Annotated in this window: 31 protein-coding genes and 1 pseudogene; 15 read left to right on the forward strand and 17 right to left on the reverse strand. The window is 62.8% G+C overall.

Annotation, left to right across the window (positions count from 1 at the left end; genetic code table 11):
• Positions 1–320: 320 nt before the first annotated feature.
• The 3 genes from PAA8504_RS20690 to PAA8504_RS20700 are packed head-to-tail and all read left to right on the forward strand — an operon-like array spanning position 321 to position 4,049.
• A complete protein-coding gene (locus tag PAA8504_RS20690; protein WP_219928966.1) occupies positions 321–1,376 on the forward strand; it encodes an HD domain-containing phosphohydrolase in 1,056 nt (351 codons plus the stop codon).
• Between the two features lie 51 nt (positions 1,377–1,427).
• Positions 1,428–1,901 carry a putative pterin-binding protein gene (locus PAA8504_RS20695; RefSeq protein WP_245897722.1) on the forward strand — a complete coding sequence of 158 codons (474 nt, stop codon included), beginning with the start codon at positions 1,428–1,430 and terminating at the stop codon, positions 1,899–1,901.
• Positions 1,902–1,913: 12 nt separating this feature from the next.
• Positions 1,914–4,049 (forward strand): ATP-binding protein, encoded by a 2,136-nt coding sequence (locus PAA8504_RS20700; protein ID WP_108896035.1) that lies wholly within the window; start codon positions 1,914–1,916, stop codon positions 4,047–4,049.
• A 542-nt stretch (positions 4,050–4,591) separates the two neighbouring features.
• Here the strand turns inward: PAA8504_RS20700 and PAA8504_RS20705 are convergent.
• Complete coding sequence (locus PAA8504_RS20705; RefSeq protein WP_108896036.1) at positions 4,592–4,783, reverse strand: hypothetical protein; 192 nt, start codon at positions 4,781–4,783, stop codon at positions 4,592–4,594.
• A 670-nt stretch (positions 4,784–5,453) separates the two neighbouring features.
• Between PAA8504_RS20705 and PAA8504_RS20710 the strand changes: the two genes are divergently transcribed.
• The 3 genes from PAA8504_RS20710 (at position 5,454) to PAA8504_RS20720 (ending at position 12,724) form a co-directional block, all read left to right on the forward strand.
• The gene (locus PAA8504_RS20710) at positions 5,454–7,454 is read left to right on the forward strand and encodes a methyl-accepting chemotaxis protein (protein WP_108896037.1); all 2,001 of its coding nucleotides are present in this window, start codon (positions 5,454–5,456) and stop codon (positions 7,452–7,454) included.
• 639 nt (positions 7,455–8,093) lie between these two features.
• A complete protein-coding gene (locus PAA8504_RS20715) occupies positions 8,094–9,572 on the forward strand; it encodes an efflux RND transporter periplasmic adaptor subunit (protein ID WP_108896038.1) in 1,479 nt (492 codons plus the stop codon).
• Positions 9,569–12,724 carry an efflux RND transporter permease subunit gene (locus PAA8504_RS20720; RefSeq protein ID WP_108896039.1) on the forward strand — a complete coding sequence of 1,052 codons (3,156 nt, stop codon included), beginning with the start codon at positions 9,569–9,571 and terminating at the stop codon, positions 12,722–12,724. Before PAA8504_RS20715 ends, PAA8504_RS20720 begins: the two co-directional genes overlap by 4 nt.
• A gap of 32 nt (positions 12,725–12,756) precedes the next feature.
• On the opposite strand, the gene PAA8504_RS20725 is transcribed toward PAA8504_RS20720, so the two are convergent.
• The 9 genes from PAA8504_RS20725 to PAA8504_RS20765 are packed head-to-tail and all read right to left on the reverse strand — an operon-like array spanning position 12,757 to position 22,461.
• Positions 12,757–13,464: a FadR/GntR family transcriptional regulator gene (locus PAA8504_RS20725; protein WP_108896040.1), complete on the reverse strand. Its 708-nt coding sequence runs from the start codon at positions 13,462–13,464 to the stop codon at positions 12,757–12,759.
• 2 nt (positions 13,465–13,466) lie between these two features.
• The gene (locus PAA8504_RS20730) at positions 13,467–14,300 is read right to left on the reverse strand and encodes a sulfite exporter TauE/SafE family protein (RefSeq protein ID WP_245897723.1); all 834 of its coding nucleotides are present in this window, start codon (positions 14,298–14,300) and stop codon (positions 13,467–13,469) included.
• A gap of 1 nt (position 14,301) precedes the next feature.
• Complete coding sequence (locus tag PAA8504_RS20735; protein ID WP_108896042.1) at positions 14,302–15,057, reverse strand: DUF1028 domain-containing protein; 756 nt, start codon at positions 15,055–15,057, stop codon at positions 14,302–14,304.
• A gap of 2 nt (positions 15,058–15,059) precedes the next feature.
• Positions 15,060–16,850 carry a gamma-glutamyltransferase family protein gene (locus PAA8504_RS20740; RefSeq protein ID WP_108896043.1) on the reverse strand — a complete coding sequence of 597 codons (1,791 nt, stop codon included), beginning with the start codon at positions 16,848–16,850 and terminating at the stop codon, positions 15,060–15,062.
• Between the two features lie 10 nt (positions 16,851–16,860).
• Entirely contained in the window at positions 16,861–17,760 is a 900-nt protein-coding gene (locus tag PAA8504_RS20745) for an ABC transporter permease (RefSeq protein ID WP_108896044.1), read from the reverse strand.
• 4 nt (positions 17,761–17,764) lie between these two features.
• A complete protein-coding gene (locus tag PAA8504_RS20750; RefSeq protein WP_108896045.1) occupies positions 17,765–18,706 on the reverse strand; it encodes an ABC transporter permease in 942 nt (313 codons plus the stop codon).
• A gap of 59 nt (positions 18,707–18,765) precedes the next feature.
• Positions 18,766–20,280 (reverse strand): ABC transporter substrate-binding protein, encoded by a 1,515-nt coding sequence (locus PAA8504_RS20755; RefSeq protein ID WP_108896046.1) that lies wholly within the window; start codon positions 20,278–20,280, stop codon positions 18,766–18,768.
• Between the two features lie 58 nt (positions 20,281–20,338).
• Positions 20,339–21,442 carry an ABC transporter ATP-binding protein gene (locus PAA8504_RS20760; RefSeq protein ID WP_108896047.1) on the reverse strand — a complete coding sequence of 368 codons (1,104 nt, stop codon included), beginning with the start codon at positions 21,440–21,442 and terminating at the stop codon, positions 20,339–20,341.
• Positions 21,442–22,461 (reverse strand): ABC transporter ATP-binding protein, encoded by a 1,020-nt coding sequence (locus tag PAA8504_RS20765; RefSeq protein WP_108896048.1) that lies wholly within the window; start codon positions 22,459–22,461, stop codon positions 21,442–21,444. The genes PAA8504_RS20760 and PAA8504_RS20765 overlap by 1 nt, the downstream gene beginning before the upstream one ends.
• A gap of 1,006 nt (positions 22,462–23,467) precedes the next feature.
• Here PAA8504_RS20765 and PAA8504_RS22230 point away from each other — a divergent pair.
• Positions 23,468–23,623: a hypothetical protein gene (locus PAA8504_RS22230; protein WP_181375906.1), complete on the forward strand. Its 156-nt coding sequence runs from the start codon at positions 23,468–23,470 to the stop codon at positions 23,621–23,623.
• Between the two features lie 213 nt (positions 23,624–23,836).
• Here PAA8504_RS22230 and PAA8504_RS20770 read toward each other — a convergent pair whose 3' ends face one another.
• Entirely contained in the window at positions 23,837–25,657 is a 1,821-nt protein-coding gene (locus PAA8504_RS20770) for a sigma-54 interaction domain-containing protein (RefSeq protein WP_245897724.1), read from the reverse strand.
• Positions 25,658–25,868: 211 nt separating this feature from the next.
• On the opposite strand from PAA8504_RS20770, the gene PAA8504_RS20775 reads away from it, so the two are divergent.
• The 5 genes and pseudogenes from PAA8504_RS20775 (at position 25,869) to cynS (ending at position 29,704) form a co-directional block, all read left to right on the forward strand.
• The gene (locus PAA8504_RS20775; RefSeq protein ID WP_108896061.1) at positions 25,869–27,245 is read left to right on the forward strand and encodes a CmpA/NrtA family ABC transporter substrate-binding protein; all 1,377 of its coding nucleotides are present in this window, start codon (positions 25,869–25,871) and stop codon (positions 27,243–27,245) included.
• Positions 27,245–28,078 (forward strand): nitrate ABC transporter permease, encoded by an 834-nt coding sequence (gene ntrB, locus PAA8504_RS20780; protein ID WP_108896050.1) that lies wholly within the window; start codon positions 27,245–27,247, stop codon positions 28,076–28,078. The genes PAA8504_RS20775 and ntrB overlap by 1 nt, the downstream gene beginning before the upstream one ends.
• A gap of 8 nt (positions 28,079–28,086) precedes the next feature.
• Complete coding sequence (locus PAA8504_RS20785; RefSeq protein ID WP_108896051.1) at positions 28,087–28,995, forward strand: ABC transporter ATP-binding protein; 909 nt, start codon at positions 28,087–28,089, stop codon at positions 28,993–28,995.
• A gap of 13 nt (positions 28,996–29,008) precedes the next feature.
• A pseudogene (locus PAA8504_RS20790) lies at positions 29,009–29,206 on the forward strand (DUF1348 family protein); the annotation flags it as partial.
• Positions 29,207–29,233: 27 nt separating this feature from the next.
• Positions 29,234–29,704 (forward strand): cyanase, encoded by a 471-nt coding sequence (cynS, locus tag PAA8504_RS20795; protein WP_219928967.1) that lies wholly within the window; start codon positions 29,234–29,236, stop codon positions 29,702–29,704.
• A 704-nt stretch (positions 29,705–30,408) separates the two neighbouring features.
• Here cynS and PAA8504_RS20800 read toward each other — a convergent pair.
• Positions 30,409–31,428: a fatty acid desaturase gene (locus PAA8504_RS20800; protein WP_108896052.1), complete on the reverse strand. Its 1,020-nt coding sequence runs from the start codon at positions 31,426–31,428 to the stop codon at positions 30,409–30,411.
• Between the two features lie 773 nt (positions 31,429–32,201).
• Here PAA8504_RS20800 and PAA8504_RS20805 point away from each other — a divergent pair.
• The 3 genes from PAA8504_RS20805 (at position 32,202) to PAA8504_RS20815 (ending at position 36,859) form a co-directional block, all read left to right on the forward strand.
• Positions 32,202–33,677 carry a PQQ-dependent sugar dehydrogenase gene (locus PAA8504_RS20805; protein WP_181375907.1) on the forward strand — a complete coding sequence of 492 codons (1,476 nt, stop codon included), beginning with the start codon at positions 32,202–32,204 and terminating at the stop codon, positions 33,675–33,677.
• A 180-nt stretch (positions 33,678–33,857) separates the two neighbouring features.
• On the forward strand, positions 33,858–34,793 hold the full coding sequence (locus tag PAA8504_RS20810; protein ID WP_108896054.1) for an MYG1 family protein: 936 nt from the start codon (positions 33,858–33,860) through the stop codon (positions 34,791–34,793).
• Between the two features lie 107 nt (positions 34,794–34,900).
• A complete protein-coding gene (locus PAA8504_RS20815; RefSeq protein WP_108896055.1) occupies positions 34,901–36,859 on the forward strand; it encodes a bifunctional 2',3'-cyclic-nucleotide 2'-phosphodiesterase/3'-nucleotidase in 1,959 nt (652 codons plus the stop codon).
• A gap of 43 nt (positions 36,860–36,902) precedes the next feature.
• Here the strand turns inward: PAA8504_RS20815 and aroQ are convergent, their stop codons facing one another.
• Genes aroQ through PAA8504_RS20840 form a run of 5 tightly spaced genes read right to left on the reverse strand, consistent with a single transcriptional unit; the run spans position 36,903 to position 41,436 of the window.
• Positions 36,903–37,343 (reverse strand): type II 3-dehydroquinate dehydratase, encoded by a 441-nt coding sequence (gene aroQ / locus PAA8504_RS20820; protein WP_108896056.1) that lies wholly within the window; start codon positions 37,341–37,343, stop codon positions 36,903–36,905.
• A 33-nt stretch (positions 37,344–37,376) separates the two neighbouring features.
• The gene (gene cyoD / locus PAA8504_RS20825; protein WP_108896057.1) at positions 37,377–37,688 is read right to left on the reverse strand and encodes a cytochrome o ubiquinol oxidase subunit IV; all 312 of its coding nucleotides are present in this window, start codon (positions 37,686–37,688) and stop codon (positions 37,377–37,379) included.
• Entirely contained in the window at positions 37,685–38,305 is a 621-nt protein-coding gene (locus tag PAA8504_RS20830) for a cytochrome c oxidase subunit 3 (RefSeq protein ID WP_108896058.1), read from the reverse strand. Before PAA8504_RS20830 ends, cyoD begins: the two co-directional genes overlap by 4 nt.
• Entirely contained in the window at positions 38,302–40,383 is a 2,082-nt protein-coding gene (locus PAA8504_RS20835; protein ID WP_108896059.1) for a cbb3-type cytochrome c oxidase subunit I, read from the reverse strand. Before PAA8504_RS20835 ends, PAA8504_RS20830 begins: the two co-directional genes overlap by 4 nt.
• A 3-nt stretch (positions 40,384–40,386) precedes the next feature.
• A complete protein-coding gene (locus tag PAA8504_RS20840; protein WP_181375908.1) occupies positions 40,387–41,436 on the reverse strand; it encodes a cytochrome ubiquinol oxidase subunit II family protein in 1,050 nt (349 codons plus the stop codon).
• Positions 41,437–41,673 lie beyond the last annotated feature (237 nt).

The following is a 41,673-nucleotide window of genomic DNA, read 5'->3' on the forward strand; positions in this document are numbered from 1 at the left end:
AAAATGGGTTCCCGAACCTACTTGCTGCCCATGCGCCTGCCGGGCAGTGGATGATCTGTTCGTCCGTAAATCTCGTTCGCTTCATTGTCCGTCCTCAGGTTGAGCCAGACTCTAACCGACGGTGGAGGAAAAATCCCGTGGCAGGTTAGCTGACGAATGCCTTGAGGCTGCGCATCTTCGCCCCGACCCGGCTTCGGGTTGGAATCCAGCCCAGTGCTTCCTTTGGTTCTGCCCAAAAGGCAAATTTAGTTCAGTTATTCGCAGGTAAGCGTTTCTTAAAGAATCGTCGGCATTCCCGGGTAAAGCAGCCCGGAGAGAACATGCAGACCAGAATGCGTATCCTGGTGGTCGAGGACGATCCTATTGCCGCGGCGGTCCTTGGCAGGGTCGCCTCTCAGGCGTTCGACTGCACTGTTGTCGGACACAGCGATGCGGATGCTGCACTAGCCGATTGCGAGGAATGCGTCCCCGACCTGGTCCTTGTGGATTACCAGATGCCGGGCATGGACGGGGTCGAGTTTATTGGACACCTGCGCGCCAAAAAGCGCTATGAGCATGTCCCGCTTGTCATGATAACGGCCGACGATGCCCGTGACATACGCATCAAGGCCATTAACGCCGGTGCAACAGATTTTCTGAACAAGCCAGTCGATCCTGAAGAGCTTAAGGTTCGCTCTCGGAACCTGCTGCGCTTGCGCCAAGCGCAGTTAAAGCTCGCCGATCGTGCGCGATTCCTGGCCGCAGAAGTTCAAGCGGCGACGCGGCAAATCCTCGAACGCGAAGAAGAGATTATTTGGCGACTGGCCCGGGCGATCGAATACCGGGATGGCGGAACGGGTGAACACGTCGCACGTGTGGCAGTGATTTCACGCATCATAGCCGAAGAACTTGGCCTCGAACCCGAGCATTGCCGAAACATCTATTTGAGCGCGCCACTTCATGACGTGGGCAAGGTCGCAATCTCTGATGCAATCCTCAACAAGCCGGGAAAGCTGACTGACGAAGAATTTGCGGCCATGCGCGAACACGTGAACATCGGTGCGACGATATTGTCGAACGGCGATAGCGAGCTCGTCCAGATCGCTGCAGCGATCGCCGCCACACACCACGAAAAATGGGATGGGACTGGGTATCCCAAAAGGCTTTCGGGACACGAAATACCTGTTGAGGGACGCATCGTCGCCGTCGCTGACGTCTTCGACGCTCTTTGCGCGCGTCGAAGCTACAAGGATGCATGGCATCCTGAAGAGGCCCTTGCCGAGATTGTCAGATGTTCTGGGCGCCATTTCGATCCGGAATGCGTAGCCGCTTTTGAACGGGGTTGGGGCCGTATCGTCAAGATACTGCTATCTGAGCAATCCCCATCCGCAGCATAATTTTTTTGAGTAGAAGATAATAGCATGAGAACCATAATTTTTTCCATTACCGTGCTGCTGGGATTCGCGACCCTTGTTTCGGCCACAGAACTGCCGCTTCCAAAGGGGCCGGTCATCCTGAAGATCAGCGGCGATATCAAGCATACGAATATCGATGGCGCTGCACATTTTGACCTGCCGATGATGGAGGCGCTGGCCGGACGTCAAACGGTGATTGAGACGCCTTGGTATAGCGGCACGATCTTTTTCGATGGCCCGCTGATCTCGGCTATTCTGGAGGCTGTCGGCGCTGGTGGTGACACGCTGCGCGTGGTTGCCCTGAACGATTACGCTGCCGAAATTCCACGTAGCGACGTCGAAAACTATCCGGTCATATTGGCTACCCGGATCGATGGAGAGGTGATATCAGTCAGGGACAAGGGGCCCGCTTTCGTGATCTATCCCTTCGACATCGCGCCCGAGCTTTACAACGAAATGATCTTCAGCCGATCGGTCTGGCAGGTCGGTGCCATCGAGGTGTTCTAGGCTAGCGTAGTCATGCTCTGCTTCAGCCGAGAGCATCGCCTCGCAGCCGGCATCGGCGCTCTGACAATCGTCAGTGCCGGGATTTTCGGGGCCATTGTAATGCTGTTTCTCGGCATCAACGAACGCCGCCAGGACATCCAGTCAGGAATTCGCGAAGACGCGGTCTGGGCGGCTTATCAGGCCGACCGGGAAGCCGGCCGCCTGATAGAGGCGCTCGTCTTGGCGCGGGAGTCTCCGTCGGCAAACCGGCTGGAAGCTGTCCTGCTCCGCTACGATATCCTATACAGCCGCGCGTCCATTCTGTCGGAGGCCAAGTTCAAGAAAGCAGTGGGGGGCGATGACCGGGTGTCTGCTGCCGCTCGAGATGCGCACAAGTCGATCCTGGGCCTCGCTCCCACGATCGACGATCTTGCCAGTGATTTTGCGGCCATGCGCGGACGACTCGATTTGCTGATCAACAGGGCGTCCGATATTCGGGTTCTGACCGGTGAACTTGCCCAGGTTGCCAACGCTGCCAACAATGAGGGCCGTGTCTTGGTGCGCCAAAGGATCAGGGCGACCTACCGGAAGATACTTATGAGCGTTGGTCTTCTAACCTTGGCATTGATCCTGATCGTCGCTTTGCTTGGATTGCAGTTAAGACAGCTCTCCCGAAATCGTCGGACGCTCGAGATCCTGAGCGAGAAAAACGCTCGTGCGGCTGAAGAGGCACAAGCTGGAAACCGCGCTAAATCCACGTTCCTTGCAGCGATGAGCCACGAGATCCGCACGCCGCTAAACGGACTTATCGGCATGGCGGATGTTCTGTCCCAGACGGGGTTGACGGGCGACCAGAGCCGCCAAGTTGCGGCGATTCGCCATTCGGGGAACCTGCTTCTCGACGTCATCAGCGATGTTCTGGATTTTTCCAAACTCGAATCTGTCGAAACCGATATTATGCGCGAACGGTTCGATATTTCCGAGGTGCTTGACCCCCTGCGCGGACTGCTCGCGCCTCGGGCCGAGGCAGCGGGTCTTGGCTTTCATATAGATGCGCCCGAGGTATCCATCTACTCGGACCCGTTGCGGGTACGGCAGGTACTGATTAATCTTGTAAACAACGCGATCAAGTTCACACCCGAAGGGTCCGTACGAGTAAAAGTCTTGCCGATCGGGCAGAATGCGATGCGGTTTGAAGTTCACGACACGGGGGTCGGTATCAGGGAGGAGGACGTACCGAAACTCTTCCAGGAATTCAGTCAAGTCGACAGCGGCCGCACCCGCCAATTCGGCGGAACGGGACTTGGCCTCGCCATATGCAAAAGGCTAGTCGAAGCGATGTGTGGCCAGATTGGCGTGAACACGAAGGCGGATGTCGGAAGCGTTTTCTGGTTTCAGGTCCCGAACATCGACGCCATCCCTTCCACCAACCTAGCTGATTCAGCACATGCCGAGGTGACGAAGGCCGCTGTCATCCCGGGTCGAATTCTTGTGATCGAGGATAATCCAATTAATCGCGACGTCGCCTGCGAGCTTCTTCAACAGTTGGGGGCGACGGCGCTTTGCGCAGCGGATGGGGTGGAAGGCGTTGATGCTGTTCTGAAGGATTGCCCCGATTTGGTCCTCATGGACATGCAGATGCCAAGGCTCGACGGGCTCGACGCCACACGACGTTTGAGGGCCTCGGGCATCAAGGTGCCGATTATCGGTTTGACCGCAAACGCATTCACGTCCGACCGGGAAGACTGCCTAGCAGCCGGAATGGATGATTTTGTGGCAAAACCCATCACGGGCGATAAACTCGCTAGGTTGCTCGTCCGCTGGCTCCCCGCCGCTACCGCGGGACTCGCACCAATCATTCCAAGTAGGCAACGCGCAGCGCTCGAGGCGGAACTCGGTGCGGACTACGTCCTGACACTGCTTGATCGCTTCGTTCACCAGGCCGCTGATCTGTTGAGCGACCTTCGATCCGCGATAGGTGAAGGGGACGTGGCGCGGGGCGACAGAGCACTCCACAAGCTCAAGGGAAGTGCGCTGACTTTGGGCTTGGAGGAGATCGCTGCCTTGGCGACCAAATGTCGCCAATCTCAGGATCCAGTTGATGTTGACAGTCTCGCCGCGCAGATTTCGAGAATCCGGCACACCCCAACTGCCCCAGATTTCACATAGGAAAGATTGATATCGCGGAAGGTGGTAGTGGCCCGGTTGGTACCGCCGTTTCGAGACGGAGGAACAAGCCAAGAAACGTGCATTTCGACGTCGGGAACGAGGTATCTAGTGCGCGACGGGGGCCATGCGAAGCAAGGTTATTGGGGGCGAGCGCAGTAGGCGTCGGAGTGATGAGGACAAGCTGACGGTGGTGAGCTCGGTTGGCTTGAACGACGCGACGAGGGGCGAGTTGCATATCGGCACGAGGTGACCCGTCAGCAGATCCGCGCTTGGCGCCATGAACCTAGGTTATTGGTCTTTGGCGCCAGCTGTGGGCATACTATTCCTCCCAATCGATGTTACGTCCTCAGCCTCGGGCGCGATGCGACTGACATCGGCTCAGACGGCGATGCCGTGGGAAGGGATCGACTGGCGCACCCGGATTGGGGGTGCTAAGCTGGCCCGAGTTGTATGATTTGTCCGCCCCTCGGCCTTGTTTTTGGAGCGCTTTGGCCTGATCCTTGGTAGCCAAAAAGGTGGCGAAATCCTTCCCGAAGACCTGCCTACTTAAAGGCTATGATCGCCGCCTTGCAGGCCGAGAACGTGAAACGTCGGCGACGATACGCGCCCATGACCTGCTGATCCAGACGCTTTAGCGCATTGCCGAGCTGAAAAAGTAGGCTTTTGTGAAGTCCCTTGAGAAGGTCGTCCGCGAGATAGAACAATGGGATCTGGCGCTCGAGGACCTGCTGCATGCCGATGACACACCGATACGGGTGCTGGATGGGCCCCTGCGCGTCTGTAGCGTCGGCAATGGCGTGAAGAGGGAAGGGTCTGGAGTTATTTAAGGGACCAGCGAGTTTAGGCGGGGACGACACCGCGCGCCGTCTACCGCTTCGCTCCGGACTGGAAGGAAGAGCATGTCCGAAAGCATCAGAGCCAGACCCCGCCGCATCCTGAAACCGAAGGCTGCACGGGCAATGTCAGTTCTACGACCCGAGGCCGGACGGCGCCGTTCGGTTCCGCGAGGCGGCCCGCTGGCCACATCTTCACCGCGGCTCCCATGACGTCGGGACCTCAACCGGGTCGGGGACCGCTCGACTGTATCGGCATGCTTTAAAATATTGAACGGGAGGTCGCAGGCCAGCCCCCGATGCGCGGCTTGTCGACCGACAGACCCATAGCTTGGAAAAGATTGAGAGCCTCCGGGACGGAGCCGAGCAACAGCTCACGCGTCTTCCTGGAAAGGGCGATCTCTCAAAGCCCCGCCTTCACACTTGTTGACCAATGCGCATTCGGGAATCAGAGATGCGGCATTTTGCCCACCCCTTGTATTTCCGCAGGATACGGAAATTTAACGGAATTGCGAAATTAGCTACTCCAGACGTTGATACTGAATCCTATTGTACATTGTAAGGATTAAAAATGAATTTATCGAAGTTGGTGTCGATCGCTTTCTTGGCGGTCGGTGTGTTTGCAGCCGGGAAATTTACGATGTCGGTGGCAAGCGCTTGGGGCGACTATAGAACGATTGCGCGTATGACAGAGGCCAGCAAGGCGAACTCTGCATGGGCCGCGGGGACGATTGCCTTGTCGCTTGAGCGAAGTGTGACCCAAGTTGCCATGTCTTTGGACGCTTCGGTGCCTTTAAATCTTCGGCAACTGATTGACCTGCAACGCGAGGACGCTGGGCGATTTTTCAGGGAAGCGGTGGACCTTGTCGACGCTGGTCCAGCATCTTCCGGAAATTCCGCGTTTCTCAGTGAGTCGAGAAACTCCATTGCCGCAATCGACGCGCTGCGCGCCGAAGTCGACAGGGCCTTGTCGCTGCCAAAGGTGGAACGAGATTCCACGCGATCCAAGGAGTTGCCCTTCGAGATGAAGCGCCTGATTGCGGACATGAAGACGGACGGACTCCTTTTGACACCTGCGAACGAGGTCAGTGCCGATATTTCGATTGCGCTGGCGGGTGTGCAGGACAGGGCATGGGAAGTTCGCGAGTTCGGCGGCCGGGCGCGCACCTACTATGCGATCGCGACGTTGAACGGGACAAAAATACCCGATGCCTATCTCAACATGATCTACGCTGATGAAAAGCGGGCGGCTTCAGCTTGGGGGGCGCTCAAAAACCTCGCGATTGCAAGCGATTTGCCGCAACCGATTCTCGACCGCATCGATATCGGTGAGACGCTTTATTTCGAGGACTACATCAAGTTGACTGGTGGCTTGACGGAAACTTCGCTCACCGCCGCAGGTGCGCCTGATTATTCAATCGGTTTCGATGCATTTTTCGAGCTATCTAACGAGGCGCTGGATCATATGACCGCCCTGTCGAACCTGGCTGGCGATGAACTTGTGGCGTATTGGGAGGCGCGTCGAACCGGGGCACTGATCGGTTTGGCCACCAATCTGGCACTCTTGCTTGCACTTGGCGGTGTAGTCCTGTTCGTCCTTTCCTTGTTGCGCAAGCGCTTGGTTTCACGGCTCGAAGAGACGACGGAGGCGCTGGAAAAGCTCTCTTCCGGCAAACTGGATGTCGAGATAGACACTCGCAGTGACGACCTCGAAGAAGTCGCTCGTCTGGTTTCGGCGCTCGAAATCTTCAGGGAGAACATGCGCAAGACGGACAGCCTGCGGCAGTCGTTGCAGAACGTCCTGTCCAATGCTCTTGAGAACGCGGAGGCTGTTGCGCGGGCCGCAGGTGAACTGCGCCAGTCGTCCGAACAGTCCAGCCAAGGGGCGGATGCCCAGGCGGCCTCTGCCCAAGAGGCAAGTGCTGCAATCGAGCAGATGTCGGCAAGTATCGGGCATTCGGCAACCAACGCCGCTGAAACCGACAAGATCGCGACCCGTGCTTCGGCCAAAGCCCAATCGTCGGGAGAGGCCGTCGCAGAAGCCGTCGCGGCGGTTCAGCAAATTGTCCAGAAAATTGGGGTCGTTCAGGAAATCGCGCAGCAAACCGATCTTTTGGCGCTGAACGCCGCTGTCGAAGCCGCCCGCGCCGGAGAGAATGGCAAGGGTTTCGCAGTGGTGGCCGCCGAAGTCCGCAAACTTGCAGAGCGGAGTCGCGTTGCCGCTGCCGAGATCTCTCGGCTGTCGAACAGCACGGTGCAGACGGCCGGGGAAGCACGCTCCCAAATTGATGAACTGCTTCCAGAGATTTGTCGGACGGCTGATCTGGTCCAGGAAATTTCTGCTGCGATCCGAGAGCAAAGCGTCGGTGCCGAGCAAGTCAACAGGTCGATCAGAGAGCTGGACCAGGTGATCCAGCAGAACGCCGCCGCCTCCGATCAGTCCAAGGAACTGGCGCAGGACCTCTCAATCCAGGCCGAGGAACTAAGACAGACGATCAGCCAGTTCGACGAAGATGATACTGCTGAAAGAAACCAGCAGCAGTCGACCAATGCGCTGAAGCTGGTCGCATAGCGCGGCTTACATTCAATTCTGGGCCGGGCAGAAAGACCGGCCCAGGATGTCTAAAACGACCTTCATTCCGGTCGCGCATCGCAAGAAGTCGCCGATGGCGTTCAGAAAGTTTGGCCGCAACCAGCCGCATTGATACGGTAGTGAAGAGCCGCAGCCTGAGGGTGACAAATTGAACGAGGGGACCGAACTGATCAATCGAATTTCCTGCTTGGAAAGTTGCCTTGCAGAATATGCGGCAAAGTACGGTTTCACCGACGAAGCTCGCCGGCTTCTGATCGGTGCCCATGTGGACCCCCATCGGTCGGCAAACCCTACCAAGATCACAGCCCGGTAGACGGCGAGACGTGGAAGAACTGGGTGCCTTGCCGAGGTCCCTGGGGCTGCAAAGCTGGCACGGTTGAGCAGCGTGAAACGACAGCCGGACGGGAAGGCCGTAGCATTCTTCTTCCGGGTTCTACGCTGGCCGCGACTAAGATTTCGATCTCGGTGGCGAACCAATCGTCCAAGTCGCCAGTGGGGGGTTGTTTGCACAGGTTCAGCAGGGAAATCCGGTTTCGCGATTCTCGCGCAGCCACTGTGCATACTTAGCCATGCCGGCTTTTCGTCCTAACTCCGTCGAAATCCAACCGGAGGCATGCTGTGCGATTTCGACGCCTAATTTTCCTGACCATCGCGTCGGCTTTCGTAACCGTCGACATCGCGGGCGCCCAAGACGGCGGCTCCGGCGGTGAGGGCGCGTCGGACGGCCAGACACAAGGCGGAAGCGGTGCCAGCGTAGATTTGCCCCTCGTGGGCGAAGTGCCGGTGCCTGGTTTTCTGTCCTCTCTTCTGGGGATCGAGAGTGATGCGCCGGAAAATCCGGGGCAAGGCGGCGGTCAGGGACAGTCCCGCCCTCCGGCGGTCGTTTATTCCGAAGCCCAGGAAGAGCCGGTGGGTGAGAGTTTTCGCTTTCTGGGGCGCGTGACGCCCATCGAACAGGTCGAAGTTCAGGCCCGGATCACGGGCTTCATCGAGGAGGTCGCGTTCGACGGGGGCGAGTTCGTCGAGGAAGGCAACCTCCTATTTCAGATCCAACGCGAGCAGTACGAGACCGCGCTTGCTTCGGCCGAGGCGCGGTTGGACAGTGCGGAAGCCGCAAACGCTGAAACTGAGCGTCAGCTGGCGCGCCGCCGGGAACTGCGTGAGAGCAACACCGTAAGTCAGGCGAATCTGGACGACGCCATCGCGAGTGCGGCGGCGTCGCGCGCCCAGGTGCGGCAGGCCGAGGCCGATGTCCGCCAGGCGGAACTTGATCTGAGCTATACCTCGATCGAGGCCCCGATCTCGGGGAAGATGTCGGCGCCGTTCATCACGCGGGGCAACTATGTCTCCGCGTCGTCCGGACCGCTTGCGGAGTTGGTCCAGCTTGATCCCATATGGGGCGTGTTCTCGCTGGGGGAAAACCGGCTTTCGCGGTGGCGTCAACTGGGGATCGGAAGCGGGGAAATCGCGCCGATCGAGGACCGTGAAGAAGAGGCGGAAAACAATTCCAGTGCGGGGCCGGTGGGCGACGACGCCCCGCAGGCGCAGTCTATCGAAGAGGCGAATTACCGGCTGAGCCTCGTTCTGCCGGATGGAAGCGTCTATGCCGAGGAAGGGGAGTTCGCGTTCGTCGGCAACTCGGTGGATGCGACGACGGGAACGGTTGAGGTCCGCGTTCGGTTCGCCAATCCCGAAGGCCTGCTTCTGCCGAACCAGAACGTGACATTGCGGGTCGAGGAAGCCAATCCGCCCGTTCTTCCCGTAATCCAGCAAGCTGCGGTTCAGCTTGGTCGTGACGGTCGGACTGTCTGGGTCGTCAATGACGACGACACCGTCTCGCGGCTTCCCATCGAGGTGGAGCCCGGCCCCGAACCCGGAACCGTCGCAGTCACCCGCGGCCTGGAAGGTGGTGAGCGCGTGATCGTGCGCGGCGCGTTGCAGTTGCGGGATGGTCAGACGGTCGATCCGCGGACGACCGGTCAGCAGGGCGGCGTTCCGGGCGGTGCCGCGCAGGGGGGCGCGGCCGGGGAAGGATCGGGCGACGGCACGTCGTCCGAAGGCTCTGGCCAGTCCGGCGGATCGGGCGGTTCGGAATGATCTCGAAGATTTTCATCCAGCGTCCGCGCCTCGCGGCGGTCGTCTCGATCGTCATCACGCTTGCCGGAATCCTTGCGATCTTCGTCTTGCCGGTGACGCAGTATCCCAACATCTCGCCGCCGACCGTGCAGGTGTCGGCCTCGTATCCGGGGGCGGATTCGACCGTGCTGGCCGAGACCGTGGGCGCCCCGCTGGAGCGGGCGATCAACGGGGTCGAGGGGATGCTGTACATGTCGTCCTCCTCGTCGAACCAGGGGACTTATTCGCTGTCCATCACCTTCGCGATCGGAACCGACCCGGATATCGCGCAGGTGAACATGTCGAACCGGGTGCAGCTTGCCACGCCGCAGCTGCCCACGTCGGTGGTCGATCAGGGCGTCACGATCCGTACGCAATCGCCGAACTTCCTGTTGGCCGTCGCTTTCCCGGTCGATCCTGACAGCGACCTGTCGCTGATCGACGCGGCCAGCTACGTGTCCACCAATCTGACGACCGCGGTGTCCCGAATTTCAGGGGTTGGCAATGCGCAGGTCCTTGGCCCGTCGAACTACGCCATGCGCATCTGGACGGACCCCGATAAGCTCTCGCAATTCAACCTGTCCCCCTCAGACGTGGCCAATGCGATCCGCGAGGAAAACCTCGCTGCGGCTCTCGGTCAGGTGGGCGGCGCGCCCGCCGTCGACGGGCAATCGGTGGTCTATACCGTCACCGCGCAGGGGCGTCTGTCCGACCCGGAGGCGTTCGGCGACATCGTCGTCAGGGCCGGAGAGAATGGCGGCCTTGTCCGGGTTCGGGATGTCGCGCGGGTCGAACTGGGCGCGCAGGATTATTCGACAAACTCGTTCCTCGGGGATCGGCCAAGCCTGACCATGCAGGTCAATCAGTCCCCGGGAGCCAACGCGATCTCGACCGTGGACGAAGTGCGGCGAGAGTTGGAGGCCCGCCAGGAGAGCTTTCCCGAAGGCATGAGCTATGAGGTCGTCTACGACACGACGGAATATGTCCGCGTCACGATCGAAGAGATCGTCAAGACCCTGCTTCTGACGGCTGCGATCATCGTGGTGGTCGTGTTCACGTTCCTGCAGGGCGTTCGCGCGACGATCATTCCGCTGATCGCCATCCCGGTGTCCCTGGTGGGAACCTTCGCCGCGCTGCTGGCGATCGGGTTTTCCATCAACGTGATCACGCTTCTGGCGCTGATCCTGGCGATCGGTATCGTGGTGGACGACGCTATCCTCGTCGTCGAGAACGCAACCCGCGTCATGGAAGAGAACCCGGACCTGTCGCGCAAGGACGCCGTGACGAAAGCGATGGCAGAGATCACGGGACCCATCATCTCGACCACGCTGGTTCTTCTGGCGGTGTTCCTGCCGGTCGCGTTCCTGCCCGGCATCTCGGGGCAGCTGTATCGACAGTTCGGACTGTCGCTATCGATTTCCATCGTGCTCAGTTCGGTGGTCGCACTGACCCTGACGCCCGCGCTTTGCGGGGTCATGCTGAAACCGCAGGATCAACCGATGTGGATCTTCCGCAAGTTCAACCAGATTCTGTTCTGGAGCCGGGACGTTTACGGCGGCGTGGTCAATTTCTTCGTCGTCCGTGGTCTGCTGGCCATCGCCGTGCTGGGCATCGCGATCTTCATCGCGGCTTCGACCTATCTGCGCCTGCCGACCGAGCTGGTCCCGTCCGAGGACCAAGGCGCGATATTGGTGGACGTGTCGCTGCCCGACGGGGCGTCGCTGCAACGCTCGACCGAAGCGATGCAGGAGGTGTCGGACATCATCCAGAACACCGAAGGGGTCGAGAACGTGATCTCCGTGGCGGGCTTTTCGTTCCTCGGCGGGTCGCGCTCATCGGTCGGTATCGCCATCGCCACGCTGGCCCCGTGGGGAGAGCGGCGCGATCTGTTTACCATCCTGGGGCAGCTCAACGGGCAGTTCCAGACCCTGCCCGGTTTGCAGGTGCAGGCCTTTCCTCCCCCCGCGATCCCGGGCACGGGATCGGTCGGCGGGTTCTCGGCGCAGATCTTGGCGACCGAAGGCCAACCCGCGGTCGAGGTCGCACAGGTCGCAAGGTCGTTCCTGTCGACGGCGAACCAAGACCCCGCGATCGGCGGCGCGCGTACGACATTCTCGGCCGACGTGCCGCGCATCTTCGTCGATATCGACCGCGAGCGGGCCGAACAGCTGGGGCTTTCCGTGGCCTCGATCTATGAGACTCTGGGCCAGACGCTGGGGGCGAGTTTCGTCAACCAGTTCGTTTACGAGGGGCGCGTGTATCAGGTGCGCCTGCAAGGTGACGACCGGTTCCGGTCGCAGCCCGACGACATCACCCAGATCTATGCCCAGAACCGCAACGGAGGGGCGGTGCCCCTGTCGGCGGTCGCGGATCTGGAGACGCGGTTCGGACCCTATATCCTGCCGCGCTTCAACCTGTTCACCGCAGCCTCCGTCTCGGGGCAGCCGGCCGAGGGATACTCCTCGGGCGAAGCGCTGGAAGCCTTGAAGCGCGTGGCGAGCGAACAGCTTCCCCAAGGGTACGAGCTTGCGTTTTCCGGTGCGTCATACCAGCAGCAGCAGGCAGGCAATGTGACTTTCATCGCCTTCGCGCTGGCGTTCGTCTTCGCCTACCTGTTCCTTGTCGGGCAGTTCGAAAGCTGGTTGCAACCGCTGGCCATCATGTTGTCTGTCCTGATCGCGGGGGCCGGTGCGGCTGTGACGCTGACCCTGTTCGGGTTCACGGCCAGCGTCTATGCTCAGATCGGCCTGGTCATGCTGATCGGCCTTGCTGCCAAGAACGCCATCCTCATCGTGGAGTTCGCCAAGAACCGCCATGCCGACGGTATGCCGATTACCGAGGCGGCCAACATGGGGGCAAAGCAGCGATATCGCGCCGTGCTGATGACCGCATTGGCTTTCGTCTTCGGCATGGTGCCGTTGGTCATCGCCTCGGGGGCCGGAGCGGCGGCCCGCAACGCCATCGGATCGGCCGCAATGGGCGGGATGATCGCGGCGACGTTCCTCGGGATCCTCATCATCCCGGCAATCTATGCCGTGCTCGAACGGCTGGGCAGCCGGAAGTCGGGCGTATTTTGGGGCCGCGAAGACAAGGGCGATTGGAACGAGGAGGACTGCGAGACCGCATCCGATTGAGGAAGATGGGGCGATTGCCGCCGGTGGGCGTTTTATTCCCGCGACGTGCCGTCGAAATAGCGCACGGTGGACTTGCTGCCAAGGGTTACCATCCGGTTCACATCCAGCAGGTGTTCCTCCATCAGTTGCGCCGCCATGGTGCCGTTCCGCGACTGGATCGCTCTGAACAAGGCGCGGTGCTGTTCGCCGAACCGGGCCATGACCTGCGGCGTATGACTCTCGCGGCGAATGTCACCCCAGGACGCCAGTCGTCTGACGGTTCGGATGGAGTCGTAGACCTCAAGAAACAGCGGATTTCGTGCCGCGACCGCAATATTGTAGTGAAAAATTTCGTCCGCCGCGTCGTAGGCAGCCCTCTCGGACAGGTCGATCGTGGCCTGCATCAACTGTTCCAACCGGGCGAGGTCTTCGTTTCGGGCCCGGGACGCGGCATGGGCCGCCAAGGCGGGCTCGATCTGCAGGCGGACTTCCATGATGTCCTGAGGTGTCGCTTCGCGGGCCACGCGGCCAAGAACCCTGGACCCTTGCGAGACCGGCGGGGCGGCGAATGTGCCACGACCCTGCCGCCGATAGACCGTTCCGTCTTCTTCCATGTCGTCGAGGGCCCGCCGGAGTTTCGCACGGCTGACGCCGAAACGGTTGGCCAGATCCCGCTCCGGGGGCAGGCGACCGTCGGGGGGAAGCTCCTCCGCGGTGATCAGGCCGCGCAGCTTGGCGGCAAGGTCCCCCCCGTCGCTCATCGCTAGATTGCCCCGTACAGGTCGGTGAACATCCGAAGCGAGGTCACCAGCAGGAACAGACCGAATGTCAGCCGCAGGGCCCGGCGCGGGATCCGGTGGGCAATCGCCACGCCGACCCGCGCGAAGATGACGGTCAGCGGGATGATGATCACCGCCGCCGCCAAGTTGACGTAACCCAGCGAGAGGGGCGGCAATCCCTCATGGCCCAGGCCTGTCAGGATATAGGTGATCGCGCCGGGCAGACCGATGATGAACCCGATGGCGGCCGAAGTCCCCACCGCACGGCGGATCTCGTAGCCCAGGAAGTTCAGAAGCGGTACGCAGACTGTGCCCCCGCCGATCCCCATCATGGCCGAGATGGTACCCGCAATGATGCCGAAAAAGGCCCAGACCGGCTTGGAGAAGCTGCGTGGACTGTCGATATCCCCACCGCCGCGCAGGATCATGTCGAGTGCAACCAGCAGCGCCACGATCGCGAACACGGCGATCAGCGCAAGGCCCGAGACGATGCCACCGAGGATGCCGCCAAGGACTACACCCACAAGGATCGACGGTCCCCACAGCTTGAGAAGGTCGAAGTCGATGGCCCCGCGCTGGTAGTGCCCCCACGACGAGCTGAGCGACGTGAAGATGATGGTCGCAAGCGAGGTGCCGACCGAAAGCTGCATGACCTGCGCGGGGTCCATCCCCGTGAGGGACAGGGCGAAGTATAGGGCGGGGACGATGACGATACCGCCGCCGACGCCAAGCAGGCCGGCGAGGATGCCGCCGAAGATACCTGCGGCGATCGCGGGCAGGGCAATCGTGGATAGAAGGTCTGCGAGTTGATCTTCCACTTCAGAAGGCCTCGTTCTCTGTGGCGTTCGACTGACTGGCCATTCCGGCCGCCCTGCGTCCGGCATCCTCGGCTTCGATTGCCGCGTCTATGGGTTCCCGGTCGGTGGAGCCCGAAAAGTCTCGTGTTGTTGCAAAGGTCTTGGCCACGTGGACATAGCGTTCGCGTGCGACGTCCAGAAGGCGGGCGAGTTCGGCCAGCGGATCGGCGTGATCGTCGGCGCGCAGGTCGAGGGTGGCATATGCCTCGCCGCGGTGGATCTTCAGGCCAGCCGCCTGCCGGCCCCGCTTGTCACCACCCGAGGCCTCGCCCGCGCGCATGGCGTGAAGAAGCCGGTCGGGAAACGGAAGGTCGTCGGCCGAGGCATAGGCATCGAATGTGGCGCGAACGACGTCGGGGCCGGTCAACATGTTGCCGGCGACGGAGTGTTCGGCACCCGTCAGGTGGCCGCACCAGTCGACGCAATCTTCGCCCGTGTGAGCGGTGAAATTGCCATGCATATCAAGCGCATGGCACTGGCGGATATGCTGCCCGCCGTCGCGCATCACGAAATCGGACAGGACGTCTTTGCCGGCTTCGCCGTCCTCCAGCCGCGACAGCCCCTCGATCCCCCACATGGGGTTCACGAAAGCCTGCGTGGCCACGGCGGAACGGGGGCCGATATGGGGGACGATGGCGCCGCATGCGAAGAAGCGCGAGGCCACGGCGATGCCGATCTCGCCCGTTTCCGGCACACGCGCGATAAGGGAATAGGTCATCCTCAGCGGCCCACCGCATAGGCCTGCATCAGCCTGGGCGTGGCCGCAGCCGTCAGGCTTCCGTCGGGCAAACGCCGGGCGGCCGTCAGGCGCCCGACGGTCCAGGGTCCCGCCACCGTCACGACATGGCCGCGCGCGCGCAGGGACGCGATGCAGTCTTCGCCGACATTGGGTTCGATCATCATCTCGGCCGGTTTCACGGCGCGCGGGAAGAACGATCCCTGAAAGTGCATCGAATGGAACAGTGGCGCGTCCATCCCGGCCTGCATCCCCATCCCGTGATGGACGAAACGCAGGAACCAGATCAGCTGCCACTGGTCCTGCTGGTCGCCGCCGGGGGTGCCGAAGACAAGGCGGGTGCCGTCCTGATGTTCGGCCAGCGTCGGTGTCAGCGTGGTGCGCGGGCGGCGGCCGGGGGCGAGGGAGGTCGGCAAACCCTCTTCCAGCCAGAACATCTGCGCGCGCGAGTTCAGCGGGAAGCCGAGGCCCGGGATCACCGGGTTCGATTGCAGCCAGCCGCCCGAGGGGGTCGCGGCCACGCAATTGCCCCAGCGGTCGATCACGTCGAGATGGACGGTGTCGCCCTTCTTGTCGGTCAGGTGCGCCATGGTCGGCTCTTGCGCGTTCACATCCGACACCCCGAAGTCGTGTGCGGCGCGGGCGATGTAGGCGTCGGCCTGATGCTCGAAGCCGGGCACGCGGCCGGGGCGTTGTTCGGTGGACGCTTCTGCGCCGATCAGGGCGGCGCGCTCGGTGTTGTAGGCGTCCGACAGCAGGTGCTCCATCGGCACGTCGCTGTGCTTGGGGTCGCCGTAATAGGCCTCGCGGTCGGCATAGGAGAGCTTCATCGCCTCGATGACCGTGTGGACGAAATCGGGGCCCATCGGGTCCATCGCGGCGAGGTCGAAGTTCTTCAGGATCGCCAGCGATTGCAGCAGCACGGGACCCTGGCCCCAGGGGCCGGTCTTGTGCAGGGTCCAGCCGTGGTAGTCGTAAGACAGGGTCGGCTCGATCTCGGCGCGCCAGTTGGCCATGTCCTCGGGGGCGAGGACGGCGCGGTTCTTGCGTTCCGAGACGTCGTGGACCTCGGCGGCCTTGAGGTAGTGGAAGATCGCGTCGGCGACGAAGCCCTCGGCCCATTCGTTGCGGGCGGCGTCGATCTGGGCGATGCGATCATCGCCTGTCGCCTCGGCCGTGTCGACGAGGCGCTGGTAGGTCGCCGCGAGGTCGGGGTTGCGGAAGATGGCGTGCCCTTCGGGGGCCTTGCCGCCCGGGGTCCAGACTTCGGCTGAGGAGGGCCATTCATCCGCGAAATATTGCGCCAGACCGGCGATCGTGTCGGCCACGCGGGGCAGCATCGGGTGGCCGTCGCGGGCGTAGCCGATGGCGGGCGTCAGCACGTCGCGGATCGTCATGGTGCCGTGGTCGCGCAGCATCAGCATCCAGCCGTCGAAGGCGCCGGGGACCACGGTGGACAGCAGGCCCGAGCCGGGGATCAGTTCGATCCCCTGCGCCTTGTAATGCGCGATCGTGGCTGCTTTGGGCGCGACGCCTTGCGCCGCGACCACGCCGTTGCCGGTCTTGACGCTATGAAAGACGATGGGCAGGTCGCCGGCGGGGCCGTTCAGGTGCGGCTCCACGATTTGCAGGGTCAGGCCGGTGGCGACGGCGGCGTCGAAGGCATTGCCGCCTTTTTCTAGGATAGACATCCCCACGGACGAGGCGATCCAGTGGGTCGAGGTGACGACGCCGAAGGTGCCGCGGATGTCGGGACGGGTGGTGAAGTCGGTCATGGGGCCTCGGTCATTGTTCGCGGGGGTCGAGCGCATCGCGCAGCCCGTCACCCAGCAGGTTGAAGCCCAGCACCACGAGGAAGATCGCGATGCCGGGATAAAGCGCCATCCAGGGCGCTTGGTTGAGGAAGTTCTTCGCCGTGTTCAGCATCGACCCCCACGATGGTGCGGGGGGCTGCTGGCCAAGCCCGAGGAAGGACAGCGAGGCCTCGGCGATGATGGCGGTGGCGATGGTCAGCGTGGCCTGCACCAGGATGGGCGGCAGGATGTTGGGCAGGATATAGCGCGACAGGATCTTGCGGGTGGGCAGACCTATGGCGCGGGCGCTATCCACGTAATCCTCGGCCGCGACTGACAGGACTTGCCCCCGCGTCAGTCGCACGAACAAGGGCGTGGCCGAAATGCCGATGGCGATCATCGCGTTGGTCAGCGACGGCCCGAGGAAAGCCGCCAGCGCGATGGCGAGGATCAGGAAGGGTGCGGCCAGCAACGCCTCGGTGCAGCGCGAGATGACCGCATCGGTCCAGCCGCCGAAATAGCCTGCGGCGATCCCCAGCGGCACGCCGACCAGCACCGCGATGGCGACCGACACGACGCCCGCCAGAAGCGAGGCCTGCGCGCCCCAGATCATGCGGGACAGGACATCGCGCCCGATCTCGTCGGTGCCGAAAAGATGCGCCGCGCTGGGCGCTTGCCGCACCGCGCCCCAGTCGGTCGCGGTGGGGTCGGGGATCGGCAGCACGGGGGCAAGGATCGCGATGCCCACGAAGAAGGTTACGAGGATACCGCCCAGCATGGCCGAACGGTGGCTGCGGAACTTCTTCCACACGCGGTTTTCGGGCCGGCGGTCCAGAACGGGATCGTTGGCGCTTTCGGCGTCGATGGTGGACGGGGTGGCGACCTGGGCCATGGGGTCAGCTCCTCAGGCGCGGGTTGAGAAGGACGTAGGCGACATCGGCCAGCAGGTTCATGACGATGAAGCCGACGGCAGTGACGAGGACGATGCCCTGCACCACGGCGTAGTCACGGTTGAAGACGGCATCCACGACCAGCTTGCCGAAGCCGGGCACAGTGAAGATCTGCTCGGTCAGGACGGCGCCGGCGATCAGTTCGCCGAACAGCAACGCCGAGAGGGTGACGATGGGCGTCAGCGCGTTCCGAAAGGCGTGTTTCAGGATCACGCGGCGTTCGCTCAGGCCCTTGGCGCGGGCGGTGCGCACGTAGTCCGAGGTCAGCACCGTCAGCATGGCCGACCTCGTGTGGCGCATCAACGTGGCGGCAAGGGCCGTGCCCAGCACGAAAGCGGGCATGATCATCACCTGGATCGAGCGGACGGGATCCTCGTCGAACGGCACATAGCCCGATGCCGGCAGAAGCTGCCATTTCACCGACACCAGCAGGATCAGCATGATCCCCAGCCAGAAGTTCGGGATCGACAGGCCCGACAGCGCGACGACATTGGCGACGTAGTCGGTAACGGTGCCCTTCTTGACGGCCGACAGGATCCCCGCGGGGATGCCGATGACCAGGGCGAAGATCATTGCCATGGTGGCAAGTTGCAGCGTGACGGGCAGTTTCTCGGCCATGAGTTCGGTCACGGGCTGGTTGGTCCGCAGGGAGATGCCCAGATCGCCGGTCAGCGCGTTGCCCACCCAGGTGAAATACTGAACCGGGATCGGATCGTTCAGGCGGTATTTCTCACGCAGGAATTCGATGGTCGCGGGGTCGCGTTCCTCGCCCGCCATGGCCAGGACCGGATCGCCCGGAAGCAGCTTTTGCAGCGCGAAAACGAAGATCGAGATCAGGATGACCGTGGGGATCGCGATCAGGATCCGGCGCAGGATGAATGACAGCATTGGCAACGGCCCTCGGGGTGGGGTCGCGCGGGCGAGGGGACGCCCGCGCGGGTATCAAGTCAGCTTTCTTCCAGCGTGACGCCCTCGAGGCGGATCATGCCGTCGGGATAGGGGACGAACCCCTGGATGTCGTCGTCCAGCGCCCAGATCCAGGTCTGGTGGTATAGATAGACGATCGGCGCATCCTCGTTCAGGATGTCGCGCGCCTGGTTGTAGAACTCCTGCCGCTCGGCCTGGTCGTTCGTCGTCCGCGCGGCGTCCAGAAGCCGGTCCACCTCTTCGTTGGAATAGCCCGAGTCGTTGATCCCGCCCTCGGTCGTCATGAACTGATGGATGTTGCCGTCGGGATCGACGCGGCCCGACCAGCCGATCTGGCTGGCGGTGAAGTCGCCGGCGGACTGGTCCTGCAGAAGCGTCGCGAACTCTTTCGAGGTGATCTCGATATTGATGCCGGCCTCGGAGGCCATAGATTGCACGACCTGCATCAGCTGAAGCGGCACGGTGGTGTTCGGGACCTGCACCTCCAGCGTGATGCCGTCGGCATAGCCGGCTTCTTCGAGCAATGCGCGGGCGGCCTCGACGTCGCGTTCGGGGATCGGGTGATCGTCGTCATACCAGGGCGAGTTCGGCGGGAACGGCTGGTTGCCCGGCGCGAAGGCGCCTTCGAAGACGACCTGGTTAATAATGTCGCGTCCCACGGCAAGGCTGAGCGCGCGGCGCAGGCGGGCGTCGTTGCCCCAGGGGTTGTCGCCCCGCTCGCCATTGTCGACGTTGAAGGTCAGCCCCTGATAGCCAAGCGAGACGGCGCTTTCGACGTTGATGCCCCCGTCGCTTTCGGCCTGGCCCAGATCGGTGGCGGCGAGGCGTTCGAGGATGTCGATGTCACCCGATTGCAGGTTCGCCAGGCGCACGGTCGTGTCGGGGATCGGCAGGAAGGTAACGCTGTCGAAATTGATCTCTTCCGCGTTCCAGTAGTCGTCGAACTTCGTCAGGACGATGCGGTCCTGTGCGATCCGCTCGTCGAACTCGAACGGCCCCGAGCAGACGGGATCGAGCCCGAAATCGGCACCGGCTTCATCGAAGGCGTCCGGCGACATCATCATGCCCGACCGGTCGGCCAGCTGGGCCAGAAGCGTCGCGTCGGCACTGGCGAGGTCGAAGCGGATCTCGTACTCGCCCAGCACCTCGGTGCCCGTGACCGAGGAGAGCTCGGACTTGCGGCGGCTTTCCTCGAGGGTCTGGCTGCGTTCGATATTGCGGGCGACGGCCTCGGCGTTGAAGGGGGTGCCGTCATGGAAGGTCACGTCCTCGCGCAGCGTGAAGGTGACCGAGGTGCCGTCCTCGGACCATTCCCACTCGGTGGCAAGCTGGGGGATGATCTCGAGATCGGGGGTGATGTCGACCAGCTTGTCGCACAGCGAGGCATAGACGATCCGGCCCACGAAGGTGCGGGACTGGTCGGGATCGAGGACGTCGGCATCCGATTGCAGTGCGATCCGCAGATCCTGGGCCTGCGCGCCAAGCGCGGTGGCGCCCAGAAGCGCGGCCGCGAGTGTCAGTCTTGAAAGGGTCATGTCTGTCGTTCTCCTTGCTGGTGGTCTTGCCGCCCTTGGCCGGACGGTTCTGCGGGTGTCAGGGTTGCGCGCGGGGGCGGGTCTTCTGCCCGGCGATGGCCTCGGCATAAAGGGCGAAGCGGGCCTTGGCGGCCTCGCTGCGGCCAGTGCCCCCGGTGGGCAGGGGCATGGCGCCTTCGGCGGCAATCTCTTCGAAGAAATGGCAGGCGGCGCGATGGCCGGGCGCGATCCCGGTGTCGCGCAGGGCGGGCACGTCTTGCTTGCAGGCTTCGCGCGCGAAGGGACAGCGGGTGTGGAACCGGCAGCCCGCGGGTGGGTCGATGGGGCTGGGCATCTCGCCCGTCAGGGGGATCTGGGCGCGGGTGCGGCCGTACTCGGCCTCGGGGATCGCCGACAGAAGGGCCATGGTGTAGGGGTGGCGGGGCGTGGCGAAGATCTCATCGGTAGGGCCTTCCTCGACCACCTTGCCCAGATACATAACGGCGACGCGGTCGCTCATGTGGCGGATCACGGCAAGGTCGTGGGCAATGACCACCAAGGTCAGCCCAAGCCGGTCGCGCAGATCGGCCAGCAGGTTGATGACCTGCGCCTGCACGCTGACATCCAGCGCCGAGACAGGCTCGTCCCCGATGATCAGCTTCGGACCCGAGGCGAGGGCGCGTGCGATCCCGATGCGCTGACGCTGGCCGCCGGAGAATTCGTGCGGGTAGCGTTCGCCATGTTCGGGGCGCAGGCCGACCTGGGCCAGCAATTCGCCGACCTTCGCGCGACGGTCCTTGCCGGAGAGCTGGGGCGCGTGGGTCTCCAACGGCTCGCCCACCAGACGCCCGACGGTCATGCGCGGGTTCAGCGAACTGAACGGGTCCTGGAAGATGAACTGCATGTCGCGGCGCAGCTCGGTCAGGGCGCGGCCTTCGGCCTGGTCGATCTGCCGTCCCTCGAACGTCATCTGGCCCGAGGTCGGCGCGATCAGGCGCATCAGCATGCGCGCGAGGGTGGACTTGCCGCAGCCGGATTCACCGACGATGGCCAGCGTTTCACCCTTCTGAACGGTCAGGGACACATCCTCGACCGCACGCAGGGTCTTGGGCCTGGTAAACAGCGATCCGCCCACCTTGAAGTGGCGCGTCAGGTTCATGGCCGTGAGGATCGCGTTGGGCATCAGGCGCGCTCCAACCGCTCGTTCAGGGGGGCGAAATGGCACAGCGCGGTGTGTCCTGCCCCGAAGCTGCGCTCGGGCGGGGTCTCCTTGCAGACGTGTTGCGCGAAGGGGCAGCGGGTCGAGAACCGGCACCCATCGGGCATCGTCTCGATTGTGGGAACGGTGCCGGGCACGGTGGTCAGCCGTTCCCGCGGACCGGTCAGCTTGGGCATCGAGGACATGAGCCCGATCGTGTACGGATGCTGGGGATCGTTGAAGATCGCCTCGGCCGGGCCGGCTTCGACGATGGTGCCAGCGTACATGACGGCGACCTTGTCGGCGATTTCAGCCACCACGCCCAGGTCGTGGGTGATCATGATCGTGCCCATCCCGGTTTCGGCCTGAAGCGTCCGGATCAGGTCGAGGATCTGGCTTTGTATCGTGACGTCCAACGCGGTCGTCGGCTCGTCCGCGATCAGAAGCGCGGGGTCGTTGGCCAGCGCCATCGCGATCATTACGCGCTGGCGCATGCCGCCCGACATCTGGTGGGGATATTCGTTCACCCGTGCCTCAGGGGCCGGAATGCCGACCCGGCGCAGCATGTTCACGGCCCGGTCGTTGGCCTCGGCTTCGGTGACATTTCTATGGGCGCGTACCGCTTCGGCAATCTGGTCGCCCACCCGGAACGCGGGGTTGAGCGAGGTCATCGGCTCCTGGAAGATCATCGCGATATCGGCGCCGCGGTGGCGCCGCAGGGCTGCCGTGTCGTGCAGGTCGTAAGGTTCACCGCGAAAACGGATGTCAGCCTCACGGATATGCGCGACGTCATGGCGCAGTAGCCCCATGATGGCCAGCGAACTTACGCTTTTCCCGCATCCAGACTCCCCCACGATGCAAAGCGTTTCGCCGGCTTCGACGGAGTAGCGGACGCCTTCGAGCAGATTCGTCTTCGACGCCCCGAAGCCAAGGCTCAGGGCGCGAACGTCAAGCAGTGGAGTCGCTTCAATCGAAATGTGGTTCTGAACCAATGTTGCAACCATTCTGTGATTGGGCCAGCCTACTGGGAAGCGGTTTCCCGTCAATACCGCAAGTGAAAATCGCCGCCTTCTGTCAGTCGTTAATTCATTCGACGCGCCGATTGTCGGAATGTTGGGCTTGTCCCGCGTCGGTTTTTCAGGTGTCGGCGCAGCGGTTCGATGGTCTATCGCTTGTATCGGTCGCGTCGCTCGTCGCGTGTCGCGGCCCTTCCGAAACAATCGTCGCCGGGCCTCACGTTGTCGAGGCTCTCGCGGTAGTGCAAACGGTGGTGGTATTGAACGACCGCCTTGATCCGCTGACTCAAAGTCACCGATCAGGCGGCGATTTAAGAGCAGGATGAGGTTTTCGAAGTCTGGTGCAGATTCTGCCACGGGTCTGCAGATGATACGGGTGCACCGCGCACATGGCTCGTCACGGCCGCCTTGGTCGTGCAGTATGCCGGGCCGGAGAAGATATGGTGGTAATTGCATCGACCGGGAGACGGCCGCTTAGGAGGCAGTGGTCCTCATCGGTGAAGCGCATTCTAAGGCTGTCGGGACCCGACTGCCGGTGCCTGAATTCTCGTTCCTATGCCCACGGCGAAAGACCTTGGCGGTGTAGCTGCCGCACCTGCGTTGCGGCGACTCGCTATGCGTGTTCGTGCCCTATCGGGATCAAGCGGCGCAAAACTCTGCCGGTTTACAGACACCACCGACATAAAGGTCCAAGGCGGGAATAATGACATGTGCGCAAGCATGGTGGTACGCGCAGGTGAGCTTGGCGGCGGCGGTCCGAAAGAGCCGATGCATGCCGCGGGCGTGGACGACGTGCCCGTACTACCCATACGGCCACACCTCGGTGGGCGAAAAGATTGCATCCCACGACACCCGCGGCTGAAGCGACGCCATCACGGACCGGAGCGTGGAAGCGTTCGGGCGGTCTCCGAAGACAGTCACGCACTCGCCCCTTCGGGGAGGTTCGCCGGCGAAGGCGACCACGGCCGAAAAGGCTTCCGAGGCAACGAGTGAAATGACGAGCACGACTATCTACCTGCGTGAAAATGCCAATCAGACGGAACGGATTACCAATCAGGCCGCCGAAGCTGCGACGACTTCGAACCCGACCGTCGGCGGTGCTCCCGGCAGCATGCGCGTGATAGCCATAAAAAGTGAACTGTTCATGTGATCGCCCGCCAGACCGATCTACTCGCCTTGAACGACGCCGTCCAAGCCGCGCGGATCGCGTATTTCTGTCTAGGGTATTTCAGCGGTCAGCCAAGAGCAGTCAATCGGGGCTGAACATCAATGGCGCGATCCGTCAGTTGAATCACGTGAACTCGCGCAACGCCGAACCGGCGGCCTCGACCACGCGGGTCACGTAGGGGCACGCCGGGGAGGGTCACCCGCTCCAGTCGCTTTCCGTGATGCCGAATGATCTGACCTGCGAATAGACCGTTGTCGCAGGAAGACCCAACAGTGCGGCCGCTCCCCTTGCGCCGGAGACTTTGCCACCTGCGCGTTTCAGGCATCGCAAAAGGTTGTCCCGTTCCAGCGATTTGAGGTCTTGAGCCGTCAGGATGTCCTCCGACCCCGCCGGTCGGACTTCTTGGAATTCAAAGCTCAGCTTCCTGCCTTGCGCAAGGATCGCGGCGCGTTCGATCAGGTTTTCCAACTCGCGCACGTTGCCGGGCCAGTGGTGCTGGCGCAGGGCCGCCACATTTGCCTTGGTCAGCGTGGTTCTGGGCAGCTTCAGCCGCCGGGTGGAGGCGTCGAGGAAGTGCTGGGCGAGATGCGGAATGTCCTCGGGCCGGTCGCGCAGCGGCTCGCATCGCATCGGAAAGACTGACAGGGCAAAGTACAGATCCTGGCGGAACCGGCCCGCCTGAACCTCGGCCGAGAGATCCCGCACTGTGGTCGAGATGATCCGCAGGTCCAGGGGTGTGTCGGCAAGGTCGCCGATCCGCCGGTAGGCGCGACGTCGGAGAACTTCCATCAGTTGGGCCTGGAAATCGCGCGGCAGATCACTGACCTCGTCGAGGTGCAGGCTGCCGTTCGCGGCGAGGGCGATCTTTCCGACGGTATCGCGCATCGCGCCGGGAAAGGCCCCCTTGCGATAGCCGAAGAACTCCCGTTCCAACTGCCCTGCGGAAATGTCCGAACAGGCCAGCCTGACCAGCGGACGTTTGCGCCGGTCGCTTCCGTCATGGATCGCGGCGACGACCAGCGACTTTCCCGACCCGGCGGGGCCAGAGACCAGCACATTCGTCTTCGTGTCAGCAACCAGCGCGATCTGCGCTTCGAGATTACGCGTGGCGGGCGACGTGCCGATCAGTCCCGATTGCGGATTGGCGCCCTTGATCTCGGTCAGCAAGTAGGCGTTTTCCTGCTCTAGTTCGCCCCGTAGCGCTTCCACCTCTGCCAGTGCATCACGCAGTTTTTTCTCGTTCTCGCGCCGCTCGGTCACGTCGCGGAAGATCACCACGGCGCCGGCGAGCACACCGTGATCGTAGATGGGCGTCGAGACGTATTCGACGAAGATCGGCCTGCCATCCTTGCGCCAAAAGGCATCGTCGTCGATCCGGACGGTCTTGTCGCGGCGGAAGGACTGGTAGATCGGGCAATCATGGGCGGGGAAATGCGCCCCGCCCAAGCGGCTGTGGTGGATGATCTGGTGCAGGTCGCGCCCGATCAGGTCCTGCGCATCCCACCCCAGCATCTTCTGTGCCGCGCGATTGACGAAGGTGGCTTTCCCGTCCGCGTTGATCCCGTAGATCCCTTCGCCTGCCGCTTCCAGGATCAGGTGGTTGTTGGTTTCGACTTCGCGGAAGAAGCCGTAGATCCTTTGCCAGTGCAGCAGGCCGCCGCGCTGGTGGTCACGCTCCTCGTCGCGAGCGGCGCGGCGCCTTTGCGCGTCGAGATCCAGAAACGAAAGCACGATCCGGTCCTCCGCGGCCTTGCCCGCATCGATGCCGATGACCTGAAGGCGTAGTGCTGCACCGTCCAGCCGACGATATTCCAATGCCGTATCCACGTAGCGGCCGTAGTGCCGCACCGCCTCGAAGAAGACCGCGAGGTCCGAGGCCGGGCCCGCGGCGATCTGGGCGATCCGCGCGGGCGCACCCCCGAACAACGTGCGCGCGTCATCGTTGATCTGGCCGACCCCGCCGGCGGGAAGGTCCACCGTCATCGCCGCCAACGGGTTCAGGTGAAGCGCGGTCATGATCTCGGGCTGCGGAATCATGCGACCAGCAAACCCGACCCCCGATCAGATGGAATTACGAATTTTGGTAGGTTACGAAATTTCGCAACATATGCGGAAAATTTCGGCATTATCGCCAGTGGTTTACCAAAAAACGACCAAATCAGAAGCCGGTTCCAAGCGATCCTGTCCGGCTGCAATCTGTTTTCCGAACAGATCAAGGGGACAGATGATGACGATCAAGAGCCTGGGAAACCCATTCTCGTCCAAGAGCGATCTTCGTCACGGGCAAAGCTGTTCGTGCGACGGTTGCAACGGCCGGAAAGAGGCTGAGGCGGGGCGGGCCATGTCCTCGGAAGAGATGCTGGAACGTGCCGTGGAAGGAGCTATCGTCCGTTCGGTCTTTGGGCAGAGCGACGTCAGCCGCCGGTCCTTCATGGGCATGGTCGGGGGCACGACGGCGGCGGCCGCGTTGGCCTCAGTCTTCCCGCTGGACAAGGCCAAGGCGGCGATCCTCGACGACCTCGGCCCGCCCGAGAAGACGGATCTGAACATCGGCTTCGTGCCCATCACTTGCGCCACGCCGATCATCATGGCGCAACCCTTGGGTTTTTACGAGCGTTACGGACTGAACGCGCAGGTCATCAAGACTGCCGGCTGGGCCGTGGCCCGCGACAAGTCGCTGTCGGGCGAATACGATGCCAGCCACATGCTGACCCCGATGCCGCTGGCCATGACCATGGGCGCGGGATCGGTGGCCGAGCCCTACATCATGCCCGCGGTCGAGAACATCAACGGACAGGCCATCGTGCTGTCGAACGAGCATCTGGACAAGCGCGATCCGGCGCAGTGGAAAGGCTTCACCTTTGGCGTGCCGTTCGAATACTCGATGCACAACTTCCTGCTGCGCTACTACGTGGCCGAGTTCGGGCTGGACCCGGACGTGGACATTCAGATCCGCGTCGTCCCGCCGCCCGAGATGGTGGCGAACCTGCGCGCCGGGAACCTTGACGGTTATCTCTCGCCTGACCCCTTCAACCAGCGCGCGGTCTACGAGGGCATCGGCTTCATCCACATCCTGACCAAGGAGATCTGGGAAGGGCACCCTTGCTGCGCCTTTGCCGCCCCGCAATCCTTCGCGACCGAACTGCCAAATACCTATGGCGCGCTTCTGAAGTCGATCATCGACGCGACGCAATACGCATCGAACCCCGACAACCGGGTCGAGATCTCCGAGGCCATCGCGCCGACCAATTATCTCAACCAGCCTGTCACCGTCATCCAGCAGGTCCTGACCGGCACCTATGCCGACGGGTTGGGAGAAGTGAAGAACGTACCCGACAGGATCGACTTCGATCCGTTCCCCTGGCACTCCATGGGCGTCTGGATCCTGACCCAGATGAAGCGCTGGGGCTATATCGAGGGCGATGTGGATTATGCAGGCGTGGCCGAGCAGGTCTATCTGGCCTCCGATGCCCGCAAGGTGATGACCGATCTGGGCTATGATGCGCCCGCCGAAAGCTACAAGTCGCACACGATCATGGGCAAGACGTTCGATCCGGCGCAGCCCGAGGCGTATGTCGACAGCTTCGAGATCAAGGCACAGTGATGGACACGCTCTCCGAAGGCAAGCGGGCGGCGCTGTTGTCCATTCTTATCCTGGTCGTCGGTTGCCTGATCTGGGAGCTGTCGATTCCTGCCCAGAAGGCGGTCGGAGAGCTGACCGAATACGAACGTCTGACGGGCGGCGGCCAACCCAAGGCCGGCGTCCCACCCCCCAGCCAGGTGCTGGTCAAGGCGTGGGAGCAGTTGTCGAATCCGTTCTACGATGCCGGTCCCAATGACAAGGGGATCGGAATCCAGATCGGCTATTCCATCTACCGCGTTCTGACGGGCTATTTCCTGGCCGCCATCATCGCGATCCCGCTGGGGTTCCTGATCGGCATGTCGTCCATCGCCTACAAGGCGCTGAACCCGTTCATCCAGGTGCTGCGCCCGATCTCTCCGCTGGCGTGGATGCCGCTTGCGCTGTTCATCATCCAGGACAGCGAAGCGTCGGCGATCTTCGTGATCTTCATCTGCTCGATCTGGCCGATGCTTATCAACACCGCATTCGGCGTCGCGGGCGTCCGGGAAGACTGGGTGAACGTGGCCCGCACGCATGAGCTTTCGCCGTTGAAAACGGCCTTTGGCGTCATCCTGCCAGCCGCCGCCCCGACGATCGTGACCGGCATGCGGATCTCGATCGGGATCGCGTGGCTTGTGATCGTCGCGGCCGAGATGCTCGTCGGTGGAACGGGCATCGGGTATTACGTGTGGAACGAGTGGAATAACCTCGATCTCACCTCGGTCATCTTCTCCATCCTCATGATCGGCATCGTCGGAATGCTGTTGGACTCGGCCTTTGGTCTTCTCCAGCGCGCCGTGGCCTACGCGGAATAGGAGCACCCATGCCAAAACCATTCCTCAGCGTCGAACGCCTGACCCAGCGCTTTCCCGACGGACAGGGTGGAACCCTGACGGTGTTCGAGAACGCCACCTTCGGTGTCGAGAAGGGCGAATTCGTCGTCATCCTGGGCCATTCGGGCTGCGGCAAGTCGACCATCATGAACATCCTCGCCGGGCTGGGGCAGCCCACGTCCGGCGTGGTGCTGATGGACGGGTACGAGGTGTCCGGCCCGTCGCTGGATCGCGGCGTGGTCTTTCAGAACTATTCCCTGCTGCCCTGGCTGTCGGCGTTGAAGAACGTGACCTTCGGCATCAAGCCGCGCTACCCCGATTGGTCGGCCGCCAAGGTCGAGGCGCACGCCCGAACCTTCCTTGCCATGGTCGGGCTGGAGGGTGACGTGGTCCACCGCAAGCCCAGCCAGCTGTCGGGCGGGATGCGACAGCGCGTCTCGATCGCGCGGGCTTTCGCCAACCATCCCAAGCTGCTGTTGCTGGACGAACCCTTCGGGGCGCTGGATGCTCTGACACGCGGCACGATTCAGGATGAACTTCTGAAGATTTGGGGCGGGACCGAGCAGACCGTGTTCATGATCACCCATGACATCGACGAGGCGATCCTGCTGGCCGACCGCATCCTGCTGATGACCAACGGCCCCTTCGCGCGCGTGGCAGAGTCGGTCGAGATCACGATCCCACGGCCCCGAACCCGGACCGAAATCGTCGATCATCCGAACTACTACGCGATCCGCAACCACCTGGTGCATTTCCTTGGCCATCGTTCGCAGAAAATGGCGGGCGAACGGGTCGGCGACGACAACCAGCGCCCCGAGCCGGTGCGAATCGAGAATTCGGTGCAGAAACCGATCCCCACGTCCGGACCGGCGCGGGACCTCAAGGCCGTCAATCAATGAGCATGGAATTTGCTACGAATGGCACGACGAGACCGGGCAATGGTTTCGCGCCCTCGGCAACGAGAACTGGATGTTCGCCCCCTCGGGCCACATGGCCGAACGCCACGCATCGATCAACGACGTCGCCATTTCCCCGCAAGACCGCCTGTTCCACTGGCCCCAGGGCCCCCGCCCTGCGGATCATCCGGGGCTTGGCACCCTCGGCCTGTAGCCATCGCCATATCAAAGGAGACCCGACATGAAAGATACGTTCGAAGTGCCCAGCCTGATGACCAAGGAAGACGTCACCGCAATGATTCTGTCGGCCAAGAAGAAGGCCGGCATGACGTGGGAAGGCATCGCCAAGAAGATCGGCATGTCCCCGGTCTGGACCCATTCGGCGGCGATGGGCATGAACGCTTTCCCGCCCGAGAAGGCCAAACTGATGGTTGAGACGATGGGCCTGCCCGCCGAGGCCGAAAACGTCCTAAGCGAAAGCCCGACAAAGATTTGGGAGCAGGCCGTTCCGACCGACCCCTGCATCTACCGCTTCTACGAGGTCGTAGGTGTCTACGGCCCGACGCTGAAGGCCCTGATCCACGAGAAGTTCGGCGACGGCATCATGTCCGCCATCGACTTCGACATGACCGTCAGCCGGGTCGAGCATCCCAAGGGGGACCGTGTGAAAGTCGAGATGTCCGGCAAGTACCTGGGCTTCAACAGCTGGTAACGCGGCAAACCCTGCCTTTGTGGAGATGGTGGCGTGCAGAGCGGACCGGATTTGTCTTCGGCGCTGCTCTGCCCCTCGGCCGAGAGGGGCGAGTTCGGCCCGGCTCTGGTCCATGTCGGAAGGGCTGGGTTCTCGACACACGAAACCGCCCCTTCAGAAGGTTAAGGAACCGGGCTGATACGCCCTGTTCGATCACAGTCGCTGGTCAGGAAGACTTGCCCTCGCATTCCTTGTACCTTCGCCAAACACCCGCAAGGGACTGCGGCGGATCGGCTAGGCACGTAGAGGACTGCGGATCGGCTTTCTCGGAACCCGCCGCAAACTGCCGATCCAACGTGAACTATTCGGCGAGTCAAAATTCATGCGCAATGACCGTTGACCCGCGCTCGTTTCGCGCTCCGGCGAAGGGGCGCAACATACGGCGCAGACCGCCGGAGCTGAAAAACGGTCACCTAATAGCGCATGGGACAATCAGAACTCGTCGACCTCCGAGCTGTATCGATTCCCCGCGAACTTCCGCTGCTGTAGGGTGATGCTCCCCGCCTATCGGAGCGCCCGATTAGCGCACGAAGGGGGGCAAGCAGGTCCGTCGCTACGCGCCCCGACCCTTACGGCGGAGGTGCCGGCGTCCATGACGGATGCCGATACCGGTGAGGTGCGTTCAAGTGTGCACGCCAACACGATGGTCCATCGATTGCCGACTTTCAGGCGAGCGCGTCGTTCAGTGTGACGAGGCGGCGGCGATCCTCGTCCCACAGCTTGAGACGTACGCAACGCAGGCTTTCGACCAGAGTCAACCGTTGTTCCGCCCCATCGAGATCGGGATGGTCCCGCAAGACAGAGGGAAGACGATAGAACGGGATCCGGCTGTTGAGATGGTGGATATGATGCAGTCCGATATTGGCCGTCAGCCAATGAAGCGGGGCCGGCAGATCGTAATGCGAGCTGCCATGAAGCGCCACTTCGTGCAGATCCCAGTCCGGCTCGCGTTCGTAAACCGTGTCTTCGAACTGATGCTGGACGTAGAACAGCCACACCCCCACCGTCGCCGCGAACAGGGTCGTTGGAAGAAACAGCAGAAGAACCGGCTCCAGCCCGCCGAAAGCGATGATGAGCCCCAAAGCGCCCGCCACAGCAACGTTCGTGCCCATCGCGCTTACCCAATAGCGGGCGCCGGCCCCCATCAGTCCCAGGGGCAAGCGGTTCTCGAACAGGAATACCCATGCCGGACCGAGGCCGAAAAGGACGATCGGATTCCGGTACAGCCGATAGCGCAGGCGCCCGAGCGGAGACTGCGCGCGATACTCAGCCGTCGTCATCGTGAAGACTTCGCCCATGCCGCGTCTGTCGAGATTGCCAGCAGCCCCATGGTGGGCCGCGTGGATCCGATGCCAGACATCATAGGGGGTTACCGTCAGCACGCCAAGCGCGCGTCCGACCCAGTCGCCCACCGTTTTCTTTCGAAACAGGGCACCGTGCCCGCAATCATGCTGGATGACGAAGATCCGCACGAGGAAAGCGCCGTTCAGGATCGCGATGCCCACGGCAAGCCAGGGACTGACGGAGAGCGCCCACCAGCCCAAGGCCCACAGCAGCAGGAACGGCCCCAGCGTCACCGCGATCTCGATCAGGCTGCGACGGTCGGAAGGCTCACGGTAGCGTGCCAGGATGGGAACCCAGCGCCGCGCTTCTGCGGCTTCATCGCTGGTATGTGCAGTGGTCATGGCGAGGGTCTCCGGCGGGGGCCCCAAGGCTGCGGGGCCCGAAGCGCTGTAAGTAAGGCAGGCTAGCTGACGCATAGACGGCCGTGCGAGGTTCGAGCCTTGGCGATCTCTATATCGTCTAACCGAAACAAAACGGCGACGTAGGGCGCGATGGGCAAAAATACGGTAACATTGCCGTGGATCAATTCGGGACGCCCTTCACGTCCGGCCGACGCATTACGCACGATGCCAGGTTATACAAGTCTTCTCTGCGGCTTCTGGTCCATGATGGCGGGATTGCTCTTCGAGTATATTCTGTGAGGACCTGAGGGAACAGGTGCCCGGATCGTCATCATATCCACGGGTATCAAACTTCGACGCCTCCCGGACAGACCACCTTCCACCGCGATGCTTTACTCCTTAATGGGGTCTGCAAAATGGGCAAGAGGGACTGGTATATCAATCTGACTGCGAACGCGGCATCGCAGGTGGCAATGCGTCGGTGAAAGCCGTCGTTTCGGTGCCAGACAAACAATGGGCCGAATGCGTCGGTATAAACGGTGCCGCACGCGATCAGGATAGTACACCGCCGCCGCATAAGAATGACAGGAACTCCGGTCCGAAAGGTCTTCCGAGCTCATGAGGCCTGTGGCCGGATGGACAGGCGGAAGGCCGAGAGGACTGTCCGCTCCGACTGCTCTCAGCGCGGCAATCCGACACGGTGGCTCCTTGCGGCGGACCCTGCGGCCTCAGATGGCATTGACCTTGGCGTATCCCAGTTCGAGGAGTCCCCGATGTCCTATAGCGCCTACTTTTCCACCACCGCCCTTGTCGCGGTTCTCACGATCCCCGGCCTTGGCCTTGCGCAGGAGGAAGCGGAGGGGCAGACCAGTCCGGCCCCCAGCGATGCAGACATCGTCACCTCGGACAGCGACACCTCCGGAGAGGTGATAAGCGCCATATCCGCGACGCCCGAACAGGATCAGGCCGTGGGGCAGAGCTTCCGTGTCGACCTCGCCGACCTGCCCGAACCCTATCAGGGTCCACCGGTCGCCAACGCGCCCTTGCGCGCCACCGAAGTCCCCAACGAGCTTGCCCTGCCCGAAGGCTTTTCGGCGACCCTGTTCGCCAGCGGCCTCGAAGGGCCGCGCCAAGGGCACGTCCTTCCCAATGGCGACCTCCTCGTCTCGATGCAGCAGGGTGGATACATCGCGTTGCTGCGCGACACGAACGACGATGGCGAGGCGGACATCATCTCGCGCGCTTTCGAGCCGTTTACCGCGCCCTACGGCATCACCCATCGCGAATGGACCGGTGAGGGGGATTTCGACTACGAGATCCTGATCGCCGACCTCGAAGGCATCTGGTCGCAGCCCTATAAGACGCCCAACATCCGAAATGTCGGCGCCCGCGAGCAGACCGTGGATGAAACCCCCGTCGAGAATCGCAAGCCGCTGTTCGACTTCTCGGGCCAGGATTTGCTGACCGAAAGCGGCGTGTTCGGCGAGATGACCGGCCACGTGAACCGCGATATCGAGATCGGGCCGGACGGGCGCCTTTATGTCGGCGTGGGCTCGCTGGGCAACATCTCGGTCGAGCCAGAGCCCAAGGCCACGATCCAGAGCTTCGCCGCCGACGGCTCGGACCAGCGGACGCTGGTGACGGGGGTGCGCAATCCCGCAGGCCTTGATGTGCACCCCAAAACGGGCGACGTTTTCGCCGTGGTGCAGGAGCGTGATGGCGCCGGCGACAACCTTGTTCCCGACTACCTGATCCGCGTTGACGAAGGGGAGTTCTTCGGCTGGCCCTATAGCTACATGGGCGACAACCCGCAGCCCGGTTTTGCGCAGCTTGAACCCGACCTCGTCGACAGCGCCGAAGTGCCGGACCTGATCTTCAACCCGCACTCGGCGTCTATGGATCTGGCGTTCTACGAGGGGGATATGTTCCCCGAGCGCTTCCGTGACGGCGCGTTCGTGGCCCTGAAGGGATCCTGGAACCGCACCCAGCCGACGGGCTACAAGGTCGTGTTCGTGCCCTTCTCGGACGGGATGCCCGAGGGCACCTACGAGAATTTCCTGACCGGGTTCTGGTCGCGTGGCACGGATCGGGCCGAAGTCTGGGGCCGTCCTGCAGACGTGACCGTAGCTCCCGACGGTGCGCTGTATGTCGTGGACGACACCGGTGGCACGATCTGGCGCGTCGCATATGACGACGCGGACGGTCCTGCGGTGGACACCGACTTGGACGATGCCGAAACGTCCGACTGACGCTTGACCGGGCCGGGCTTGCCTCCCGGCCTGAACCCGCTACCGGAAGCCTTGATGGACGGATGACAGCGCTTTGACTTTCGCGGGCCGGGCAGGCACTCGGGGAACCGACCCCGCCCGGGCGTCTGCTTGCATGCGGACGGCCCGGGTCCCCATCGCTGCCATGATCGGACCCCCCTGATGACCGTCACACATCTTGTCACCCATTCCGGAGGCTTTCACGCCGACGAGCTTCTGTCCTCGGTCATTCTGACGACGCTTTTTCCCCAGGCGGACCTTGTCCGATCGCGCGACCCCGACTGGACGACGCCCGCAGAGGGGCGGATCGTCTATGACGTCGGCCGCGCGTATGACGCCGTCGCGGGGCTCTTCGATCACCACCAGCGGCCGAACCCCCTGCGCGAGGGTGGCGATCCCTACAGTTCCTTCGGGCTGATCTGGGCGCATTACGGCCATGCCTACCTGCGCGCCCGCGGCGTGCCGGACGACCACCTCGAAGAGGTGCACCATCGGTTCGACGTGGATTTCGTCCTGCCTGTCGATCTGATCGACAATGGCGCGATCGAGCCTTCGGTGGCGGGGCCGATGGCCGGCCTTACGCTTCCGGTGCTTCTGGAATCCCTGAAACCCGCCTTCGACGATCGAAGCCCGCAAGCCGATGACCGGGCGTTCGCCGCTGCAATCCCCATCGCCAAGGCTTTCGTCGAGGCGACGATTGCCCGCAAGGCGGCCAAGTGCCGGGCGGAAGCGCTCGTCGCCCACGCCATCTCCGAAGCCGGCCCGTCGCGCGTGCTGGAACTGCCGTCGGGAATGCCGTTTCGCGCCGCAATCGAGAACGCCGGGGCGGACCACCTTCTGTTCGTCGTGCATCCGCGCGATACGGACTGGGCGCTGACGACGATCCGCAAGGGCGACGACACGTTCGAAGCCCGCGCGGATCTTCCCGAATCCTGGGCCGGTCTGACGGACAGCGCGCTTGAAGAAGCGACAGGCGTTCCGGGGGCAAAATTCTGCCACAACGCCCGCTTTCTTGCGATTGCCGATACGCGCGACGCCATTCTTCAACTGGCCGACCTGGCCGTATCCGACGGTGCTGGGGTGGGTGATACGGCCTGAACGGCCAGCATTCCGTCACGAAACCTTCGCAGTTGGACCTCTTGCGCGAAGGTCCGAGTTCGGGGCTTCCTAGGGTGTAGAGCGACACACATTGCGAGAGTCCCGACATGCCCTTCCACCTAAGCCGCCGTTCGTTCCTGGCCAGCACGGCCGGGTTCATCGCGCTTCATCCCTTTTCCGCCCGCGCACAGGCCGGACAGGCCCATCTGCGCCTGATGGAAACGACGGACCTGCACGTCCACGTCTATCCCTATGACTATTACGCCGATCAGCAGATCGACACGGTCGGCCTTGCCCGCACCGCTGCCCTGATCGAGGACGTGCGCGCCGAATCGACGAACGCGCTGCTTCTGGACAACGGCGACTTCCTGCAGGGCAACCCGATGGGCGACTACATCGCCTATGAGCGCGGGATGCCCGAAGGCGCCCTGCATCCGGTGATCGAGGCGATGAACACGCTGGGCTTCGACGCCTCGACCCTCGGCAACCACGAATTCAACTACGGACTGCCGTTCCTGATGAACTCGGTCGCCGGGGCGGATTTCCCGATCATCTCGGCCAACGTGGTCAAGTCCATGGGGGGGCGTGCGACCGAAGATCAGACGCTCGTGCCGCCTTACGTGATCCTCGACCGGACGCTCACCGACGGCGCGGGCGAAGCGCATCCCATCCGCATCGGACTGATCGGCTTCGTGCCGCCGCAGATCATGAACTGGGATCGCCAGCACCTGGAAGGCAACGTCCAGACCCGCGATATCGTCGAGGCCGCGCGCGCCTACGTGCCGCAGATGAAAGAGGAAGGCGCCGACATCATTGTCGCCCTCAGCCATTCGGGCATCGGCCCGGCGGACTGGACGGAAGGCATGGAGAACGCGAGCGTGCCGCTGGCCGGGGTCGACGGGATCGACGCCGTGCTGACCGGCCACCACCACCGCGTGTTCCCCGGCCCCGACTATGAAGGCAGCCCTGGGGTCGATGCGACGGCTGGCACCATCATGGGCAAGCCCGCGACGATGGGCGGTTTCTGGGGCAGCCACATGGGCCTCGTCGATCTGCTTCTGGCGCGCGAGGGCGGGGAATGGCGGATCGTCAGCCACGAAAGCGAAGCGCGTCCGATCTACATTCGCGGGGAAGATCGTTCGATCACGCCAACGGTCGAGTCCGTGGACGCGGTTCTGGAATCGGTCGAGGAAGAGCATGAGGCGACGCTGGCCTATGTCCGCCGCGCCGTGGGTAAGACCGACGCGCCGCTTCACAGCTACTTCGCGCTGGTGGCGGACGATCCGTCCGTACAGATCGTCTCGAACGCGCAGAGCTGGTACATCGAACAGATGATGCAGGGGACCAATCATGAAGGTCTGCCGATCCTCTCGGCCGCGGCGCCCTTCAAGGCGGGCGGTCGCGGCGGCGCGGATTACTACACGGATGTCGAAGCCGGCGACATTGCGATCAAGAACGTGGCCGACCTGTACCTGTACCCCAACACGGTGCGCGCGGTCCGGATCACCGGCGCCGACGTCAAGGACTGGCTGGAGCGCAGCGCGGGGATGTTCAACCAGATCACGCCCGGCGAAGAGGATCAGGAGCTTCTAAACCCCGACTTCCCGTCCTACAATTTCGACGTGATCGACGGCGTGACCTACCAGTTCGACCTGAGCGAGCCGTCGAAATACGATGCCGAGGGCAACGTCGCCAACCCCGATGCGAACCGGGTGAAGAACCTGACCTTCGACGGCGCCCCCATCGACCCCGATCAGGAATTCATCGTCGCCACCAATAACTATCGCGCGGGCGGCGGCGGCAATTTCCCCGGTGCCACGCCCCAGAACACAATCTTCGAGGCACCCGACACCAACCGCGACGTGATCGTGAGGTATATCGTCGAACAGGGCACGGTCAGCCCACGTGCGGATGCCAACTGGACCTTCGCGCCGCTGGAAGGGACCACGGTTCTGTTCGACACCGGCCCGCTTGGCACGCGCTATGCCGACCAGGTGCAGGGCGTCGACATCGAGCCGATGGGCGAAGCGCAGGAAGGGTTCTACCGTTATCGCATCGCGCTTTGAAACGTGACCGCCCCGCGGCCTTCGGGCGCGCGGGGCGGTCGCCTTAGCTCTCGGTCCGGCCCAGAGTCACGATCCCTTGCACGGCGGCGACATATCCCTCCAGTCCAAGCCCGGCGATCACGCCGTCGGCGCGCAGGCTGACATAGGAGGTGTGGCGGAAACTCTCGCGCTTGTGGATGTTCGACAGGTGGACCTCGATCACCGGCCCCTCGAACGCGTTCAGCGCGTCGAGGATCGCAATCGACGTATGCGTCAACGCGCCGGGATTGATGACGATACCGGCGGCCGACTCGCGGGCCTCGTGGATCCAGTCGATGATCTGCCCCTCCCAGTTGGACTGGAGGAAGCGCAGATCGTGGCCCTCTGGCAGCACACCGCGGCACAGCGCCTCGGCATCCTTCAGCGTCCGGTACCCGTATATCTCGGGCTGTCGCCGCCCCAGCAGGTTCAGATTCGGGCCGTTCAGGACATAGATGGTGCGCATGGGCTTCCCTGTCGTGACTGGATCGGGCGCGTTCTACATCCGGTCGGCCAGATTGGCGAGGATCCACAGGGTCCCGAACGCCATGATCCCCAGAAGCAGCAGCGTGAATAGCAGAAGTTGCAAGTCTTCGCGCTTCTGCCGCGTCAGGTCGATATGCAGGAAGATCCGCAGATGAACGACGATCTGCGCCAGCGCTAGGACGATGATCGCGGGGATCACCCAGCCGCGGGGCAGGACGTCGAGGATTACGATCCCGAAGGACGCGGCCGTCAGCACGATCGAAAGGATCAGACCCAGCGTGTATTGACGACGCTCGGCCCGTTCTTCGTCTGAAATGTCCCTCATGCGACCCCCGCCAGGTAAACCATGGAAAAGATGCCGACCCACACGATGTCGAGGAAGTGCCAGTAAAGGCCCATCCGTGTCACGCGGCTCTTGATCTGGTCGGTCAGGCCGAACAGCAGGATTTGCAGGGTCATCCCGCCCATCCACAAAAGCCCGCCCGCCACGTGCAGCCCGTGCAGGCACACAAGCGCCCACAGCGCACTGAGATAGCCCGAGCGCTGCGGCACCGCGCCAATCTCGACCAGGTGCAGAAGGTCGATCAGCTCGAAGATCAGGAAGCCCAGCGCCGAAGTCGCCGCAAGGGCAAGAAAGCCCAGCATGTGCAGGCGCCCGCCGTGATACTTCATCGACAGGCTGGCCCAGCTGAACGCGAAGGACGAGCCCAGCAACAGCGCCGTCTGGATCGCGATGGATCGCAGGTCGGTCACCTCCTCGGGGCCAGGACCGCCTGCGGTCGCGCCCGTCATCGTGCCGAACACTGCGAAGACCAGCCCGAACGTGACCAGATCGCTCATCAGGAAGGTCCAGAAGCCGAAGATCGTGACCTCGGCCGCCTTCTCGCCCCCATCGTACCCAAGGTTCATCCCCGGGTGCGGATTGGTCCCCTGTTCGCTCATGACGCTATCACGATGTCGGTCTTGGCATAGCCGCGATTGGCGGGCGTATCCTCGTCATCGCGAGTGATTGGCTCGCTCAGCTCGACGGCCTCGATCCAGGCTTGGTGCGCCGTCCGCACCGTCGAGGCTGGGATGATCTCGCCCCGATGCTCGCGGAACGAGTCCGCGGCGAACCATAGGAACAGCACGACGAATGACAGGATCGCCAGCCACCAGATCCACCATGTCAGGGCAAAGCCCAACGCGGTCGTCGTAACCAGCACCACGATGCCCGCCCATGTGTTCGAGGGCATGTGGATATCAACGTACTCCTCGGGCAGGACGTATGGCTTCCCCTCCGACTTCTCTCGAACGAACGCATCGCGGGACGAGATGTGGGGGATCACCGCGAAGTTCCAGTGCGGCGGTGGGGACGGCGTGGCCCATTCCAAAGTCCGACCGTCCCATGGATCGCCCAGCGGCACGGCCAGTTCGTCCCGCTTGCGGATCGAGATCCACAAGGTCGCGATCAGCCCGACGAAGGCCGAAAGCAGGACGAACGCGCCCAGCATCGTCACGATCATGTAGGGGATGAACGCCGGGTCGTCATAGGCCGCTGACCTGCGCGGATAGCCCAGAAGCCCCACGACATAAAGCGGCAGGAACGTCATGCAGAACCCGACGATCCAGAGGCAGGCGGTGATCTTGCCCGCCGTCTCGTGCAGGCGGAACCCGAACGCCTTGGGGAACCAGATGTGGATCCCCGCGAAGATGCCGAAGATCAGGCCGGGCAGCAGCACGTTGTGGAAGTGCGCGACGATGAACTGGGTGTTGTGGACTTGCCAGTTGATCGCAGGGTTCGCCAGGATGATGCCCGAAAACCCGCCTATGGTGAACAGGATGAAGAAGCCCACCATATAGACCATGGGCGTCGTGAACCGGATCCGCCCGCCCCACAGCGTGGCCATCCAGACATAGACCTTCACCCCCGTGGGAATAGCGATCACGGCGGTGGCGATCCCGAAGGCCGCGTTGATGCTTGGCGATTGCCCCATGGTGAAGAAGTGGTGCAGCCAGACGCAGAAGCTGACGACCGCGATGGACATCGTCGCGATCACCAGGGACGTGTATCCGTAAAGCGGCTTGGCGGCGAAGGTCGTCGTCAATTCGGAAAAGATGCCGTAGGCGGGCAGGATCAGGATGTAGACCTCCGGGTGGCCGAACATCCAGAACAGGTTGGCATAATTCATCATGTTGCCGCCCAGATCGTTCGTGAAGAAGTGGAAGTCCAGATACCGATCCAGCGCCTGCATCAGCCCCGCGATCGTCAGCGGCGGCAGCGCGAAGACCAGCAGGATCGATGTGCACAGCGCCGTCCAGGTGAAGACGGGCATGCGCAGATATTTCATGCCCGGCGCGCGCATCTTGTAGATCGTCACCGCGAAGTTCAGGCCCGAGAACATCGACCCGAAGCCCGAGATCACGATGGCCCAGACCCAGTAATCCGGCCCCGGACCGGGATCGAAGTCCGCGCCGGTGAAGGGCGGATAGGCGGTCCATCCGCCGGTCTCGAACTTGCCGATGACCAAGCTGATCATCAGCAGCGCGGCCCCGGTCGCGGTCAGGGCCAGGCTGATGAGGTTCAGCACCGGGAACGCCATGTCGCGCGCGCCGATCTGCAACGGGATGAGGTAATTCATGAAGCCCGTGATGAACGGCATCGCCACGAAGAAGATCATGATGGTGCCGTGGGTCGAGAACAGCTCGGCCCAATGCTCCGCCGACAGCACGCCGCCCTGGTAGGCGGTCGCCTGATGGGTGCGCATCGCGACGCCTTCGAAGATGCCGCGGGCCATCATCACGAAGCCCAAAACGATATACATGATGCCGATCTTCTTGTGATCGACACTGGTCAGCCATTCCTTGAACAGCCATGTCCAACGGCGGGTGACGGTCAACAGGACCACGACGGCGATCGCCGCGATCACCGCGGCCAGCGCCGCGCCCGCACCGACGAGGGTGTTGATCGACTGGCTGTGCAGAAGCTCCAGCGGCTTCAGGTCGTCCCAGGTCAGGCGGCCGAAGAGGGCATCAAACATCGGTCAGGGCTCCGGCAGGTCGACCTGGGCCAGACGCGTGGCGCCCGGTCCGCAGAAGGCGTCGGGGAAGATTTCGGCGAGGGTAGGGGGGATCCCCTGCCCGGGGTCGTAACTGGGCGAGCCGGGCTGTGCCGCCGCGGGAACCGGAGTGCCGGACCGATAGCGGCCGACGATCCTGTCGAACAGTGCTGGGTCGTCCAGGCGGAAAAGGAGCGGGCCGTCTCCGTCGCGCCCCAGATCGGCGCGGGCCTTCGCGACATCGCCGCTTTGCGCCAGGATGGCATAGCTTTGCGCATTGAGGGTCGGGGCAGCGCGCGCGGCCTCTAGCCATGCGCCATATGCCGTCGGGTCGACCGCTTCGACGGGCGCGCGCTGGGCCGGGAAACCTGTGCCGTTGTACTGCGTATTCTCGGCCAAGGTGGTGCCCGTTCGCGTCGCGATCAAATTCAGCTGCGTGACCATGCCGGCCATGGCATAGATTTGCCCGGCCAGCCCCGAGGCCATGAAGCTTTGCATTACGGTATCCGTGGTCAGCCGCATCGCAACGGGCCGGCCCGTTGGGATCACCATCTCGCCAACGCTGGCGATACCTTCCTCGGGATAGAGGAACAGCCACTTCCAATCGAGGCCGACGGTTTCGATCCGGATGGGTGCGCCGATCTCGCCGATGTCCAGGCCGTCGGCCATTTCGGCGTCGATGGTGCGATACGGGTCGATCCGGTAGACAGCCTGAGTCAGCCAGACCGACAGGGCGATCACGATCAGCGTAGGCACACCCCACATCAGCACCTCGAGTTTCGTGTCGAAGTGCCAATCCGGCCGGTATGTCGCGTTCTTGTTCGATCGCCTGTAGCGCCATACGATAAGGGGCGCGCCGATCAGCACCGGCAGGATCGCGATCGCGATGATCGCGCTGGCCCAGATCAACTCGGTCCGTTGGAATTCGGCGATCGGCCCCAGGGGGCGCAGGAACCCAGATGGTTCCGCGAACGCAGGCAAAGCCAGAATTGGCGACATCGCCGCGCCGATTGCGATGATGATTTTGCGCTTCATGCCTGCATCGGCTCGGGGCCCCCGGAAACGGTGAAACTCACTCTCCGGCGGGGGATGTATGCCGATGCCCGGGTCTGTCGACCGACAGATTGGACCGAACGTCGTTTAAGCCCGCATTATTCACCGGAACGGCTCCCCGGTGGGCTTGAGGCAAGGTGAGGCCGTTCCTGCCGGCCTCTGGGCGAGCGTTTGCTGCGAGTGTCAGCCGCGCTTCGCGCATGAGTTGATAGAGCTGCT

This window comes from Palleronia abyssalis, from assembly GCF_900302445.1.
Lineage (GTDB): Bacteria > Pseudomonadota > Alphaproteobacteria > Rhodobacterales > Rhodobacteraceae > Palleronia > Palleronia abyssalis.

What these genes read in the sequence shown, in the direction of transcription:
- PAA8504_RS20785 (WP_108896051.1), top strand. Translation starts at nt 28,087, where the DNA reads ATGCCAAAACCATTCCTCAGCGTCGAACGCCTGACCCAGCGCTTTCCC.
- PAA8504_RS20690 (WP_219928966.1), top strand. Translation starts at nt 321, where the DNA reads ATGCAGACCAGAATGCGTATCCTGGTGGTCGAGGACGATCCTATTGCC.
- PAA8504_RS20775 (WP_108896061.1), top strand. Translation starts at nt 25,869, where the DNA reads ATGACGATCAAGAGCCTGGGAAACCCATTCTCGTCCAAGAGCGATCTT.
- PAA8504_RS20770 (WP_245897724.1), bottom strand. Translation starts at nt 25,657, where the DNA reads ATGACCGCGCTTCACCTGAACCCGTTGGCGGCGATGACGGTGGACCTT.
- PAA8504_RS20830 (WP_108896058.1), bottom strand. Translation starts at nt 38,305, where the DNA reads ATGAGCGAACAGGGGACCAATCCGCACCCGGGGATGAACCTTGGGTAC.
- PAA8504_RS20700 (WP_108896035.1), top strand. Translation starts at nt 1,914, where the DNA reads ATGCTCTGCTTCAGCCGAGAGCATCGCCTCGCAGCCGGCATCGGCGCT.
- PAA8504_RS20840 (WP_181375908.1), bottom strand. Translation starts at nt 41,436, where the DNA reads ATGAAGCGCAAAATCATCATCGCAATCGGCGCGGCGATGTCGCCAATT.
- PAA8504_RS20765 (WP_108896048.1), bottom strand. Translation starts at nt 22,461, where the DNA reads ATGGTTGCAACATTGGTTCAGAACCACATTTCGATTGAAGCGACTCCA.
- PAA8504_RS20815 (WP_108896055.1), top strand. Translation starts at nt 34,901, where the DNA reads ATGCCCTTCCACCTAAGCCGCCGTTCGTTCCTGGCCAGCACGGCCGGG.
- PAA8504_RS20810 (WP_108896054.1), top strand. Translation starts at nt 33,858, where the DNA reads ATGACCGTCACACATCTTGTCACCCATTCCGGAGGCTTTCACGCCGAC.
- PAA8504_RS20705 (WP_108896036.1), bottom strand. Translation starts at nt 4,783, where the DNA reads ATGCAGCAGGTCCTCGAGCGCCAGATCCCATTGTTCTATCTCGCGGAC.
- cyoD (WP_108896057.1), bottom strand. Translation starts at nt 37,688, where the DNA reads ATGAGGGACATTTCAGACGAAGAACGGGCCGAGCGTCGTCAATACACG.
- ntrB (WP_108896050.1), top strand. Translation starts at nt 27,245, where the DNA reads ATGGACACGCTCTCCGAAGGCAAGCGGGCGGCGCTGTTGTCCATTCTT.
- aroQ (WP_108896056.1), bottom strand. Translation starts at nt 37,343, where the DNA reads ATGCGCACCATCTATGTCCTGAACGGCCCGAATCTGAACCTGCTGGGG.
- PAA8504_RS20835 (WP_108896059.1), bottom strand. Translation starts at nt 40,383, where the DNA reads ATGTTTGATGCCCTCTTCGGCCGCCTGACCTGGGACGACCTGAAGCCG.
- PAA8504_RS20720 (WP_108896039.1), top strand. Translation starts at nt 9,569, where the DNA reads ATGATCTCGAAGATTTTCATCCAGCGTCCGCGCCTCGCGGCGGTCGTC.
- PAA8504_RS22230 (WP_181375906.1), top strand. Translation starts at nt 23,468, where the DNA reads ATGACGAGCACGACTATCTACCTGCGTGAAAATGCCAATCAGACGGAA.
- PAA8504_RS20735 (WP_108896042.1), bottom strand. Translation starts at nt 15,057, where the DNA reads ATGACCTATTCCCTTATCGCGCGTGTGCCGGAAACGGGCGAGATCGGC.
- PAA8504_RS20805 (WP_181375907.1), top strand. Translation starts at nt 32,202, where the DNA reads ATGTCCTATAGCGCCTACTTTTCCACCACCGCCCTTGTCGCGGTTCTC.
- PAA8504_RS20800 (WP_108896052.1), bottom strand. Translation starts at nt 31,428, where the DNA reads ATGACCACTGCACATACCAGCGATGAAGCCGCAGAAGCGCGGCGCTGG.
- cynS (WP_219928967.1), top strand. Translation starts at nt 29,234, where the DNA reads ATGAAAGATACGTTCGAAGTGCCCAGCCTGATGACCAAGGAAGACGTC.
- PAA8504_RS20710 (WP_108896037.1), top strand. Translation starts at nt 5,454, where the DNA reads ATGAATTTATCGAAGTTGGTGTCGATCGCTTTCTTGGCGGTCGGTGTG.
- PAA8504_RS20740 (WP_108896043.1), bottom strand. Translation starts at nt 16,850, where the DNA reads ATGACCGACTTCACCACCCGTCCCGACATCCGCGGCACCTTCGGCGTC.
- PAA8504_RS20750 (WP_108896045.1), bottom strand. Translation starts at nt 18,706, where the DNA reads ATGCTGTCATTCATCCTGCGCCGGATCCTGATCGCGATCCCCACGGTC.
- PAA8504_RS20755 (WP_108896046.1), bottom strand. Translation starts at nt 20,280, where the DNA reads ATGACCCTTTCAAGACTGACACTCGCGGCCGCGCTTCTGGGCGCCACC.
- PAA8504_RS20725 (WP_108896040.1), bottom strand. Translation starts at nt 13,464, where the DNA reads ATGAGCGACGGGGGGGACCTTGCCGCCAAGCTGCGCGGCCTGATCACC.
- PAA8504_RS20745 (WP_108896044.1), bottom strand. Translation starts at nt 17,760, where the DNA reads ATGGCCCAGGTCGCCACCCCGTCCACCATCGACGCCGAAAGCGCCAAC.
- PAA8504_RS20760 (WP_108896047.1), bottom strand. Translation starts at nt 21,442, where the DNA reads ATGCCCAACGCGATCCTCACGGCCATGAACCTGACGCGCCACTTCAAG.